Source organism: Janthinobacterium sp. 1L-D-8-B-C4 (genome assembly GCF_057291295.1).
This window is the reverse complement of record NZ_JBXAVX010000024.1, coordinates 1-57,671: the sequence shown is the minus strand read 5'-3', so window position 1 is coordinate 57,671 and position 57,671 is coordinate 1. Positions and strand designations below refer to the sequence as shown.

Sequence of the window (57,671 nt, the reverse complement as noted above, 5' to 3'; positions counted from 1 at the left end):
GGCGTTGTGGGACCTGGCCCACTCGGCCGGCGCCGTGCCGCTGGACCTGAACGGCGATGGCGCCGACCTGGCAGTTGGCTGCACCTACAAATACCTGAACGGCGGCCCCGGTGCGCCAGCTTTCATCTGGGTGCCGGCAAAACACCAGGCAGCCTTCCGCCAGCCATTGTCGGGCTGGTGGGGCCACGCCGCGCCATTCGCCATGGACGCATCGTTTGCGCCGGCCGACGGCATCGCCCGCGCCTTGTGCGGCACCCAGCCCATCGTCTCGCTGGCGCTGGTCGAATGCGGCCTCGACATCTTTGCGCAGACCACCATGCAGGCCATCCGCGCCAAGTCGCTGGCCTTGACCGACCTGTTCATCGCGCTGGTGGAACAGCGCTGCGCCAGCCACCCATTGGGACTGGTTACGCCGCGCGAACACGCGCGGCGCGGCAGCCAGGCCAGCTTCACGCACCCGCATGGCTATGCCGTGATGCAGGCGCTGATTGCGCGCGGCGTGATCGGCGACTACCGCGAGCCGGCCATCATGCGCTTCGGTTTCACGCCGCTGTACACCAGCTTTGCCGAGGTGTGGGATGCGGTCGAGATCCTGCGCGAAATCCTCGACACGCAAGCCTACGATGTCAAAGCCCGCCGCGACGCGGTGACCTGATTCCAACACCGAGACCAGCACATGAACGACACACCAACCAGCAGCGGCTGCCCGATGCATGCCGGCGCACAGGAAGCCAAAGACGCGCAATGGCATGGCGCGCAGATGGACTTCAGCGAGTCGATGAGCTATGGCGACTACCTGGCGCTGGACCGCATCCTGACGGCCCAGCATCCGCTGTCGCCGAACCACAACGAGATGCTGTTCATCGTGCAGCACCAGACCAGCGAACTGTGGATGAAGCTGATGCTGCATGAAATGCACGCCGTGCGCGCCAACCTGCAAAGCGGCGATTTGCCGCCCGCCTTCAAGATGCTGGCGCGGGTGGCGCGCATCATGGATCAACTGGTGCACGCCTGGGATGTGCTGGCGACCATGACGCCGCCCGAGTACACCGCCATCCGGCCCTACCTGGGCGCTTCGTCGGGCTTCCAGTCCTACCAGTACCGCGAGATCGAATTCATTTTGGGGAACAAGAACGCGGCGCTGCTGAACGTGCACACCACCGCGCCCGAACCGTTTGCCGTGCTCGATGCGGCGCTGCGCGCGCCGTCGGTCTACGACGAATCGGTCAAGCTGCTGGCGCGCCATGGCCTGCCGATTTCGCAGGCGCGCCTGAACGCCGACTGGACTTTGCCGACCGCCAGCGACGACTCCGTGAAAGCGGCCTGGCTGGAAGTCTACCGCGACCCGTCGAAATACTGGGCCCTGTACGAGCTGGCCGAAAAGCTGGTCGACCTGGAAACGGCGTTCCGCTTCTGGCGCTTCCGCCATGTCACCACGGTCGAGCGCATTATCGGCTTCAAGACCGGCACCGGCGGCACGGCCGGCGTCAGCTACCTGCGCAAGATGCTCGACGTGGTGCTGTTCCCGGAATTGTTCGCGCTGCGCACCGAGCTCTGATCGACACCAAGGCGCGCACGATAGGCGCGTATTTGCCCTATGGGAAGAAGTTAGGCAGTATCGATGCCTTTCCCTAGTGGGCAACGCGCCTGTCACCGATGAAACGCCTTTTTTTGCCACTGCTGTTCTGTGCCGCCCTCGCCCACGCCGCACCGTTTTATGAAGGCCGGCCGCTGGCCCATCCGGTGATTGCGGCCTCGCAGGACAGCGGCCTCGACATCGTCTTTCTCAAGGAGGCCGGCGGCGTCAACGGTTACTACTGCGAATGCGGCAAGGCCGGCAGCAAGCCACAGCGGCTGGACCAGTTCGGCAATGCCGTGATCCGTTCCGTGTTCTACGCGCCGCTCGACCGCAAGCCCGACACCTCCACCCTGCTGGTGCTGTTCCGGCTTGACGGAAAGCACGCCTTGCGCGCCTACCGGCATGACCACAGCTCGGGCAAATACGTGCGCCTCACAAGCTTGCAGCCGGCGCTGGATCGCATAGTGGCGCAAACTGCCACGCCGAGCGCGGGCCAGGTCAAAACGGCGCTGGCCAAGCTGTCGCCGCTGGATTACAGCGTCGCGCGCGGCAAGAGCGGCAATGCCGATTTTGACGCGATCGACCATACGCAAGGCACCGTGGTCGGCTTTTTTGACAACCAGGGCAACCCGGTGGACGCCGCCAGCAAGGACGCCATCAGCTACAAGAAAACCTTCCGGAAAAAGGACGCGCTTTTCCTGACCGCCAGCTACACCCTGTATGGCGACGGCGACGCGGGCGAACTGCCCAATTACCGCTTGTGGCAAGTGGGCTGGGAAACCGCGCCACAGCAGTTCACGGGCAGCATGCAGGGGCCGTCCGTCATCTACAGTCTGGCCTGGGATGATGGGTCAGTCGTGGAACGGGGCGACTACCTGAATGGCAAGCGCAGCGGCATGTGGACGCGCAGCGGCATGCACGAAGGCTCGGCCAAAGGCGCGTATGTCAACGGCCTGCCCGACGGCCCTTGGCATATCGAGGAGCCGAAGCAGACCGAGGACGGCATGTACCGCGCCGGCAAGCGCGACGGCCGCTGGACGGTCATCAACTATGCCGACGAAGACGAGGTGACGGGCTTCGACACCTATGCGGGCGGCCAGCTGAACGGGCCACATGAACGTGTCATGAAAGGCAAAGTGCAGGCGCGCGGCGCTTACGTCAACGGCACGCGCCAGGGCAAGTGGACGACCAGCGACGGCGACGGCAGCTATCTCGATGGCCTGCGCGACGGTCCATGGAGTTTGAAACTGAAAGAAGGTGCCAGCCTGCGCGTCAATTTCGTCAAGGGTAAAAAACAAGGCGAGGCAACCGAGACGGATGCCGGCGGCAAGCTGCGCCTGCGCGAACATTATGCGATGGACGTGCTCGATGGCGAGCGCACGCGCTACATGCCCGACGGGACGCTGGTGTACCAGGCGACGTTTCGCAATGGCCAGTTCAATGGCCGCGAGCGCGCCTGGGACGACAACAAGGTCCTGCGCATGGACATTGCCTGGGACAACGGCAAGAAACAGGGCATGGACGCGCGCTACTACGCCAGCGGCAAGCCGGAACGCCTGACGGTGGTCGAACGTGGCCGGCTGGCGGCGCACCTGCGCGAATATGCCGAAGACGGCACCCTGATCAACGATATCCACCGCTGCTATTTCAGCGAAGACGGCCGGGAACGCGATGACGTGTGCGACTACCACCGGATGTGGCATGCCAATGGCAAACCGGAGTCCGACTATGTGTTCCAGTTCGGCCAGCGCCAGGAAGGCCATTCCTGGTATGCCAGCGGCAAGGTGAAGGACGAGCTGCTGGTCGACCGCACTGCCGACACCTCGGTCTACAACACCTACTTTGAAAGCGGCCAGCTGAAATGCACCGAGCCGCGCCGTGGCCACGGCAAGCGCACCGTCAACGGCCAGACTGTTCTCACCTACGCCTCGGCCGAGCGCGACGGCGACGCCATCTGCTATCACCCGGACGGCAAGGTGGCCAGCATCCGCAGCTATCGCCAGCGCATCGCCGTCGATTGCGGCAAAGAGTTTGACGATACGGGCAAGCAGATTTCGCCGGGGCCGCAAGGCTGCCCGGCGCCGAAAAAAGTACCTTTCGTGTTTGGAGAATGAAGATGACGCAGACCACGCTGACGATCCAGAATCCGGTACGGCTCGACGCCGCCGCCATCGACGCGGCCATCGGCGCCGGGCGGCAGGTGCTGGTGCAGTTCGACACCCTGGGCGAACCGGCGCCACTGCTGCCCGAGCTCGACCTTCTCGCCGCCACCCATGGCGCGGCACTGACCATCCGCATCTATGGCTACGACCCCAGGGTCTTCGACACGCGCATCTTGCGCGCGCTGCCGCATGTCGCCAGCCTGTCGATCGACTGTCACCGCAATGCCCTGCATCTGGAAACGCTGGGCGAGCTGCGCCATCTCAGGCGCCTGAGCCTGGGCGTGTACGAGCTGGCGCAAACCGATATCCTGCAGCTGGAAAACCTGCACCGCCTGGAACACCTGTCCTTGGGCGAGTCGGCCAAAAACAATCTCGACCTGGCGCCGCTGCGGCACTACACGCAGCTGTCTTCGCTGGTGATCGAAGGCCATGCCACGCAGATAGCCACGCTGGCTGGCCTGCCAGCGCTGACACAATTGTCGCTGTACCGGATGAAAAACAAGGTGGCGCTGGATTTTATCTCCGGCATCGCGCAGCTCGATCGCCTGCTGCTGCAGCTGGGCGGCCGCGAGTCGATCCGGGAAATCGCAGCGCCGCAATTGACGCAGCTGGAAGTGATCCGCGTGCGCGGACTGGAAGACCTCGGTGACCTGGGCCGCTTCCCGCTGTTGCGCCAGCTGTGGCTGGAAGACCAGATCAAGCTCACGCAGCTGGACGTGGGTGGCAACCCGCTGCTGGAACGGCTGCATCTGCTGACGTGCAAGGGGCTGGAGCGATTGGACGGCCTGAGCGGCCTGGCGGCATTGCGCAAATTGTCGGTGTCGGAGACGAAGCTTGATTTCGATGCGTTGCTGGCGCAGGGGCTGCCGGCGGCGCTGAACGATGTGCGGTTCAGGACCGGCAAGGTGAAACGGGATGAGGAGATTGCCGCGTTGTTGGAAAAATCCGTAGGTCGGATTTGGCGCGCAGCGCCGTAATCCGACAACATTGTGAACGCGGCCAACGGTGGTGTCGGATTACGGCTGCGCCTAATCCGACCTACGGTCTTATTGCCCTGCTGCCAGCTTTTTATGCCACAGCGCGACGTCGATCATCACGCCGTCAGAACCGGTGTTGCGGATATAGACGCGGTAGCTGCCCTGGCCCAGGTCGCCGTGCAGGTAGGCGGTGCGCTCGTTGCGCTGTACCCTGGCGCCCTTGATCGTCTTGCGGTACTGCTCGACCACGCTGTCGAAGCTGGCGTAGCTGCGCAGCGCCACTTCCACATCGCGCGGCGGCCGCCCTTCCGCTTCGTCGAGTACATTGTTCTGTTTTTTCCCCTTGAGCGCCAGCGGAAACGCAAACACGCCGGCGCCGGCCGAAGTAAGCACCGTCGACTTGGCGAGCAGCAGCGGCAGCAGCGTGGACGGAAAACCGGACGGCAGCTGCGCGCGGTTCCAGCCCGGCAGTGCCGGCTGCGCCAGCACATATTCCACCGTGGCGATTCTTTGCCCGTCGCCGCCCGCTTCGTCGTCGGCGGCGATCAGCGCCAGCATCGGCGGCAATTGCCTGGCCCACGCCAGCAGTGGTGCGGCCTCGTCCACCAGCATGCCCTTGCGGTGAAACACCGTCAGCACGGCTTGCGGATCGGGCTTGCAGACCTTGGACAGCGGCTGGCCCTGCAGGCGGCAATGGCCGTTGACCAGGCCAAAGGCGACAATCGCGCCACGTTTGTCGAGCAGCATGGCGCCCCGCTCGCGGCCCTGCTTGCGGTCATTCATGGATGCCAGCAGCACGCGCCCGTCCGGCAGCACGGTGCGGGTGGCATCGCGCCGCTCGCTGATCGCTTCGAGCGCCTGCTCCAGCAGCAGCGCGTCGTCATCGGTATAGCTGCCGCGCGCATAGCCGAAAAAATCGAACAGCGCGGCGCGCACCTGCGGCTCGTCGCTCAGGCGCGGCAAGGGACCGGCCGGCAATACTATCAGCTGCGCCGCCGGCGCCCTGGCCGGTGGTATGGATTTGGCCGTCGCAATGGCCGGCATGGCCACGCAAGCGGTCAACAAGAGCAAGCCGCCAAGGCGGCGATAAGTCGATAAAGTATTCATGATTCCGTCTGCCCAGGGTCTACCCGTGAATGCGGCCACGCTTGGCACGTCGGCGATTCTAGCATGACGCCATGCGCCGCTCCAGCGCACGTCCGCCCGGCATGCCGATCCAGCCGGCGCCATCTCGGCGCCAGCACCTATAAAACAGCCGACTGCCTGGCAATGAACTGCCTGAACCAGACTTGCGCCGGATGCGTGTCGCTGCGCCGGTGCCATAGCAGGTGAAATTCGATCTGCGGCAGGGCCAGCGGTGGCGGGAACAGCATCAGCCGGTGGCTGGCCTGCGCATGCAGCGCGATGCGCGTGAGGATGGTGGCGGCCATGCCGGTGCGTGCCACCACCGCCGGCACGGCGAAGATGTGCGGTACCGTCAGCGCCAGCTTGCGCCGCATGCCCTGCTGCGCCAGCACCTGATCGACCAGGCCGTGCAACTGCCCTTCGGGTGACACCAGCACGTGCGGCAAATCCAGATAGGCCTGCAGGTCCATGCCGCGCGCCGCCGCCACGGAACTGCCAGAGACAACGGTGACAAACTCATCGCGCATCAGTGGCTGCGCCAGGATGCGCCCATCCATGCTGGTGGGCATGACGCCGATGGCGGCATCGACCAGGCCTGCATCGAGCAGGTCGACGCCCGCATCGCGGTCATTGTAGGCAAGCACATTCAGCGATACCCCCGGCATGGCTTTTTCCAGCGTTTCCAGCAGTGCCGGCAGGATGACCAGCGTCGGGTAATCCTGCAGCCCCAGCCTGAACGTCAGCGATGCGGTCTCGGGCGCGAAAACAGGCTGGCTGACCATCGCCGTCTCGATCTGCCCCAGCGCCTGCGCGATCGGCCCTGCCAGGTCGCGCGCGCGTGGCGTGGGCAGCAGGCCGCCGGCGCTGCGCTGGAACAAGGGGTCGGCCAGCAGGGTGCGCAAGCGCGACAATGCCGCACTCATTGCCGGCTGGCTGACGCCCACCTTGAGCGCGGCGCGCGTCACGTTGCGCTCGCTCATCAGCGCGTCAAAAGCGACCAGCAAGTTCAAATCGATACCATGAAAATCCATAAGACGAATAATGATATATACAGGTTATTTGTTGGACTGATTGTAGAGCAAAGCCCACACTGATGCTTCCTCAATCAGCCTGGCCAACAAACCCATGCCTACATCAAACGCAGACACCTCATTGCAACTGCGCACCGAGCGCCTTGCTATTGAAACACTGTATCGCGCATTCAGCGAACAGCATCCGGACCTGGTGGACACGGTTCTGGCACCCGACTGGGAAGACATTCCCCTGGCGCCCGGCCAGGGAGCCGGGCCGGGCGGCATCAAGACCATCATCCGCAGTCTTGCCAGCGCATTGCCCGACGTACACATCGCCATTCACGACATGGTGCAGGAGCCAGGCAAGGTCGCCGTGCGCGCCGAGATCAGCGGCACCCATCTGGGCGACCTGTTCGGCATCGCGCCCACCGGCAAACAGGTCAGCTTTCGCCTGCACGAGTTCCACACGCTGGCCCAAGGCATGATCACCACGACCTGGCACATGGAAGACTGGTTCGGCCTGTTCCTGCAGCTGGGCCAGTTTCCTCCGCAGTCTTGACCTGGCACGCCGCGCCGGGCCAATCACGGGGTCACTGCCCGATGTAAAAAAAGCCGGCCCTTTCATGACGAAAGGGCCGGCTTCTTGCCATCCACCGCAGTTGCGCGGCGGGTTCTTATTTTGCCGAATTGAGCAGCAATTCGTTCAGGCGTTTCACGAACGTGGCCGGGTCGGCCAGCGAACCGCCTTCGGCCAGCAAGGCCTGGTCGAACAGGATATTGGCCCAGTCGCCGAACTTGCCGCCTTCGGCATCTTCATACTTCAGGCGCGTCACCAGCGGATGGTTCGGGTTGATTTCCAGGATCGGCTTCGATTCCGGCGCGCTCTGGCCAGCCGCTTTGAGCATGCGCAGCAGGTTGCCCGACAGTTCGTTCTCGTCGGCCACCAGGCAGGCTGGCGAATCGGTCAGGCGGAACGTCACGCGCACGTCCTTGGCCTTGTCTTCGAGCGCGGTCTTCATCTTGCCGACCAGCTCGGCGTACGAGGTTTCGGTTTCCGCGTGCTCTTTCTTTTCCGCTTCGTCTTCCAGCGCGCCCAGGTCCAGGCCGCCCTTGGCCACCGACACCAGTTCCTTGCCTTCGAAGTCCTGGATAAACGACAGCATCCATTCATCGACGCGCTCGGTCAGCAGCAGCACTTCGACGCCTTTCTTGCGGAAGATTTCCAGGTGCGGGCTGTTTTTCGCGGCGGCGTAGTTGTCGGCCGTGACGTAGTAGATCTTGTCCTGGCCTTCCTTCATGCGCGCCACGTAGTCGGCGAACGACGTGATCTGCTCGTCGCTGTCGTTGGCGGTCGAGGCAAAGCGCAGCAGCTTGGCCAGGCGTTCCTTGTTGCCCGCGTCTTCGCCGATGCCCTCTTTCAGCACTTGGCCAAATTCCTTCCAGAACGTGGCGTACTTGTCTTTCTTTTCCTGCTCGTCGGCGTTTGCCAGTTCTTCCAGCATGCCCAGCACGCGCTTGGTCGAGCCTTCGCGGATCACCTTCACGTCGCGCGACTCCTGCAGGATTTCACGCGACACGTTCAGCGGCAGGTCGGACGAGTCGATCACGCCTTTCACGAAACGCAGGTAGGTCGGCATCAGTTGCTCGGCGTCGTCCATGATGAAGACGCGCTTGACGTACAGCTTGATGCCGCCGCGCTTGTTGCGGTCCCACATGTCGAACGGCGCCTTGGCCGGAATGTACAGCAGCTGCGTGTATTCGCTGCGCCCTTCCACGCGGTTGTGCGTGTGCGTCAGTGGCGCCTGGAAGTCGTGCGACACATGCTTGTAGAATTCTTCGTACTGCTCCGGCGTGATCTCGGACTTGCTGCGGGCCCACAGCGCGCTGGCCTGGTTGACGGTCTCGGTGTCGTCCCTGACCACGGTTTCCTTCTTCTCGTCGTCCCATTCTTCTTTCTGCATCACGATCGGCAGCGAGATATGGTCCGAGTATTTGCGGATGATGGACTTGATCTTCCAGCTCGACAGCAGTTCATCTTCGCCTTCGCGCAGGTGCAGGATGATGTCGGTGCCGCGACTGGTTTTTTCGATGGTCTCGATGCTGTAGTCGCCCTCACCGGCCGACTCCCAGCGCACGCCTTCGGCAGCGTCGGCGCCGGCGCGGCGCGTTTCGACGGTGATCTTGTCGGCCACGATGAAGCCCGAATAGAAGCCCACGCCGAACTGGCCGATCAGGGCCGCGTCCTGCTGCTGGTCGCCCGACAATTTGCCGAAGAATTCCTTGGTGCCCGACTTGGCGATGGTGCCCAGGTGCGAGATCGCCTCGTCGCGGGTCATGCCGATGCCGTTGTCGGAAATGGTGATGGTGCGCGCTTCCTTGTCGAAGCTGACCTTGATCTTCAGTTCATGGTCGTTGCCATACAGCGCGTCATTATCGATCGCTTCGAAGCGCAATTTGTCGGCCGCGTCGGAGGCGTTCGAGATCAGTTCGCGCAGGAAGATTTCCTTGTTCGAGTACAGCGAATGGATCATCAGATGCAGCATCTGCTTCACTTCGGTCTGAAAACCCAGTGTTTGCTTTTCGGAGACAGCCATGTTTACCTCATAGTCTTGTGAATGGGACGAGTGTCAGCTAATTGGAGATGATGGCAGCGATTTCAAGATGCCAACATGCAAATTTCTGGATGCTTATCCGCCCAGCGCCCGGCCGAAGAAATCCCATACCCGCTCGTCCTGCACCGTCGCCAGGTTCAGCCGCATATGGGTCGACGCCAGCTGGCGCGGCGAAAACAGGCTGCCGGGGCCCAGCACCAGCCCTTCGGCCAGCGCCTGTTCGGCCAGCACGTTGGTGTCGCAGCCGGCGTCGGCCCAGACGAACATGCCGGCCGCGGCCGGCTCGAAGCGCAGACCGGCGCGCTCCATGCGGCGATACGTGCCGTCGCGTACCTGGTCGAGCCGCGCGCGCAGGCGTTCGGCATGCTTGCGGTACCGGCCCTGCGACAAAATCTTGTAGACCACGCGCTCGCCGATATCGCTGGTGGTGAGCGTGGCCAGCATCTTGCGGTCGGCCAGGCGTTGTGCCCGCTCTTTTGATGTGGCGATAAAGCCCACGCGCAGGTTGGCCGCCAGGCTTTTTGAAAAACCGCCCAGGTAGATCACACGGCGCAGCTGGTCCAGCGCAGCCAGCCGCGTGGCCGGCTGAACGCTGCCGCCAGGGTGCATGTCGCAATAAATATCATCCTCGACCACCAGGAAATCGTGCCGCTCGGCCAGGCGCAGCACCTGGTACGCTTTGGCCGCCGACAGCGAGGTGGAGCTGGGGTTGTGCAGCACCGAATTGATCACATACAACTTGGGGCGGTGCACTGCCGCCAGGGTTTCGAGCACGGCGATATCGGGACCGTCGCCTAGGCGCGGAATGCCGATTACCTGCATGCCCATGGCGGCAAAGGCGCCAAACATCAGCCAGTAGGCAGGGTCGTCGACAAAGATGGTGTCGCCGGGACGGGCGAATTCGCGCGCCACCAGGTCCAGCGCCTGCATCACGCCCACCGTGGTGACGATCTGCTCCGGCGGGCAGGCGATTTCCAGGCCGGCCAGCTTGAGCTGCAACTGCTGACGCAGTGGCAAAAATCCTTGCGGCGTACCATAGCTGAGCATCAGCGCGCCGGGCTGGCGGCTGACGTCGCGCAGGGCGCGGCCCACCAGCTCGCCATCGAGCCAGTCGGGCGGCAGCATGCCCGAGCCTGGCGCCAGCATGGACCCGAGCGCTGGCGATTCACGGAACATATTGCGGATCAGCCAGATCACATCCATCGGCTGGCCCGCGCCCGGTGGTTGTGGCGCAACAGGCAGATGCAGCGGCGCGCGCTCGCGCACATAGAAGCCGGCGCCGCGGCGCGACTCCAGATAGTCGCGCGCCACCAGCTTGTCGTAGCTGGCCACCACCGTAGCACACGACACGTTCAGGCTGGCCGCGCACTGGCGGATCGACGGCATGCGCGCACCGCCGCGCAGCAGCCGGTCGTCGATGCGCGCCGCCAGGCTACGCACGATCTGGTCGATCAGGGTTTCGCCCGAGCCGCGCGTCAGCAGGCCGGGAATCGCATCGGGTGTATTGCTCATCAGACCATCACAGTATGAAAAATTATGCGCCAAAGTGTATTTGTACTGTACTGCCAGTGCGCCTAGCATAGCACCATCAGCCATCTTTTCAGGAAAACCATGCCACCGACTACCGTCACTACCTCCGCTCCCCTGCTGAACGACGACCGCAAGGGCCTGCTGCTGGGCTTGACCGCCGTTGCACTGTTCAGCCTGACCTTGCCGTTTACCCGGCTGTCAGTGGCGGAACTGCCCGCCATTTTCGTGGCGCTGGGCCGCGCGCTGGTGGCGGCCGGCCTGGCGGCTTTATGGCTGTGGCATCAGAAAGCGGCTCTGCCGCGCCGCCAGCAGTGGCTGCCCCTGGCGTTGGTGGCGGTCGGCTGCGTGGTGGGTTTCCCGCTGCTGACCTCGCTGGCCATGCGCAGCCTGCCCGCTTCGCATGGGGCGGTGCTGGTCGGCATTTTGCCGCTGGCCACGGCCGTGTTTGCCGTTGTGCGCGGCAAGGAGCGCCCCTCCATGGTTTTTTGGCTGATGGCCGTGGCCGGCACGGCGCTGGTGGTCTTGTTTGCCCTGCGCCAGGGTGGCGGCAGCTTTCACCTGGCTGACCTGTTGATGTTTGCGGCCGTGCTGCTGGGCGCACTGGGCTATGCGGAAGGCGGTCGCCTGGCGCAAAGCATGCCGGGTCAGCAGGTAATCTGCTGGGCGCTGGTACTGGCCGCGCCGTTCGTGCTGCCTGTGGTGCTGTGGAATGCCTGGCTTGCGCGCTCGCTGCTGGCGCAGGCCAGCGCGCAAGCCTGGCTGGGCTTTGCGTATATTTCCGTGTTTTCCATGTTTATCGGCTTCTTTTTCTGGTACCGCGGCATGGCCTTGGGCGGCGTGGCGCGCGTGGGCCAGATCCAGCTGCTGCAACCGTTCTTGACCTTGCTGGGCGCGGCCGTTCTGCTGGGCGAGCCGCTGACCGTGGACAGCCTGCTGTTTGCCGGCGCCGTGATTGCCGTGGTGGCGGCCGGGCGCAAGCTGAAACAGGAAAAGCCCGGTGTTTGAATCACCGGGCTTGTGATGCGGTTCAATCAGCGTGCTACGACGCCGTGACCTGCGTCATGCCATTGCCGTCACGCGCAGCCAGCACTTTTTCCGCCGCCTTCTTGCCTGCAAGGAAAGCATGATCCGAGTTGTAGTATTCCCACTCGCTGTAGCGGCCAGCGAGCACGATATCATGGCGCTCCATCCAGGCACGCACGGTGGCGACATTGTGCGCGCGCTCGTGGTCATACACGACATAGGCATAGGGCATGTCGACCTGGTTGGCAACGAGCACCTTGTCATCTGCCTTCATCATGCCGACCGCAATGCAGTCGTCGATGCAGCGCTGGATCAGCGCGTCACCGTCGAGCGGCAGCGGTTTCCATGGCGAGTAGGAAATCTCGCAGGTAAAGCCGAAGCCGCCCGGCGCATTGCATTCGGGGCTGGCGTTGCCCTGTACAAAGATGCGGTGGAAGATGCTGTCCTCGGGATAATAAATCCAGTGCTTGTCGGTCACGTCCGTGCGGGCGATGCCGATATTGACGCAGCGAATCGAGATATGGCGCAAGCCGCGCGCGGCCGCCCTTACCTCTTCGGGCGCTTCCGGCCCGATCAGCTTGACCAGCTCCGGCAGCGGCATGGTGCTGATCAACTGCTCGTATTTGAAGCGGCGGCCGTCGGCCAGCGCCACCGTGTGTTCGCCCGGCAGCACTTGCGTCACATCGGCGTTCAGTTCAACCTTGCCGCGGATATGTGGCAAAAAGCCCGACACCAGCGCCTGGAAGCCGCCCTTGAGCGGATAGCCGAAGCGCGAATTCGGTCCCTGCGGCTTGGCCACCGGCTGCAGCGCGCCGTCGATGATTTCGCCCAGGTCAGGCAGCGGCACCCTGCCGCCCAGCCACGACGTTTCCATCTCGGCCAGCGGCACGGTCCAGATCTTCTTGTTATACGGAATCGCAAAATGCTTGGCGATACCGGCGCCCCATACTTTATAGATGAAGTCCTCGAAGCTTTGCGTCTTCTGCGGGCGCGCGGTGGCGCCGGCGTTGGCCGCATCCATCGTGCCGTCGGCGCAGCAGTCTTCCACCGTATTGGCGGCGCAGGTCGCTGCCGCGTCGCTGACGGCCGTGACGGTATTGCCATAGCGCGCGTCGATGGCGCCGACGATGCACTCCTTGATCACCTCCGGCGGCAGGCCGTACAGCGCGCCCTGGAACGGGTAGCGGGTAAATACCTGCTTGCTGTAGACCCAGGCTTCGCGCATCTGCCAGTGCTGGTTATCGCCCAGCAAAATATCGTACAGCTTGAGCACGTACGGATCGTTCGAGAACATGATGTGGCCGGCGTAGTCAAACGTAAATCCCGCATCCTCGATCGAGCGGCACCAGCCACCGACGCTGGCATTGCGTTCCAGCAGCACCGTATTGGCGTCGCCATGGTAGGCGGCCGACAGCCCGGTCGGTCCGCCGCCGATGATCAGGCAGCCGATATCGGTCACCGGCGTTGGCGAGCGCAGCGGGTTGATCTTGCCAGCCACGCCATGGTTATCGGCAGGCGCGGGCGCAGCCACGGCAGCGTTGGCCGTCTTTGCACGCGCGTTGCTGTCGATCAGCGCACACATGGTGTCGGCCGTTGCATCCCACGAGGTCTTGCTGACGATCTCGCGCATGCGCCCCGCCATGATGAGGGTCTGCGCCGAGGACTGCGCCAGCGCCGCTTCGCAGTGGGCAATAAATTCGGCCTGGTCGTGGCCGACGGCGACGATATCGCCATACGGCTGCTCGACATCGGCAATCGCCGTGCTGACGATCGGCAGTTCGGCCGCCATATATTCGAGCACCTTGGTCGGGCTGATGAAGCGCGTCGATTCATTCAGCGCAAACGGCAGCAGGCAGACATCCCAGCCTGCCAGGAATTGTGGCAGCGCCTGGTAGGCCTGCTGGCCCAGATAATGGATATTGGCGCGCTGCGGCAGGCTGGCCGGGTCGATCTTGACCACCGGGCCGATCAGCACGACCTGCCATTCCGGATGGGCGTCGGCCAGCGCCGCGATCAGGCCGGCGTCGAAGCGCTCGTCGATCACGCCATAAAAGCCCAGGCGCGGACGGGCGATATGTTGCTGGAGTGGATGGGCATTGGTGCGGTCGAGCGCCTGCTCAAAGTGGATGACATCGACGCTGCTGGGGAAGCAATGCACATTCGCATGGCGCGTGCGCTTGGCTTCATACAGGCTGGGGCCGCCCGTGAAGACCAGGTCGGCGATGCCCAGCAAGGCGCTTTCGCGCTGCAGCAATTGCTTGGGCGGATTATTGAACGCCGACAGTTCATCCATGCAGTCGTACACCACCAGCGACGGGTGCAGCTGTGCCAGCAGCGGCAGGGCCATCGGCGTGTAGAACCACACCACCGGATGCACGCCATCGGGCACCATGCCGTCGAGCAGAGACTGCAGTACGGGAATCTGGTCGTCATGGAAGCCAGGCGCCTGGATCGGCGTGTGCGGCTGATACACGGTCAGGTTCGGTGCGGGAGTATAGCTGTGCATGCTGGCCAGGCCCGCATCATATACAGGCTCTTCCACGAAGACGACTTTGTAGTGGCGGGCCAGGCGCGTGAGCAGCTGTTGCGGCCGTTGAAAGACGAAATCCCAGCGCAGGTGACAAAAAACGACGACAGTTTCCACGATATTCTCCTTGGTTTGCCCTTGCGGGACGGTAGTGATGCTGCTGGTTGTGATATGAAGCTTGTCGGTCTGGTGCTGCGCCTGCCGCAGCGCGCCAGCGTACGGCGCCACCAGCACGCGCGCCAGCGGATCCGGGCCATCGCGGTCCAGGTCCCACAGGCCGCTGCGGTGCCAGTGATGTTCGTTGTCCCAGTCGGGACGGTCGACGATCGGGTACAGGCACACGCCCAGCACCGGCACGCCATGCTGGATCGCCAGCGCCGCCTCGGCAGCCATTTCGCGTATCCACACGCCGCGCCCGCTGCCCACATGGCTGGTTTCGGCCAGCAGCAGTGGCCGGCGATAGCGCTGGTGCAGCACCAGCAACAGCTTGTGCAGCGGCTGGCGGCGCGCATCGGCCAGGTGCCACCACAATCGGGCGTTGGTGCCGCCTTCCCACTGATTGGTGTCGTAGTAGTTGGCGCCGACCAGGTCCAGGTAGCGCGGCGCGCCCCCCAGTTCAGGTTCGCGCCGGCCGCACAGCATGTCCCACGCATCGAACTGGGCGTCGTGCCAGTTGGCCGCCTGTTGCGCCAGTTCGGGCTGGCCGGGTGGCGCGATCACATTGATCAAGGGATCGCAGTGCAGCATGCGCGCACCGGGGGTGACGGCCCAGATGGCGTCGCAGCCGGCCAGGGTGGCGCGCACCAGCTGGCGCTTGGCCTCGGTGGCGGCGCGCTCGTCGTAGCGGTTCAAGCAGCCGAACATGTGCACCGACAGGCCCCAGCTGGTAAACGAGAGTTCATTGATCGGAGAATAAATCGGTGCCGGCCCCGCAAACGGCGCCAGGTACAGCGCCGCGGCGCGGCAGAAGCGGGCAAAGCGCGGCACGAATTGGTCACCATAGACATCGATTTCGGGCGGCCAGCCGTAGTGGCAGAAAGTCCAGCAGATCTGCAAACCCTGTTCGCGCGCCGCATGCAGGCGGGCATCGAGGAAAGAGAAATCGAACACGCCGTCACGCTCGGCCAGGCGCCAGCCGATGGTCTCGCGCACGGTGCGCAGATTGAATTGCTTCAGCAGTGCATAGTCGGCACTGGCGCGCTCGTCATGGCCTGTCAGCCGATTCATGTCGAGCGCGCGGCCGCCATGATTGACGTGGTCGGCGCCCTCATAACCACCTTGCCAGAACGAAGCAAACGGAGAATCGAATTGAGCCATGCCCATTCCATTTATGTGATTTTTTTGATAATTTGAGTGTATTTAATTGTAACTCTTCCGGCTATCTTTTTGCTATCCGTTCCCGCTCTGTTTGCGTGGGATATTTCCTACTTCTGCCATCAGCAACGCTGCCAGCCGGCAACATCACCGGCCTTGCCAGCCTTGCCAGATGGCGATGGGCAGGAGGTCCACTACGTCGTACAATGCCTGCTGACCAGTTTCAGGGCGGTGCTTATCCGGCGCCGCTTTTTTCAAGCCGCCACAAGCGTCTTTATCCAGGCCGCGCCTGTTGCACGGCACTTTCTTTATGAGATCTCGAATGAAAATTGATAATCCGAATCCGATCCAGTGGCGCTTTGCCGAACGCGCGGAACAGCTGCAAAGCTCGTTCATCCGCGAGATCCTGAAAATCACGCAGCGTCCCGAAATCATTTCCTTCGCCGGCGGCCTGCCCTCGCCCGCCACCTTCCCGGTCGATGAAATGAAGACGGCTTTCGACCAGGTGCTGTCGAACAACGGCAAGGTGGCGCTGCAGTACGGCCCGACCGATGGCTACCTGCCGCTGCGCCAGTGGATCGCCGATTCGCTGTCCACTAGCGGCAGCAAAATTGTGCCGGAGCAAGTCTTGATGACGTCCGGCTCGCAGCAGGCGCTGGACTTGCTTGGCAAGGTGCTGATCGACGAAGGCAGCCGCGTGCTGGTGGAAACGCCCAGCTACCTGGGCGCGTTGCAGGCGTTTTCCGTGTACCGCCCGCAATTCATGTCGGTCGACACCGATGACGAAGGCCTGGTGCCTTCTTCGGTCGAGCCGGTGGCCGACGGCGCGCGCTTGCTGTATGCGTTGCCGAACTTCCAGAACCCGACCGGGCGCAGCCTGTCCGTGGCGCGCCGCCTGGAACTGGTGGAAACCTGCGCCCGCCACGGCCTGCCGCTGATCGAAGACGACCCGTACGGCGCCCTCAGCTACAGCGGCGAGCCGTATCCGAAAATGCTGAACATGAATCCGGATGGCGTAATCTACATGGGCTCGTTCTCCAAGGTGCTCACGCCGGGCATCCGCCTGGGCTATGTGGTGGCGCCGCTGCCATTGGTGCGGCGCCTGGAGCTGGCCAAGCAGGCGGCCGACCTGCACACCTCGCAGCTGACGCAGATGGTGGTGCATGAAGTGATCAAGGACGGCTTCCTGGAACGGCATATTCCGAAGATCCGCACACTGTACGGCGACCAGTGCCAGGCCATGCTGCAGGCGCTGCAAGCGCACTTCCCGGCCAGCGTGACGTGGACCCGGCCCGAAGGCGGCATGTTTATCTGGGTCACCTTGCCGAAACACATCAATGCGATGGCCCTGCTCGATGAAGCGATCGCCAACAAGGTCGCCTTCGTGCCCGGCGCGCCGTTCTACGCCAACGCACCCGAAACCAACACTCTGCGCCTGTCGTTCGTGACGGTGCCGCCGGAGCGCATCCGTGAAGGCATCGCCATCCTTGGCAAGCTGATTGCCGCCAAGCTGTAAACCACTGCAATATTTCCGCCGCGCTCGCAAGGTGGCGGGAATATTATTATTGCAATGCTTTCCACAACACAAAGATTAAATTTTTCACCAAACAAATTGCCGAAGCGGTATGATCTGTATCAAAGTGTAACTTCAAGATCAAGCCAGATTCCTGCGTTATTGCTGGCCTGTGCTACATATCAGATAGAGGCTGGCAGTAATGAGTCCAGGCAGCATGGGATGCTCCCAACGGCGCGTAGCCGCGATACTGATCGTCGATGATGCGCCGGCCAATCTGGAGCTGCTGCGCAAACTGATGAGCGAGCAAGGTTACCAGGTGTATGTCGCCCTATCTGGCGAGCGAGCGCTCGCCATTGCCCAGCGCGCCCAGCCAGACCTGATCCTGCTCGATGTAATGATGCCCGACATGGATGGCTTCGAAACCTGCCAGCAGCTCAAGCAACATCCGCTCACGCAACGCATCCCCGTCATTTTCATGAGCGCCAGGACCGATACCGACGACGTGGTGGCCGGTTTCGATATCGGCGCCGTCGACTATATCGGCAAGCCGCTGCGGATGGCCGAAGTGTGCGCCCGCGTGCGTGCCCAGCTGCAAATTCGCAGCAACAGCGAAACCCAGGAAGAACAGGCCGAACGCCTGCGCACCATCGTCAACCATATGGCCGAAGGCTTGCTGATCATCGAGGCCGATGGCCGCATCCAGTACACCAATCCGGCCTGCGACCAATACCTGGGTTACCGCGAGAACGAGCTGGCGGGCCACTCGATCGCAGAACTGCTCAGCCCCATGGTGACGCAGGAATACCTCGATTATTTCGCCATGCATGCGGCCAATCCGGACACCGCGCACAATCACGGCACGCGCGAAGTGGCGATCCGCCACCGCGCTGGCCACGCGCTGAGCATGGATCTGACCCTGACACCCATGTATTTGCGCCAGCCACTGTATATCGGCCTGCTGCACGATATCACCCATCACAAGCACTCCGAACACGCGCTGCAGCGCGCCGCCTACCTCGACCCGCTCACAAAAATAGCCAACCGCCGCCATTTCGACAGTTTCCTGGAAAAAGAATGGCAGCGCGCCGTGCGCAACGGCGGCGTACTGTCGCTGGTGGTGCTCGACGTCGACCATTTCAAGCTGTACAACGACAGCCTGGGCCACCCTGCCGGCGACACCTGTTTGCAGCAAGTGGCGCAAGCGATCAACTCCCACGCCTGCCGCGCCGGCGACTTGGCAGCGCGCTATGGCGGCGAAGAATTCGTGATGCTGTTTTCGGAAACCGAAGCGGAAAGCGCCATGCACCTGGCCGAAACCATCCGCGCCAACGTCGAAGCGCTGCAACTGCCGCACCCGCGATCATCCACTTCACACTGGATCACCGTCAGCATCGGCGTCGCCACCATCCGCCCCCACCAGCTGGACAACCGCGAAGCCCTGTTCGTCGCCGCCGACCGCGCTTTGTATGTAGCAAAAGAAGCCGGCCGCAACCAGGTGCGCGCGACAAGTTCGGGGAGTACGGCGTGGGAGACGGTGAAGGCAATCATTTTGCGCTAAAGTAACAGACCCCAGCTCACCACATACGGTTGAACCAGGCCCAAGTCTTCAGCAAAGGCTCCCGGGCCAAGCGGGCCTGAAAAATGCCGAGGGCAAGGCGCAGCGACGCAGACAGTACGAATGTACGGCAAGGAAGCTGCAACGCCGCCATCGGCATTTTCTCGGGCCCGCGTCTCCGGCCCGCTGTTTTCAAGCCTTTACATCAGAATTTCCGGGACACACTCAATTTCGCATTACGTCCAACGCCAGTAACCGCTTCACTCAGATACGGCATGTAATCACGGTTAAAGACATTATCGACCGTCAGCCGCACCTCCGTCCCCCTCCAAAGACCGCCAGTACCATTCCACGACGCAAACAAAGTATGCAGCGCATACCCCTTCGACGGCGGCAAGCGATAAACATTACCGACCGGCAACACCCTATCCTGCTTCGCCACAAATCTCCCCTGCCAGCCGACAGTGGCGCCTTGTGAAGGAAAACGCCAGCCCAACCCCGTCATCACCTTGTCCGGCGCCACCGTCGATACCGGTTCATTCCTGCCCCAGGGATCACGTTGCGATCCCCGGCGCGAGCCGAATTGCGACGACAGCGACGCGCTGGCAAACAGGCGCGGCGAGTTGTAATACGATTCGATCTCGACGCCCTCGGTACGGAAACCAGCCAGGTTGCGATAGGAAGACAGTCCCGGCGGCAAGCCCGCGCCGCTGCCTGAAACATAGCCTTCGACCAGCACGCCCAGGCGCGGGCCGATATTGTCTTCAACCCGGTTACGGTAAGCCGTCACGCGCAGCTGCGCATCGTCGCGCTGCTGGAACAGGTTCTGGCGATGCAGCATCACGCCGACGCGCGCGGCCGTCACGCGCTCGACCGCCAGCTCGCGGCTGGTGCCCGGCGTATTCGAGCCCAGGCGGGCCGACACATAATATTCATTCGAATACATCTCGTCGATGGTCGGTGCGCGCCAGGTGCGGCTCAAGTCGCCAAACAGCGCCAGCGCGCTGCTGGCCTTCCAGAACAGGCCCAGGCGCGGCGACCAGTCTTCATGGGTTTTTTCGCTGAAGTCGTGGCCGGCGGCCGGCAGCGGGCTGTTGTAGCGAGACGCCACGTTCGGCACGCCTTCCGACACCACGCGGTCGTGGCGCAGCGCCGCCGTCAGGGTCACGTCGCCATACGTCATCGCATCCTGCAGATACAGCCCGCGCGTTTCCTGGCGCCCGGACGGCATGTAATATGGCTGGAAGTAGCCATAGTTATAGCTCGGGTCTTTCAGCGCGGTCGACGACGGGTAATACATCAGCGTGTCGCGCACGTTCTTGTGCCATTGCAGGCCGGTCATCAGCACGTGCGATACCGCACCGGTATTAAACACGCTTTCATTGCGGATCTCGGCGATGCGGTCGACATACGAGGCCCAGCTTTCATTGCCCAAGGACCCCAGGTACGAGCCCAGCGAGGCCGATGGCAGGCGCTTGTCGTGCTGGTCGGTATGCGAATAGCCGGCGGTGGCCGTCAGCTTCACCCAGGGATTGTTGGCCGGTGCGTACTGCCATTTGACGGAATAGGTGTCGTCGTTCTGGTCGCGGTAGACAGCCTTGCGCTGCCACGCTTCTTCCAGGCCGTAGCGCTTGATTTCCGCTTCGGTCGGCGTCGGTACGTCCTCGCCCATGGCGGCGAACGGCCCCCACCCGGTGCTGCCGCTTTTCATGGCGGTCAGCGTCAGCAACTGCTCGGCTGTCAAACGCACATTGAGCTTGAGCAGGTGCGATGGCGCATCGATGGCGGAAAAGCGGAACGGCTTGCCGTCCGGTTTGCGCAGGTCGTCCGACTTGCGCCGGGTGGAAAACGCCATCACGTCGTAGCGACCGTCTTCCGTGCGGCCGTAGACGGCGATAGTGGCGTCGTCTTCCGCATTGTTGGTGTGGCGCGAGTACTTCACAAAAGCGCCCAGCTTCGCATCGCCGTCGAGCATGTCCTTCGCGTCCTTGGTCTCGACCGTGATCACGCCGCCAAAGCCGCCATTGCCGTACAAGCTGGTATGGGCACCCTTGTTTACTTCGATCTGCTTGATCAGTTCGGGCTCAATGAAGATCGAACCCTGGCGGTATTTTTCAAAGCCCTTCGGCACGCCGTCAAGGATGACTTTCACGTCCTGCACCTTGTTGAAGCCCCATATATTGAGGCTTTGCCCGCTCGGGCGCGCAGTGCCGGCCAGGTCGACGCCGGGCAAGGTGTCGAGCAATGAGGCCACGTTGTCGGCCTGCTGGCGTTCGATATCTTCGCTGTTGAGATAGGAGCGCCCGGCCGTGCCGGCGCTGATGGCGTCACCGAACACGCTGATGGCGGGCATTTGCGTATCGTTCGAGGTATCGGCCGCGTCCGCAGCCCAGGCATTGCCAAAGGCGCCCAAGGCCAGGGCTAGCGCCAGTGCTGCTGCCATCGGGGTCAGCGCGCCTGCGCGCACGGTGTACTTGGTGCTCAATATCATTGCCATCCTTGCCTGATGTTGCCTTGGTGAAATTCGAGGCACATCATACAATGAATGAGAATGATTCGCAATATCATTCAAGCATATTCAAGCAGGGTAACCGGTGATCTCCGCTATATCGCGATACAGGGGCCGCAGCCGCGCATACATCTTGCGATACACGCGCCGGTACAGCTGATCGTAGATACGCACATGCTCGGCGTTCGGCTGGAACACACGGCCCTGGCGCGTCATGGCGCGCACGGCAGCGGGAAAATCGGTGTGGTAGCCCAGGCCGACGGCGGCGGCAATCGCTGCGCCCAGGCCCGAGCTTTCATAGACATGGGCGCGCGCGGCCGGCATGCCGAAGATGTCGGCCGTCAGCTGCATCGCCGCATCGCTTTGCGAACCGCCGCCGGCGACGCGCAATTCGGTAATCGGCACGCCGCTTTTTTTCTCGATGCGCTCGCGCCCTTCGCGCAGCGCATAGGCCAGCCCTTCGAGGATGGCGCGGTACATATGGGCGCGCGTATGCACGTCGCCAAAGCCGATCATGGCGCCCTTCGCTTCCGGTCCCGGCACCTTGATACCGGGGCTCCAGTAGGGCTGCAGCATCAGGCCCATGGAACCGGGCGGCACGCTGTCGACCAGGCAGTCGAACAGCGCTTCGGCGCTCAATCCCGAGCCGTTTTCGGCGGCCGCCTGCCGTTCGCGGTCGCCGAACTGCTCCTTGAACCAGTTGACCATCCAGTAGCCGCGGAAGATCTGCACTTCGGTGCTGTAGGCGCCCGGCATGGCGGCCGGATACGGCGGAATGAAGTGCGTCACTTCCAGATACCGTTGATTGGTGGTGTTGATGGTGGCCGTGGTGCCGTAGCTGAGGCATGCCACGTGCGGCGCGGCGCAGCCGGCGCCCAATACCTCGCAGGCCTTGTCGGCGGCCGCCGCCAGCAGCGGCGTGCCCTCGGCAATACCGGTGGCCAGCGCGGCCGCCGCGGTAATCGCGCCCATGCGGCTGCCCGGCGCCACCAGTGCGGGCAGCATGGCTGGCTTGATGGCCAGCGCCTGCCACTTCCAGTCATGGCGCCCGGCCCAGGCATGGCGCTTGTAGTCGAACGGAATATACGCCACCTGCGAACCGGTCGAATCGATGAATCGGCCGCACAGGCGATAATTCAAGAACCCCGACAGCAGCAGGAATTGATGCGTGCGCCGCCACACATCGGGCTGATGCTCGGCGATCCAGTTGATCTCCGCCTCGCGCTGGAAGTACCTGATGGTGCCGTCCAGGCGCGCAAGGCGAAACGCCGCCCGCCACCACGGCGCCAGTGGCGGCAGTTGCCGCGCCTGGCGCTGGTCCAGCCAGGTAATCGCCGGGCGCAGCGGCCTGCCGTCCTGGTCGAGATTGACCACCGTGCCGCGCTGCGTGGTCACGGCCACGCCTTTTACCTGCGATTTGTCGATGGAGGTGGTGCGCCACAGCTGCTGGCACGCCTCGCACACGGCCTGCCAGTAGCCGTCGGCGTCGTGCTCGGCCCAGCCGGGATGGTCGGAAAAATACGGCTGCAAAAACACCTGCGCCTTGGCCGCCAGGTTGCCCTGCAAGTCGAACAGCAGCGCGCGCACGCTTTGGGTGCCGTTGTCGATGGCCAGCAGATAGGGGCCTGCGCTCACCGGCCGCCCGACCGTGCCAGGGCCGCACGCAAGGCGGCCAGCAGTGCTTGCGGGTCCTGCGCTGGCTGCGCGCTGAATATCGGCGCTTCCCAGTCCTGCCCGCGCACCGTCACCACGCGCAGGCGGCCATCTTCGCTCCAGGCCGGATACCAGCCGACGTCGACGATATCGCCATTGGCGCAGGCGATCTGCAGCAAGTCCTCGCCCAGGTCGTCGACGATGGCCGCCACCGGCTGCGCCAGGTCCAGCGTCGACAAGGTATCGTAGGTGATGCGGGCCTCGTCCAGTTCCAGTACTTCGCCAAACAGCATGGTATTGATAATAATCTCCTTTTTTATGGTGCGGGCAGGCTGTAATGGCCATGCCACAACGCCAGGTAGCGCGCCTGTTCATCGTCCCAGCGTAGGTCGCTCCAGCCCAATTCATCCTGGCAGATGGCGCGCACGCGCGGCAACATCGCCTGCGCGCCGCCGGCCACCAACAGGCCCAGGCGGGTGCGGCGCAGCAGCAAGTCGTCCAGGTGCTGCACGTTTTCCATGCGCGCGCCCCAGCGCAGCTGCGCCCACAGGGTCTGCGTGCCGGCGATGATCTCAAGTTCGCCGTCCTGCGCCGCATCGCACAGCGCCTGTGCCTGCGCACCGTGGCGGCCCAGCAGGCGCAAACGCTGGTCAAAGTCCAGGCGCATGGCCTCTCCCGTCAATGGCGCCACGGCGTCAAACACCGGCAGCTTGCGCAGGTCGGCGCGCCAGTGCGCCAACAGCGGCGCGGCCATGCGCAGCGCGCCCAGCGCGATGGCGCGAAAAGTGGTCAGCTTGCCGCCGGCCACCGTCAGCAAGCCCTGCTCCACCCATAGCGCATGTTCGCGCGCTTCCTGCGAAGGGTCAAGCGCACCGCTGGCCACCACCGGCCGCACGCCGGAAAAGGTGGCGATCACGTCGCTTTCGACCAGCGCGAGCGCCGGGAACTGCCAGCGCAACGCGGCCAGCAGATACTCGAATTCGCCGCGCGTGATGGCCGCCTCGGCGTCCAGGCCATCGCCGTGGTCAACATCAGTGGTGCCCACCAGGGTCACGCCCTCCCACGGATAGGCAAACACAGGCCGGCCGTCTTGCGGATGCATCAGGCTGATCGCCTGCGCCAGCGGCAGGCGCCAGGCCGGCAGCAGCAGATGGCTGCCGCGCAAGGGCCGCAGCCTGGGTGCGCCGCCAAGCTGACCGCGCAAGCGGTCACCCCAGGCGCCGGTGGCGCTGACCACCAGGCGCGCCCGTACGCGGTGCTCGGCCTTGCCGATGGCGTCATGCAGCAGCGCGCCGTCGACCTTGTCCTGCGTACGCAGCAAGGAGGTCACGCCCAGGTAATTGACGGCCACGCCGCCATGCCGGCGCGCTTCCTGCAGCACGCGCAGCACCAGGCGCGCATCGTCAGTCTTGGCGTCCTGGTACAGCATGCCGCCCTGCAGGCCGGCGCGCTCCACATGCGGCGCCAGCATGGCAAAATCGTCGGCAGAAAGATGGCACCGCGTGCGCCGGCCGGCCATCGCATCATAGATGGCCAGGCCCAGCATGAACTGGCGCCGGCCCGGCTTGCGGCCCGCATAATCGCCAAAGGCAAACCCCTGCGGCTCGACCAGGCCTGCCGCATCACGCAGCAAGGCCTGGCGCTCATGCACCGATTCGAACGTCATGCCCAGGCGGCCCTGCTTCAGGTAGCGCAAGCCGCCATGCACCAGTTTCGACGAGCGGCTCGACGTGCCCCAGGCAAAATCCTTCTGTTCGACCAGCAGTGCGGTCAATCCGCGCCGCGCCGCTTCCAATAATATCCCCGCGCCGGTAATCCCGCCGCCGATAATCAAGAGGTCCCACTCGCGCGCCAGCAGCGCGGATAGCGGCTCGCGGTTCATGATCCCACCCTGGCGTCCGGCAGCAGTTTGCCGGGATTCATCAGGCCCTGCGGGTCGAACTGGCGCAGCAGCGCAGCCATCGCCGCCAGACCCAGCTCGCCCTTTTCGGCTACCAGGTACGGCGCGTGGTCGGTGCCCACGCCGTGCTGGTGGCTGATGGTGCCGCCATGCGCCACGATGGCGGCGCAGGCGGCGTCTTTCAAGGCGCGCCAGCGGGCCATATTGTCTTCATAGGTAGCCGCCAGCCGGTACACATAGGTGGTGTACACGCTGGCGCCCTGCGGGTACAGGTGCGACAGATGCGTGTAGGCGTGCACGCGCTCGCCAAAATGCGCCAGCGCCATGGCGGCCGACGCTTCCAGCGCCGCCATCATGGCCGGCACGCGCGGCCAGTCAACCGCCGTTTCCACCGTGTCGATCACATAGCCTTGTTCCCACGCCGCATTGCGCAGGTAAACATTGCGAAAGCGGCCCTGCTTCCATTTGTCGCCCATGCGCCGGCCCACGTGCACGCCCCGGTGCCCGCGCACCAGCGCCAGAGCGGCGCGGATCGCCGCGCGCACGGCCGCCGCCTCGCCGCTGGCGCCGACCATCAGCATGCAGGGTGCTTCGCCGCAGCCGCGCAGCAGCAGGTAGCGCTTGAGCCACCCGATCTGGCGCGCATGGCCGGCCAGCGCCAGCATGGTCTGCGTTTCCAGTGTGTTCGACAGGCGCAGCAAACTCAAAGGCAGGCGCGCTTGCGCCAGTGCGCGCACGGCCGCCAGCGCTGGCGCCAGGCCGGGGAAAAACACGGCGTGGAAGGCTTCACGGGCCGGCAGCGGACTGACGCGCACCGTCGCCTCGGTGATGATGCCGATGCGCCCTTCCGAGCCCAGCACCATTTCGCGCAGGTCGATGCCGGCCGCCGAAGCGGGAAAGGTCGGCAAGGCCAGGGTGCCGCCCGGTGTTTCCACCACGCCGCCGGCAAATAGCTGCTCGATGCGGCCGTAGCGCAGCGACTGCTGGCCCGACGAGCGCGTGGCGATCCAGCCGCCCAGGGTGGAATACTCGAACGATTGCGGAAAGTGGCCCAGGGTATAGCCGAGCGCGCGCAGCTGGGCTTCCAGGTCGGGGCCAAACACGCCGGCGCCAAAGGTGGCCAGCTGCGCCTCGCGGTCCAGGTTTTGCAAAACGCACAGGCGCTGCAAACTGAGCGACAGCACGGGACGGCCATCGTCAGGCACCGTCAAATGGCCGGCCACGCTGGTGCCGCCGCCATGGGCGATGATGACGATGCCATGTTCGCGTGCATGCGCCAGCAATGCGCGCACCTGCTCGCCGCTGTCGGGAAACGCCACGCCATCGGGCACCGCGCCGATGCGGCCATGGCGCAGTTTGAACCAGTCGGGCAGGCTTTGCCCCAGCGCGTGGCGCACGCGCAAGGCCGGTGCGGTATCGATCAGCGGATGCGGCGCCAGGCGCGAGACCGGCACGGCCGCGCAAACGGCGTCGAAGCTGGCGTCCGTGATCGCCTGGCCCGGTCCCAGGCGTTGCTGCAAGAAGCCCAGCGCTTCGGCACCCAGGGCATGGACGACGCTGTCGTCGCCCCATCCATTCCAGCGTCGCATCGTTTGCCTCCCAAGATATACTGTCTGGCAGCCAGCATAGGCCGCCACCATCACGAGGTATTGGTTTTTCATGACAATCGCATTGTTCCATCATGCCAGACACTGACACCGTCGCCGCAGCCTATGTACAGCCGCTGCTGGAAGCGGCCGGCGCGCACGGCATCGACAGCGTCACGCTGGCCAGCGCCGCAGGCCTGCCCGCGCACGGCCTGTCGCCGCTGCCGGCCACCTTGAGCGCCCCCGCCTATGTGCGCCTGCTCGACGCGGGCGCCATGCTGGCGGGCGACGCGCACTTCGGCCTGCACGTGGGCGAGCGCGTGCGCATGGGTACCTACAGCGCCTACGGCCTGGTGCTGCTCAGTTGCGCCAGCGTCGGCCAGGCGCTGGAACAAACGGCCCGCTATGAAGTGCTGGCGCACGACCTGGGCCGCTCGTCGCTGCGGCGCGACGGCGAGTGCTTTCAATACCGCTGGACCAGCCACTATCCGCACGCCAGCCGGCACCTGGTCGACAGCGTGTTTGCCGGCATTCGTGTATGCGGCGACTGGCTGGCCGGCATGCCGCTGCCGGTCGGCGAACTGGCGTTTGCCCACGACGGCGGCGGCGAGGCGTTGCTGCGCCATGCCAGCCATCTTGACGAGTATGTACGCGTGCTGGGCAGCCTGCCGCGCTTCCGGGCCGACGCCAATACGGCCACCATGGACGCGCAGGTGCTGGACTGGCCCGTGCCGAATGCCGACACCAGCCTGTATCCGCTGCTGCGCCAGCATGCAGAACAGCTATTGGCGCAACGCTGCGCGGTAACGGGCAGCATTGCCACCGTCGAAGCGCAGGTGCAACAAGCGATTGCGGCCGGCCTGCGCCACGGCGCGGTGCGCCTGGCCAGCGTGGCAGGCGAACTGGCGATGACGCCGCGCACCCTGCAGCGCAAGCTCGGCGACGCGGGCACCAGCTTCCAGGCCCAGCTCGACCAGGTGCGCTACCGCCAGGCCTGCAATTACCTGCGCCAGCCCGACCTGTCGCTGGTCGATATAGCCTTTTTGCTCGGCTACCAGGAGCAAAGCGCCTTCAACCACGCCTTTCGCGCCTGGGCCGGCACCAACCCGGGCGCCTGGCGCTTGCAGGCCCGGCTTGATGCGCGTGAATGATCTGCGTCGCGGTTTCTGGCTATACTGGCAGCGGCAAGTTAATTTGACTCCTCCAACCTGCACCGCAAAGGATGAATAATGCAACTCAAGGACAAAGTCGCACTGATTACTGGCGCCGCCAGCGGCATCGGCAAGGAAATGGCGATTGAATACGCGAAGCAAGGCGCAAAGGTCGTGATCGCCGACCTGGCGCTCGACGCCGCCAGCAAGACTGCCGATGAAATCACCCAGGCCGGCGGTGTAGCATTCGCCGTCGCCATGGATGTATCGAGCGAAGAACAGGTGGACAAAGGCGTGGCCGACGCCGTGGCGCATTTCGGCGGCATCGATATCCTGATCAGCAATGCCGGCATCCAGATCATCAGCCCGGTGGTCGACTACCCGTTCGATCAGTGGAAGAAAATGCTGGCGATTCACATGGACGGCGCCTTTCTCACCACGCGCGCGTGCATGCGCGCCATGATTCAAGGTGGCCGCGGCGGCGCCATCATCTATATGGGTTCGGTGCACTCGCACGAAGGCTCGCCCTTCAAGAGCGCCTACGTGGCGGCCAAGCACGGCCTGGTGGGCCTGGCCAAGGTGGTGGCCAAGGAAGGCGCAAAAGACGGCATCCGCGCCAACGTGATTTGCCCCGGTTTCGTGCGCACCCCGCTGGTTGACAAGCAGATCCCGGAACAGGCGGCGCAGCTGAACATCAGCGAAGAAGACGTGATCAAGAAAGTCATGCTGAAAGACACCATCGACGGCGAATTCACCACCACCCAGGACGTGGCGCAAACCGCCGTGTTCCTGGCGGCGTTTCCGTCGAATGCGCTGAGCGGGCAGTCGATTGTAGTCAGCCATGGCTGGCATATGCAATAAGCTGCAAGCAGGACCAGGCAGGCGGCGCTGTCCGCCTGCGTTCCGACATCCTCCGAAAGCCATTCATTTGCACCCCAATACCTATCTGCATCCGCATCCGGGCCGCACTGGCCGCCTGCTCGCCCGGCTGGCCAACAGCACGCGCTGGGCCAACTGGCGCCATGCCGTCATGTCGCGCCTGCCGTTTGTCACGCTGGCCAGCGATGTGGTCGATGTGATCTATGTCAGCTGGCTGGTCGATGCGCAGGCGGCGCGGGCGCTGCTGCCAGCCGGTCTATCGCTGTTCGAGCGCGACGGCAAGACGCCGTTCACGGTGCTGACTTACCGCCATGGTCATTTCGGCCCACGGCTGGCTGGCCCCTTGCGCCGCCTGATGCCGTCTCCGCTGCAAAGCAATTGGCGCCTGTATCTGGAGCATGCGCCGGCCGGCGCGCCGCAAGTACCGACCGTATTTTTCCTGAAAAACGTCATGGACAGCCTGCCGCATGCGCTGGGCACGCGGCTGTTCAGCGATATCCTGCCGACCCACCTGGCGGCCCGCATGACGCATGGTGTCGATGAAAAAACCGCCCATTGCGGCATCGTGGCGGGTGCCGGCAGCGCGCCCGCGCTCGACGTGCAGGCGCAGGTGGCTGGCGCCAAGGCGCTGGACGAGGAATGGCGCGCCATGTTCGGCAGCTGGGATGAGGCCGTGGCCCATCTGGCCTGCCAGGATGCGGCCATCGCCCACGTATCGCGCAATGGCAAGTTGGCGCTCGGTGAAATCAGCCTGCCGGTCGAGCTGGCCAACGTGCTGCCGCTTGCTCCGCTGCGCGCTGACTGCGCGCTGCTGGCGCAATTGCCGGCCTTGTCGCCGCCGTTGGCTTTCCTGGTGCCCGCCGTGCCTTTCCAGGCGCTGTCCGAGCGGCTGTTGTAGCGTCTGGTCCGGCAGCGAGCTTGACATGGACACCGAGCAATTACCTTGCCGTCCAGACGATCCCGGGACAACATCATTATCCCGGTAGCTCTTGTCAAAGCACCAGTCAACGCGGCACATAGCGCCAGGCGCCGTTCTCCAGCATATAGCTGAGTTCAGTCTTGATATCGCTGGCCTGGCCCGGCGTGCTCAAGACTGTATCGCACACCAGATAGCCCGTCTTGCGCTTGACGTCGCAATTGGCCAGCGACTTGATCTGCATGGTGGTGGCCGCTTCCTGCAGCTGCTTGTCCTTTGCCGCTTCCGGATTTTTGGCTATTTCATCCTTGGCCCAGGCGCGCACCAGCGCCATCGCTTCGTCCAGCGCCGGGCCGGGGAATTGCGCATTCTTGCGCTCGACGCCGACCCAGCTGCCGCCTTCCTGGCGCAGCGGCAGCACCGTGTAGCCGTCGCGCATGCCGGCGCTCATGCCGACCAGGCAGACGGTTTCATCTTTCACTTCCGGCGACGGCAGGCAGCCCGACACGCTGGTGACCTTGACGGCAATCGGCATGCTCGACTTGGTTTTCGCCACGCCGGCGTCGACGGCGGCCTGGATCTGTTCCTGGGTGGGACTGGTGGCGCCATGGACAACGCCGGCGGAAAACAAGGTGGCAAGGGTGAAGGCAAAAGTGGTCAAGCGCATGGCGGCATACCCATATGAAAAAAGAAACATAGTCTAACAGCTACCTCGCGCACCCCCGTTCCGATTGGCAACAGTTTCCGACAACCAAGAGGCAGGCAGCTCTTGGCCACCGGCAGTCAACTCCGGCGGCAAGCTGCGCTTTGTTGCTATCATGTCGGGCTGTCGGCGGGACTGCCGGCCAGATCGATCTAGAACATAACGGGAGTTTGAATGAGTTTACGTCTGCTGCTCTTGGGAGCATTCAGTGCCGCCATGGCCACCACCGCCGCTGTTCCGGCGCTGGCCGCGCCGCGCGGTTTTACCGTCGAAGACATGGTTGCGATGGAACGTGTCGGCAGCCCGGTGCTGTCGCCCGACGCCACGCGCGTGGTGTACACCGTGCGCAGCACCAACCTCGATAAAAACCGCGGCAACACGCAGCTGTGGATGATCGACCTGCGCGCACCGAACGCCGCACCGCGCCAGCTCACGCGTGGCGAGGCCAGCGCCAGCGCTCCGCAATGGTCGCCGAAGGGTGACGCCATCTACTTCCTGTCTGGCCGTTCGGGTTCGTCGCAAGTGTGGCAGCTGCCGATGAACGGCGGCGAAGCGAGCAAGGTCACCGACCTGGCGCTGGACATCGATACCTACCGTTTGTCGCCGCAGGGTGACCGCCTGGCCTTCAGCATGGGCGTGTACCTCGATTGCGCCGACATCGCCTGCAGCAAGAAGCGCCTCGATGACAAGGCAAAGAACAAGGCCTCCGGCATGGTTTACGACCAGCTGTTCGTGCGCCACTGGGATAGCTGGGCCGATGGCCGCCGCAACGTGCTGTACTCGGCGCCGATCGATGCCAGCGGCAAGGTCAGCGCCATGCCGGTCAGCCTCTCCGGCACGCTCGATGGCGACGCGCCATCGAAACCGTTCGGCGACAACGGCGAATATCACTTCAGCCCGGACGGCAAGACGGTGGCGTTTTCGGTGCGCGTGGCCGGCCGCACGGAATCGTGGTCGACCAATTTCGACGTCTACACCATCCCCGCCATCGGCGGCGAAGCGCCGCGCAACCTGACCGCCGACAACCCGGCCTGGGATGCGAAAGCGACTTATTCGCCGGACGGGCGCACGCTGGCCTATGTGGCCATGACCAAGCCTGGCTTTGAAGCGGACCGCTTTCACCTTGTGCTGATGGATGTCGCCACCGGCAAGAAGCGCACCGTGGCCGACGACTGGGACCGTTCGATCGCCGACTTCCGCTGGACCCCGGATGGCAAGGCCCTGCTGGCCACCGCCGATGACGTCGGCCAGCACCGTTTGTTCCATATCGACGCCGCCAATGGCAAGGTCTCGGCGCTGACCGGCAAGGGCGCGGTCGGCGACTTCGACGTGCGTGGCAACACCATCGTGCTGACCCAGGCCAACCTGGCCTCCGGCGCGCAGCTGTACCAGCGCAAACTCGACGCAAAGTCCGAATCGGCGCCGATGGTGCAGTTGACGAAGCAGAATGCGCAAGCGCTGGCCGATGTGCGTTTCGGCGAATACGAGCAGTTTTCGTTTGCCGGCGCGAATGGCGAGACCGTCTACGGCCACGTGATGAAGCCATGGAACGCCAAGGCTGGCGAAAAGTATCCGATCGCATTCCTGGTGCACGGCGGCCCGCAAGGCAGCTTCGGCAACAGCTGGAGCTACCGCTGGAATCCGCAAGTATATGCGGGCGCCGGCTACGCCACCGTCTTTATCGACTTCCACGGTTCGACCGGCTACGGCCAACAGTTCACCGATTCGATCAGCGGCGACTGGGGCGGAAAACCCTTGGTCGACCTGCAAAAAGGCCTGGAAGCGGCCACGCAGAAATTCGCCTGGCTGGACCGCGAGCGCAGCTGCGCACTCGGTGCTTCCTACGGTGGCTACATGATGAACTGGATCGCCGGTAACTGGCCGGACGGCTTCAAGTGCCTGGTCAACCACGATGGCGTGTTCGACAACCGCGCCATGTACTACGCGACCGAAGAGCTGTGGTTCAACGAGTGGGAAAACGGCGGCACCTACTACGACGCGGCGGCGAAACACGAGCAGTTCAATCCCGTCAACTACGTGAAGAACTGGAAAACGCCGATGCTGGTGGTCCAGGGCGACCTGGACTTCCGCATCCCGACCACCCAGGGCCTGGGCACCTTCACCGCGCTGCAGCGCCAGAACGTGCCGAGCAAGCTGCTGGTATTCCCGGACGAGAATCACTGGGTCTTGAAACCGGCGAACTCGCTGCTGTGGCATCACACTGTTTTGGATTGGTTGAATACTTATACCAAGAAGTAAGGTGGCGATTGTCGGATTACGCTACGCTAATCCGACCTACCATCGATCGTAGGTCGGATTAGGCCCCAGGCCGTAATCCGACACCACCACCGCCAACGCTCAATACGTATTGAGCGCCTTGGCAAACTTCACGATCCACAGCCGTGCCGGCCGCTCGCGGTCTTCGCCGCGCGCCACGCGGATGGTGTTGGCGGCGCTGCAGCCCGTTGCGGTGCTGGTGACGATCACGCCATTGGCGTCCACCACGCACTTGGTGACATCGGCGCCCGCCACTTCCACCCCGTTCGCATCAAACACCTTGGTTTTCATGCCGAAGTCGTTGTCGTTGGCCAGCGCGATGGTCGAACCGTCGACCAGGGTCAGGCCTTCGGCTTTTTCCGCCGCCCAGCCAATCGCGTTCAGGTCCAGCAGCAGGGTTTTCTTCATCGCTTTCACCTGCGCCCAGTCGGCGCCATTGACCACCGCGGCGGCCATGCTGCTTTTTTCCAGGTCCGAGGTCGCCGCGTTATAGCTGGCCGCCGAAATATCGGTGGCCGCGTTCAGGTCGACCAGCATCAGTTTATTGAATACCTTGCCCGACGGCGCCGCGCCCTGCTCGATAACGAGGAACTTGCCACCACCGAGCGCCACCATGTCGCCCAGCTTGGCGTTGCCGGTGCGGCCGTCCTGGTAGTCTGCCGCATCGAGCGGATAGGCAAACATCCTGCCGCTGGTCCCAAGCGCCGGGTCGAATTCGATCCAGCGCGTAAAGCGCGCATAGCGCTCGATCAGCTCGGCTTTTTTGGTGACGGCATAGGTGGCACTGCCGTCGGTCAGCGGGCTTTGCAAGAAGGCGTACAGCTTGTCGTTGGACGTGTCGAGGGTCATGCCTTCCATGCCGCGGTTGGCGCGGCGCTTGGCGAACAATGCCGGCAAGCCCTTGCCCGGTTCATACTTGGCCTGGATCACGCCGGTGGCTGCGTCGAGCTTGATGATGAAGGGGCCGTATTCGTCCGATACCCACAGCGCATTGCGCTTCTTGTCGACCACGATCGCTTCCGAATCGAGGCCGCCCGCGTTGAACACTGCCTTGCTGGCGGCATCGTATTTCATGACGTCCATTACGGGAATCTCGGCCGAATTGCCGACCGCACCGACCGGCACAGGCAGGCCCGAGGTGTTGACCGTGGCGCTGACCTTGATCGGCGTGGAAGACGCCAGCACGGCGCCGTTCTTGCCCACCGTGATCACGCCAAACGCCGGCGTGAAGCTCGGTGAAGGGAATATCTTGCTGCCGATGGTTGCGCCCTTGAGGTTCGGATCCGGCACCAAAGGACCGTCGCCGTTCGGACCGCGGTCGGTCAGGCCATAGAATTCCAGGTCGCCATTGGCGGCGGTGCCCTTGAAGGCAAGGCCGGAGCCGTAGGACGGCAAAAAGCCGTTCGGGAACTCCTCCTTGATCTTCGCGTTGGCGCCTTCGTACGGCACGTAGAAACTGTTGGCCGCCTGGATCTGATAGCGCGTGACCGTCACTTTCACTTCGCCAAGTGGCGTGGTTTGCGTCAGGGCTTCGTTGAGAGGCGTACCGATTTTTGAGGCCAGCGTGTCTTCGAAATGCTCGCGCACCAGGGCGCGGCGCTCGGTGTCGACCGTACGCGCCGCAAATTTGGCGCCCAGGGTGGCCAGTTGCGCGGCCAGCGCGGTGTTGAAGGCGGCAGGGGCGGCGCCAAAGTCCAGCGTCTTGCCAGCCAGCGCCGTCTTGACTTCAGTGCTGATCTTGATGCCGTTCGACGGATCGCTGTCGTCGTCCAGCAGTTGCAGCGCCAGCAGGCGGTTGACCACCTTGTCGTCGGCCACGCTGGTGCTGGCAGCAAGCGTCAGCGGCGTAATGACGGGATTGCAAAGCGTACTGCCCAGCGCCAGGCCGCCCATGCTGAAGGTCACGCTGTCGCCAGCGTTGCAGGTGAATTCGCCCTTGGCATTGGTGCTGGCCTTGGCCGCGCTGCCGGCCACGTAGTCGAGGCCTTCGACGGCGCCGTCGAGAAAGACGCCCGTCATGGCCACCGGTTTGGCTGGCTCAACATGATTGGAATCACTGCCGCCGCAAGCGGCCAGGCACAGGCCGGCGGCAATCGCCAGCAGGGTCAGTTTTGGTATCGTTACGGCAGTGTTCATGCATTCCCCGGTTGTTGTGAGCATCAAAACCGGAAAGCCTACAGTGTCGAAATGACAAGCGTATGACAGGGTTGTCAAGATGGATGCGCCAATGCGACAGATTCATCGGGAGGGCCGCCGATGCCGCCAAAACGGCCGTCGGCCTGGCGCCGGAATTCTTTTGGCGTGACGCCCTTCACTTGCAGGAAGCGGCGGTTGAAATTGGCCACGTTCTGGAAGCCGACGTCATAGCAGACGTTCGATACATACTGGTCGGTGTCCATCAGCAGCTGGCAGGCCTTGTTGATGCGCAGGCGGCTGATAAAGTCGGTAAAACTGTTGCCGGTCGCCTTGCGGAAAAACCGCGAGAATTTACTGAGTGACATGCCCACCTGTTCGGCCAGCATTTCGGCCGAAATCGGCTCGCGGTAGTTTTCCGTGATGTAGTTGAGCACCGCATTGACCTTGGCCAGGGTGGCGTCGTCGTCGTACGAGCGCAATGAGGCGGTCGACAGCAGCCGGTAATTGGCGGTGCGCGCCAGCGCCACCATCAGCTGCAAGAAGTGGCCGAAGCGTTCGGCGCCGTGGGTGGCGCGGATGCAGGCCAGGTGCCGCTCGGCTTCCACGCCCATGTCGAAGAACTCCACGCCATAGCTGGAGCGCTCGAGCAGCGGCAGCAGCTCGCGCAACTCCGGAATCACGCGCGCCGCGCCGGCCAGTGGCGCATGCGAAAACTGCACGATCATGTCGCGCAATGGCACGCCGCCTTCGGGCACCACGGTGGAAATCCAGTTGTGCGGCAGGCGCGGGCCGGTCAGCACCAGGTGGCCGGGCGAAAATTCGCCGATATAGTCGCCGACGAACAAGCGCCCGCTGGTGGCGACGATCAGGTGCAGCTCGTATTCTTCATGGCAGTGCCAGCGCACGCGCGAGCTGGGATAGCCGTGTTCCAGGTAGTTGATGATGCCGTCGTAGCTTTCGCGCTCCAGTTCGGGCGGCTTGCGCTCGATCTCGCGCTGCGCATCCTTGAGCCATGTCTGTTCCATGCTTGTCTCGTTTGTTTTGAAGCGGTCTGCCGCCGCTGCCGCTCAATGTACCGCAAAACGCGGCCAAAGTCGCTAACTCTGCTCACCGAAACGGCCCAGCGCCTGCTGGCGAAACTCCTTTGGCGTCATGCCTTTCAGTTCCAGGAAGCGGCGGTTGAAATTGGCGACGTTGTTGAAACCGGCCTCGTAGCAGATATTGCTGACGTAATGCTCGGTCTCCATCAGCAGCTGGCAGGCCCTGTTGATGCGCAGGCGGTTGACGAAATCGGTAAAACTGTTGCCGGTGGCGCTGCGAAAAAAGCGCGAGAAGGTGCGCTCCGGCATGTCCACCTGCTCGGCCAGTTCCTTCAGCGAGAACTGGCTGCTGTAGTTGTGGACGATGAAATTGATGGCCGAACTGATACGCGCCAGTGCCGCATCGTCGTCGCTCGACTGCATCGGAATGGTCGACAGCAGCTGGTAGTCGCTGGTCTGCGCCAGTTCGCCCAGCAGGGTCAAAAACTCGATCAGGCGCGGCAGGCCGCTGCTGTCGCGGATGCGCTGGAAGCGCCGCAGCGACTGCTCGCTGACGTTGAAAAACTCCACGCCGTGCAGGGCCCGCTGCAGCAGCGGAAAAAGGTCCTTCAGCTCGGGCATCGCGGCCGCCATGGCGGCCAGCGGCGGATGGGCGAACTGGATCACCATGTCGCGCAGCAGCACCCCTTCGGCCGGCGTGCCCAGCGAAACCCAGTTGTGCGGCACGCGTGGCCCCGTCAGCACCAGATGGCCAGGCGCAAACTGGCCGATATAGTCGCCGACAAAGACCTTGCCCGAGCTTTCCACGATCAGGTGCAGCTCGTACTCGTCGTGGTAATGCCAGCGCACCAGCGAGTTCGGAAAGCCGTGCTCCAGGTAGCGGATAAAGCCATAGCTGCCCTTGGGCTCGAAACCGGGCGTGGCGTCGCGCTGCTGCTCGTGCTCCATCTGCGGCAGCGGATACTCGGCCTTCCTGGGCGTGGCGCGCATGGCTGCTGCGTCAGGTGACGATCTGGTCGAGCGCGCGGCGTGCGCCCAGGTTGTACAGTCCCTCCAGCGACAGGCTGACCGCCTCGGCAAACGCCGGTGTGTCGGACAGCTCGCCGAACAGCTCGCGCAGCGACAGCAGCGCCGTGGCGTTCGCGCCGCCATGCAGGGCCAGTTCGCGCAGGCGCACGCCGTGCGGATCGTTGAGTGGCATATCAAGACCATTGTCGTCATGGCCTTCCAGGTAGCGGAACCAGCAGGCGACCGTGAACGCCAGCAGCTTGATCTCGCCGCCCTGCTCCAGTGCTTCGCGCACCGAGGGCAGCACGAATTTCGGGATGCGCGCCGAGCCTTCGGTGCCGATGCGCGCCAGCTGGTCGCGCACGGCCGGATTCGAAAAGCGCTCGATCAGGGTGTCCTTGTAGCTGGCCAGGTCGATCCCTTCGACTTCTTCGAGCAGCGGCGTGACCTCAATATCCATCATGCGCCGCACCAGCGCCCGGATACCGGCGTCCGCCATCGCTTCATGCGCATAGGTGTAGCCAAGCAGCATGCCGATATAGCACAGCGCCTGGTGGCTGGCGTTGAGCAGGCGCAGTTTCATTTTTTCATACGGCAGCACGTTGTGCGTCATCTGCGCGCCGACCAGTTCCCAGGCCGGGCGGCCATGCGGGAATGTGTCTTCGATGACCCACTGGCGGAACGGTTCGCACACCACCGGCCAGGCGTCGACGATGCCGAATTTGTCTCGCACCAGCGCCCGGTGTTCGTCGGTGGTGGCCGGCGTGATGCGGTCGACCATGCTGTTCGGGAAAGCGCAGCCAGCCTCGATCCAGCTGGCCAGTTCGCCATCGACCAGGCGCGCAAACGCCAGCAGCATATGGCGCGTGACGTCGCCGTTGTTTTGCAGGTTATCGCAGGACATGATGGTAAATGGCGCCAGCCCCCGTTCCCGGCGCAGCGAGAGTGCGGCCAGCAAGTAGCCGAACGAGCAGCGCGGCGCGCCGGGGTGCGCCAGTTCATACGCGATATCGGGGTGGCCGGCGTCGAACTCGCCCGTGCCCTGGTTGACGTAGTAGCCGCCTTCGGTGATCGTCAGCGAGACGATGCGGGTGCTTGGCGCGGCCAGCTTTTCCAGCACTGCCTGCGGGTTGTCGGGCGCATACAGGTACTCGGCCACGCAGCCGATCACGCGCGCCGTGTCGCCCTGCGCGCTGCGCTCGATGACCGTGTACAGGCCGTCCTGCGACTGCATGGCGTCGCGCATGGCGGCGTCGTGCGGCAGCAGGCCCACGCCGCAATAACCCCACTGTTCATGGCCCGGCAGGGCCAGCAGGTCATCCAGATACACGGCCTGGTGGGCGCGGTAAAATCCGCCCACGCCGATATGCACGATGCTGGGGGTGAGCGTGCCGCGCGCATAGGCCGGCACTTCGATGGCTGCCGGCAGCTGGGCCAGCGTAGCTTGTTTCAAGGCGATGGCATTCATGATCAAATTCCCTTCGCGCCGGCATAGGTCTTGCCGTCGCGGTCAAAATAATGGACAAATCCCGGTTCGAACGTCAGTTGCGTCTGCTGTCCCGGATGCAGGCTGCTGCGCTCGGCGCCGCGCGAGACCACCTGCACGTCGTTGGCCAGGCGCACATAGGTCAGGGTTTCCACGCCCAGCGACTCGACCAGTTCGACGGTGACTGGCACACTGCCCGGCTGCGCGGCGCCCAGGTGCACGTGCTCGGGGCGGATGCCGACAAAGCCGTCGGCCTGCGCCGCGCTGCCCGCCTGCGCCAGCAGTTGCGGCGCAGCGCCGGCCGGCACCACGTTCATGCTGGGCGTGCCGATGAACTGCGCCACAAAGCGGTTGGCCGGGCGGTCATACAGCTCCAGGGGCGAGCCGTGCTGCTCGATCTGGCCATCGCGCAGCACCACCACGCGGTCGGCCAGGGTCATCGCCTCGACCTGGTCGTGCGTGACATAGATGGTGGTGGCGCCCAGTTCGCGGTGCAGCTTGGCGATCTCGATGCGGGTCTGCACGCGAAGCGCCGCATCCAGGTTCGACAGCGGTTCGTCGAACAAAAACACCTTCGGGTCGCGCACGATGGCGCGGCCGATCGCCACGCGCTGGCGCTGGCCGCCCGACAGCTCTTTCGGCGTGCGTTCCAGGTAGCGGCCCAGATCGAGGATGGCAGCCGCCTTGTCGACTTTTTCGCGGATGATCTTCGGGTCGACGCCGGCCAGTTTCAGCGCGAACGACATGTTCTGGAACACCGTCATGTGCGGGTACAGCGCATACGACTGGAACACCATCGCCAGGTCGCGTTTCGATGATGGCAGGCCGGTGATGTCGCGCCCGTCGAGCGCCAGCTTGCCGCCGTCGATCGGTTCCAGGCCGGCGATCAGGCGCAGCAGGGTCGACTTGCCGCAACCGGAAGGCCCGACGAAGACGACGAACTCGCCCTGCTTGATTTCCAGGTCGATGCCCTTGATGGCGCGGTGCTCGCCGAAGAATTTTTCGATATTGCTCAGTTGAAGATAAGCCATGATGTCATCCTAATTTTTACTTTACGGCGCCGAAGGTCATGCCCTGGACCAGTTGTTTTTGACAGAACCAGCCCAACGCCATGATGGGTGCAATCGCCATCAGTGAAGCGGCCGACAATTTGGCCCAGAACAGGCCTTCGGGACTCGAGTACGAGGCGATCAGCCAGGCCAGCGTGCCGGCGTTCGAGGCACCCAGGTTCAGCGACCAGAACGATTCGTTCCAGGCCCACACCATGCACACCAGCGCGGTCGACGAAATGCCGCCCACCGACAGCGGCAGCACCACGTGGCGGAACTCGTCCCAGACGGTGGCGCCGTCCATGCGCGACGCTTCCAGGATTTCGCGCGGCAGCTCCTTCATGCTGGTGTACAGCAGCCAGATCATGATGGGCAAATTCATCAGCATGAACATGATGGTCAGGCCGATGCGGGTATCGAGCAGGCCGAAATACTGGTAGCAGATATAGATCGGCATCAGCGCGCCCACGCCTGGCATGTAGCGCGAGCTGAGCATGAATTTCAGCAGGCCGATGGTGCCGCCAGTCGGGAAGAACGCCATCGAGTAGGCGGCCGGAATCGCGATCAAGAGGCCGATGGCGGTCGAGACGACGCTGGTAAACAGCGAGTTCCAGGCGTAGCCGAAGTAGTTATCGCGCGCCAGCACTTCGCGGAAACTGTCCAGGGTGGGCGTGAAGAACAGCAGCGGCGGCGTGGAAATGGCCTGCCCTTCCGTCTTGAAGGCCATCAATCCCAGCCAGAAGATGGGAAAGAACAGCAGCAGCGCGAACAGCCAGGCGGCCACCGTGCGGCCATACAGAGCAACTTTATTGTGCATGGTGGTCTCCTTATTTCGACAGGTTCTTGCCGATGACGCGCATCAGGAAGAAGGCGGCAATGTTAGCGATCAGCACGGCGAACAGCGCACCGGCGGAAGCGGCGCCGATGTCGTACGACAGGAGTGCCTGCTGGTAGATCATGAAGGTGATGGTGGTGGTGTCGAAGCCCGGCCCGCCGCCCGTGGTGGTAAAGATTTCGGCAAATACCGACAGCAAGAAGATCATCTCGATCATCAGCACCACCGACACCGCCCGCCCCAGGTGGGGGATGTAGAGGTAGCGCAGCTGCTGCACATAGTTGGCGCCATCCATGCGCGCCGCTTCCAGTTGTTCGCGGTCCATCGATTGCAGCGCCGTCATGAAGATCAGGCAGGCAAACGGCAGCCATTGCCACGACACCATCATGATGATGGACACCAAAGGATGGGCCGACAGCCAGTCGACTGGCGTGGCGCCAAAGAAGATGCTGATCTGCGCGAACAGGCCGTAAATCGGGTTAAGCAGCATGTTCTTCCACATCAGGGCGTTTACTGCCGGCATCACCAGGAATGGCGAAATCAAGAGCACGCGCACGATGGCGCGCCCCGGAAACGCTTCGTTGATCAAGAGGCCCAGCGCGGCGCCGAGCAGCACCGTGATCAGCATCACGGAAAACAGCAGGGTGAAAGTATTTTGCAATGCCGGCAAGAAGGCGGCATCGGTAAAGAAAAAGTGGAAATTGTCCAGGCCATGAAAGGGATGGCCGCTCGGATCGAGCATGGAATAACGCACGAAGGCGTAATACAGCGTGATCAGCAGGGGAATGACGGAAATGACGGAGACGGCCACAACCGCCGGTGTCAGCAAGGTCCGGGGGATAATGCGTTTCATAGGGGTTCTCTTGAGGCAAGGGACAACGATCGCCAGCAGAAATCCGGGGTCAGACCCGTCGGGTCTGACCCCAGCTTTACGCTATTGGGGTCAGCGAACTATGCAGCAGGCTTACTTGTAATACCCGCCCTTGCGCATCTCACGCTCGGCTGTCTGCTGCGACAGCTCCAGCGCCTGGTCCACCGTGACCTTGCCCAGCAAGGCGGCAGCCATCTGCTGGCCGGCCGCCACGCCGATCACCTGGAATTCGGGAATCGAGGCGAATTGCACGCCCACGTACGGCGACGGCAGCAAGGTGCTTTGCACGTTGCGGGTGGTGGTCAAGGCCTTGCCTTCGGCGGCGGCAAACTTCGCCACTTTCTGGAATTCCGGGTTGGCGTAAGTGGACTTGCGGGTGCCGGTCGGCACGTTGGCCCAGCTGGTTTCCTTGGCGACCAGTTTCACGTAGTCGGGCGAGGTGGCCCAGTTGATGAAGCGTTGCGCTTCGTTCACATGCTTGGTGCTTGCCGGAATCGCCAGCGACCAGATCCACAACCAGTTGGCGCCGCGCTCGGTGGTGCCGACCGGCGACTGGGCAAACGCCACCTTGTCGGCGACCTTGCTCTGTTTAGGGTCAGTAATGAAGGAAGCGGCGATGGTGGCGTCGATCCAGATGCCGCACTTGCCCTGGTTGAACAGCGCCAGGTTTTCATTGAAGCTGTTGGCGGCCGCGCCCGGCGGGCCGTATTTTTTCATCAGGTCGACATACATGTTGACCGCGTCTTTCCATGGTTTGCTGGTAAATTGCGGTTTCCATTTCATGTCGAACAGCTGGCCACCGAACGAGTTGGCCATGGTGGTGATCAGGGCCATGTTGTCGCCCCAGCCCGGTTTGCCGCGCAGGCAGATGCCGTATACGCCATTGGCCGGATCGTGGATCTTGGCGGCCACGTCGCGCAACTGGTTCCAGCTCGGGCGGTCTTCGATCGTCATGCCGGCTTTTTTCACCAGGTCGCTGCGGTACATGATCATCGAGCTTTCGCCATAGAACGGCGATGCGTACAGCTTGCCGTCGCCGGACAGGCCTTCGCGGATCGACGGCAGCAGGTCGTCGATGTCATATTTGGCGTCCGGCTTGATCGGGATCAGCCAGTTTTTCTTGCCCCAGATCGGTGTTTCATACAGGCCGATGGTCATCACGTCGAACTGGCCGCCCTTGGTGGCGATATCGGTCGTCATGCGCTGGCGCAAGATGCCCTCTTCCAGTGTCACCCACTTCAGTTTGATATCGGGATTGGCCTGCTCGAAGAACTTGCTGAGCTTTTGCATTTCGATCATGTGGCCGTTGTTGACGGTGGCAATCACGAGGTCGGTGGCGGCAGCGGCGGACGTGCTGATGGCGAAGGCGCCGGCGCACAGCGCGGCAATGGCGATACGTTTCATTGAATGTCTCCAGTGTTTTTTGTCGTTGGTGATGCCAGAAACAAGTGTTCTTTGGCACCACGACCACAATGTATCACCAGACTTTGATACTTTCTGATACTCCGAAACCGCAATTCAATACTCTTTTGCAGCTTGTCAATGCACGAGAGTATCGACATTCCCGAAAAACAACACTCTGAAAGAAAGTATCAACACTTGTAGCTTTTGTATCAGGGTAGTAAAAAAAGCGCTGATAGACTTTGCTCTGCGGCATGAGACCGCGCAACGCACCAGGGCTTTCCCTGTGTCGTTCAACATAGTGACCTTGGAGACAGCATGAATCGTACTGCACTGAAATCCCTGCCGGCCGCCCTTACCCTCGCCCTGCTGGCCATTGCCAGCGGCTCGGCCATGGCAGACCCGATGTACCCATCCGATTCCGAAGGCTTCCACGGCTACCTGCGCGCTGGCGCCGGCAGCAACACCTCCAGCGACGGCGGCTCACAAGGCTGCTTCGGCCTGGGTGGCAATACCATGAAATATCGTCTGGGCAATGAGTGCGACGCCTACACCGAATTCGGCTACACCAAAGCCATCGCCAAGTCCGGCGACGTGACCTACATGGCCACTGTCTGGGTCAACGCCTACGCACCAAACTCCGATTTCGGCGACAACAAGGTCGGCATCGTCAAAGCCTACGTCGAAGCCCAGGGACTCGATTTCCTGAACGGCGGCACGGCCTGGGTCGGTAAACGTTTCTACTACCGTCCTGACATCCACATGCTGGATCTGCAGTACATCAACATGAACGGTACCGGCGCCGGCCTGGACCGCATTCAAGCCGGTCCTGGTAAATTCTCGTATGCCTTCTTCAAGGACAACGATATCAATTCCGTGTCGCCAACGGGCATCGTCAGCACCAAGTCGGCCGTACGCCAGAACTTCATCTACGGTGAAATCCCGGTCAACACCAACGGCACGCTGGACCTGGCCGCGACCTACATCATCGGCGAAGGCAAGGACAACGACGCTTTCGGCGAAAAGCATAACGGCTGGCAGCTGTCGGCATTCCACCGTCAAGGCAAGATCTACGGCGGCGGCAACACCTTCGGCGTGCAATACGGCGTTGGCCCTGGCGTCGGCAAGGGTGCCCAGTTCGGCGCCGCAGGCGACACCTCGTTCGGTTCGGACGTCAAACGCACCCGCGTGTTCAATGACCTGGCGATCCAGCCGATGGAAAACTTCGGCATGGAACTGGTCGCCCTGTGGCAAAAAGACGAGTCGAACGCTACCGGCTCGTCGACCTGGACTTCGGTCGGCGTGCGTCCTGTGTACGCTTTCACCAACAACTTCAAGCTGATTGGCGAACTGGGCACGGACCGCGTGACGCAAGCAAGCGGCCCGACCAAGCGCCTGACCAAGCTGACCATCGCCCCGGCGATTTCGGCAGGTCCTGGCCTGTGGTCGCGTCCTGAACTGCGCGCTTTTGTCAGCTACGGCAAATGGAACGATGCGGCCACCGCGTCGGTCAACGCAGCCAACAACGGCGGCCCGATCTACAACAACAATACCAGCGGCACATCGTACGGTTTCCAGGTTGAAGCGTGGTTCTAAGCTTTAGCTAATGGAAAAAGGCGGAACTTCGGTTCCGCTTTTTTTTTGCTTGTTCACTTCCCGTCATCGCTGATCGCGCGCCGCATGCCCAAGAGAGCATTGCACAGGGAGAACTGTTGCCTTCACTGTGCAAGTCCGGATGCTGCGCCAGCAGCTGGCACCGCAGGGTGGAGCCGGCGCGCGGCAAGCCGGTCACGCCGATAAAATTGGGGGCATTGCAGTCCTGTCCAAGGGTAGATGGCTGTCAATTACAGGGAGCGCAGGAGCGGAAGGCAGCAAAAAAAATGCCGCTTCGTATGATCACGAAGCGGCACTTTTACCGGCCGGCATTATTTACATGCTTACTGGTTTTCCACGCTGGTAGTGCCCGCTTCCATCGGCAGTCGCAGTCCGGTGTCAATCACGCGCAGGCGCAGGCCTGGCAAGGCATTGGTGTTGACGGCACCTGTCACCTGCACGACTGGCGTGGCTTCACCGCTGGCCTTTTCCTTCTCGGCCACCAGCTCGACGGCATCTGCCTTGCTGGTAACCGGCTCGCCGGTCGCCACGATATCGGACTGCACCATATTGCCTTGTGACGGCGCCACATTGATCGTTCCGATCACGCTGGCCACCGCGCTTTGCAGTGCTTCAGTCGGCTTGACCGTCAACACGCCCGGCGTGTACGTCAAGGCGTAGTTGGTCGACGACTGTCCTGCCGCCGACACCAGATAGCTGCCCGATGGCGAGCCGGTGGTGGCTGGCGTGCTGAACGCCAGGTTGCCACTCACCTCGTTCGTCAGCGTATCGCCACCCAGCAAGCCCGTGTAGCTGGCCGTGAAGGCAGGGTTGATATTGCCCTGGTCTTTCTCGGCGTTATCCACCTTCACGCCCAGCGCCGCCTGCGTGATGCTGGCAGTGGTGGTCGCCGTCGTATTGACGGTGTAGTTGCCGGCGTCGCTGCCGCCGAGCGCAATGCCGCTGACCGTCACCGTCTTGTTCGCGCCGGCGTTCTTGTCGGCAAAGCGGGCACCGCTATTGCTGATGGTCAGCACGTCGCCGGCGATACGGTTGTCCGCCAAGGTCACGCTGGCGTTGGTCGTCGTGTCGTACACGCGCGACGCGGCACCGGTGGCGCGCACCAGCAAGCTGGCTGGCGTGATGCTGGCCGTCAAGCCAGTTGGGTTGCTGACCGTATAGTTGCGGGCCAGGCCGCTGTTTGTATCGACCAGGGTGGTGCCGGTGACCGTCACCGCCTTGGCGCTGGCCGCGTTCTTGTCGGCAAACGTCGCCACCTGGCCAGCCAGGCCCAGGCTTTCGCCCGCCACCAGGCCCGCCAGCACGCCGCCGGACAATTGCGCCGCCGTATTGCCGTCGTAGACTTTATTGCCGGCCAGCTGGCCGGCCACCGTCAGGGCTTTCGGCGTGATGCTGGCCGTCAAGCCAGTCGGGTTGCTGACGGTGTAGTTGCGGGCCAGGCCGCTGGCGGTATCGACCAGGGTGGTGCCCGTTACGGTAACCGTCTTGGCGATGCCGGCGTTCTTGTCGGCAAACGCCGCACTCTGTCCGCCGATCACCAGGGTTTCACCAGCGACCAGGCCGCTCAAGCTGCCACCGGACAACTGCGCCGCGGTATTGCCGTCATAGACTTTATTACCCGCCAGCTGACCGGTCACCGTCAGGGCCTTGGCCGTAATGCTGGCCGTCAGGCCGGTCGGGTTGCTGACCGTATAGTTGCGGGCCAGGCCGGTGCTGGTGTCGACCAGGGTCGTGCCGCTGACTGTCACGGTTTTGCCATTGGCCGCGTTCTTGTCGCTGAATACTGCCGTCTGGCCGCCAAAGCCCAGGGTTTCACCGGCCACCAGGCCGCTCAGGGCGCCACCGGACAGGCTCGCTTGCGTATTGCCGTCATAGACTTTATTGCCGGCCAGCTGGCCGGTCACCGCCAAGGCCTTGGCCGTAATGCTGGCCGTCAAGCCGGTCGGATTACTGACCGTATAGTTGCTGGCCAGGCCGGTAGCGGTATCGAGCAAGGTTGTGCCGCTGACCGTCACGGTTTTGCCATTGGCCGCGTTCTTGTCGCTGAACACGGCGCTCTGGCCACCAAAGCCCAGGGTTTCACCGGCCACCAGGCCGCTCAAGGCGCCGCCGGACAGGCTGGCTTGCGTATTGCCGTCATAGACCTTGTTGCCGGCCAGCTGGCCGGTCACCGTCAAGGCCTTGGCCGTGATGCTGGCCGTCAAGCCGGTCGGATTGCTGACCGTATAGTTGCTGGCCAGGCCGGTGCTGGTGTCGACCAGGGTCGTGCCGCTGACTGTCACAGTCTTGCCATTGGCCGCGTTCTTGTCGCTGAACACGGCGCTCTGGCCGACTAAGCCCAGGGTTTCGCCAACCACCAGGCCGCTCAGGGCGCCACCGGACAGGCTCGCTTGCGTATTGCCGTCATAGACTTTATTGCCTGCCAGCTGGCCGGTCACCGTCAGGGCCTTGGCCGTGATGCTGGCGCTCAAGCCGGTCGGGTTGCTGACCGTATAGTTGCTGGCCAGGCCGCTGGACGTGTCGACCAGGGTTGTGCCGCTGACTGTCACGGTTTTGCCGTTGGCCGCGTTCTTGTCGCTGAACACTGCCGTCTGGCCGCCAAAGCCCAGGGTTTCGCCGGCTACCAGGCCGCTCAGGGCGCCGCCGGACAGGCTGGCGACGGTATTGCCGTCATAGACTTTATTGCCTGCCAGCTGGCCGGTCACCGTCAGGGCCTTGGCCGTGATGCTGGCCGTCAAGCCGGTCGGATTGCTGACCGTATAGTTGCTGGCCAGGCCGGTGGATGTGTCGACCAGGGTCGTGCCGCTGACCGTCACGGTTTTGCCATTGGCCGCGTTCTTGTCGCTGAACACGGCGCTCTGGCCACCAAAACCCAGGGTTTCGCCACCCACCAGGCCACTCAGGGCGCCGCCGGACAGGCTGGCTTGTGCATTGCCGTCATACACCTTGTTGCCGGCCAATTGACCGGTCACCGTCAGGGCTTTGGCCGTAATGCTGGCCGTCAAGCCGGTCGGATTGCTGACCGTATAGTTGCTGGCCAGGCCGGTGGACGTGTCGATCAGGGTGGTGCCGGTTACCGTCACCGTCTTGCCATTGGCCGCGTTCTTGTCGCTGAACACGGCGCTCTGGCCGCCAAAGCCCAGGGTTTCGCCCGCCACCAGGCCGCTCAAGGCGCCACCGGACAGGCTGGCTTGCGTATTGCCGTCGTAGACCTTGTTGCCGGCCAACTGGCCGGTCACCGTCAGGGCCTTGGCCGTGATGCTGGCCGTCACATCGGTCGCACTGGCCACCGTGTAGTTGCTGGCCAGGCCAGTGCCGTCAGCCAGGCTGGCGCCACTGACGGTCACGGCCTTGCCGTTGCCCACGTTCTTGTCGGCGAACTTGCCGGTGGTACCGGACAGCACCAGGGTTTCACCTTCGACCAGGCCCTGCAAGGCGCCGCCCGACAGGCTGGCATCGAACGTGCCGTCGTAGACCTTGTTGCCAGCCGTAATGCCACCGATGCTCAGTTCCTTCGGCGTGATATTGGCCTGCAAACCGGTCGGGTTGCTGACCGTGTAGTTGCTGGCCAGGCCGGTGCCATTGGCCAGCGTCGCGCCGCTGGCCGTCACGGCAATATTGCTGGCCGCATTTTGTGACGCAAACGTGCCCGTCAAACCGGACAGCGACAAGGTTTCGCCGCCGACCAGGCCACTCAAGGCACCGCCCGTCACGCTTGCCGCCAGGGTGCCGTCATACACCTTGTTGCCCGCCGTCGCGCCCGTCACCGTCAACGCTTTCGGCGTAATGGCGCCCGTGCCGCTGGCAATGTTGCTGGCCAGGCTGTAGTTGCCCGCGTCCGTGCCGCCCAGGAGGATGCCTTCTACCTTCACCGTTTTAGTACCGGCGTTCTGGTCGTTGAACGTGGCCTTGGTGGCGGTAAATGACAGGCTGTCGCTGCCCAGCACGCCATTGTAGGTGGCGCCAGCGTTCAAGCTGGCGGCGTCGCTACCGTCATAGGTTTTGGTCACGGCCGTGATGCCGCTCACGCTGGCAATTTGCGCCTGGGTAATGGTGCCCGTGCCGCTGCCGGTGAGCGCCGTCAAGTTGTAGTTACCGGCGTCGGTACCGCCCAGGGTCAAGCCGCTGACATTGACGGCCTTGCCGCTGCCAGCGTTCTTGTCATTGAAGTTGGCCGAGGCCGCGCTGACATTGAGGGCATCGCCATCGACCATGCCGGCAAAGGCGGCGCCCGCATTGCTGACGGTGGCCTTGGTGCTGGTGTCATAGACTTTGCTGCCGGCCACAATGCCGGTCACGCCGGTGATGGTCGCCTGGCTGATACTGGCCTTGGTGCTGGCCGTATCGGCGCTCAGACTGTAGTTGCCCGCGTCCGCGCCGCCGAGCGCGATGCCACTGATGGTCACCGTCTTGCCGGTGGCCGCATTCTTGTCAGTAAACAGCCCAGCCCCGCTGGCGCTCAACTGGTCGCCAGCGACCATGCCCGCAAACGTCGCGCCGCTGGCATCGAGGGTGGCGCCACGGGTGCCGTCATACACCTTGTCGCTGGCGGTAATGCCAGCCACGCCCGTGATGGTCGCCTGGCTGATACTGGCCTTGGTGCTGGCCGTATTGGCGCTCAAGGTGTAGTTGCCGGCATCCGCGCCAGCGAGCGCGATACCTTCGACGTTCACCGTCTTGCCGGTGGCCGCATTCTTGTCAGCAAACAGCCCTGCCCCGCTCGCGCTCAACCGGTCGCCAGCGACCATGCCCGCAAACGTCGCGCCGCTGGTATCGAGGGTGGCGCCACGGGTGCCGTCATACACCTTGTCGCCAGCGGTAATGCCGCTCACGCCGGTGATGACGGCCTTGCCGATATCGCCGGTGCCGGTGGCCGTGTTGCTGGCCAGGGTGTAATTGCCCGCGTCCGTGCCGCCCAGAACGATGCCTTCGACATTGACGGTCTTGCCGCTGGCGGCATACTTGTCGCTGAAGGCCGCCTTGGTGGCACTGAACGACAGGCTGTCGCTGCCCAGCAAGCCGTTGTAGGTGGCGCCGGCGTTCAGGGTGGCCGCGTCGGTGCCGTCATACGTCTTGCCGGCGGCCGTGATGCCGCTGACGCTGGCAATTTGCGCCTGGGTGATGGTACCCGTGCCGGTGCCGGTGACTGCCGTCAGGTTGTAGTTGCCGGCGTCCGTACCGCCCAGGGTCAGGCCGCTGGCATTGACGGCCTTGCCGCTGCCGGCATTCTTGTCATTGAAAGCCGCCGAAGTGGCGCTGACCGTCAGGGCGTCGCCACCGAACATGCCGGCAAACGTCGCGCTGGCATTGTTGACGGTGGCTGCGGTGGTGGCGTCATACGTCTTGCCGGCGGCCGCAATACCGGTCACGCCGGTGATCGACGCCTGGGTGATGGTACCCGTGCCGCTGCCCGTGGTGGCCGTCAGGTTGTAGTTGCCTGCATCCGTGCCGCCCAGGGTCAGGCCGCTGGCGTTGACAGCCTTGCCGCTGCCGGCGTTCTTGTCGGCGAAGTTGGCCGAGGTGGCGCTGACGTTCAAGGCGTCGCCATTGAACATGCCGGCAAATGTGGCGCCGGCGTTGCTGACGGTGGCCGTGGTGGTCGCGTCGTATACTTTGGTGCCAGCCGCAAAACCGGTCACGCCCGTGATGTTCGCCTTGGCGATATCGGCTTTGACACCGATCGGGTTGCTGACCTTGTAGTTGCTGGCCAGGCCACCGTTGCTGCCGTCGGCCAGCGTGGCGCCACTGACGATGACGGCTTTGTCGGTGCCGGCGTTCTTGTCGCCAAAAGCACCCGACAGGCCGGACAGGCCCAGGGTTTCCGAACCGACCAGGCCGTCCAGGGCGCCGCCGCTGATGCTGGCCTTGGTGGTGGCGTCATAGCCCTTGTTGCCGGCCGTCACGCCCGTCACCGTCAGCGTTTTTTGCGCGATGCTGGCCGTCGTGCTGCCAGCGACCGTGTAATTGCTGCCCAGGCCACCGTTGCTGCCATTGGCCAGCGTGCCGCCGGTAATATTGACAGCCTTGTTGTCGCCGGCATTCTTGTCGCCGAACGCGCCGCTCAAGCCTGTCAGGCTGACGGTTTCCAAACCGACAAAACCGTCCAGCGTACCGCCCGTGATGGTGGCATCGCGTGCGCCGTCATAGGTTTTGTCGGCCGCCACCGCACCGGTCACCGCCAATACTTTTTGCGTGATGTTGGCTGTCACATTGGTCGGGTTGGTCACGCTGTAATTGCTGGCCAAGCCAGTGCCATCAAGCAGGCCGACGCCGGACACCGCCACCACCTTGCCATTGCCGGCGTTCTTGTCGGCGAACACACCCGTGCCGCCCGAGACCACCAGCGTTTCGCCCGTTACCAGGCCGCTCAGGATGCCGCCGGACAGGGCCGCGCTCGTGTTGCCGTCATACACCTTGTTGCCAGCCGTCATGCCCGTCACTGTCAACGCTTTCTGCGTAATATTGGCGACCAGGCCGGTCGGATTGCTGATCGTGTAGTTGGCCGCCAGGCCGCCGTTGCCGCCGTTGACCAGAGTCGAGCCGGTCGCCGTCACTGTCTTGCCGATACCGGCGTTCTTGTCGTCAAAAGAGGCGCTCAAGCCCGTCACGCCCAAGGTTTCCGAGCCGACCAGGCCGCTGATCGAGCCGCCCGACAAGGTCGCCTTGGTGCTGCCGTCGTAGACCTTGTTGACCGCCGTCATGCCGGTAATCGTCAGCGCCTTTTGCGCGATGGTGGCGGCAAGGCCGGTCGGGTTGGTGATGGAATAATTGCTGGCCAATCCGCCGTTGCCGCCGTTGACCAGGGTCGAACCGGTCGCCGTCACTGTCTTTGCAGTACCGGCATTCTTGTCATCAAAGGTGGCGCTCAAGCCCGTCACGCCCAGCGTTTCAGCGCCCACCAGGCCGCTCAACGCACCGCCCGTCAATGTTGCCTTGGTCGTGCCGTCATAGGTCTTGTCGGCGGCCGTCATGCCGGTGATCGTCAAGGCTTTTTGGGTGATGCTGCCGGTGACCGTGGTCGGATTGGTGACCGTATAGTTGCTGGCCAGGCCAGTGCCGTCAAGCAGGCCCACGCCCGATACCGTCACCGCCTTGGCCGTGCCGACATTCTTGTCGCCAAACACGCCGCTGCCGCCCGAGACCACCAGCGTCTCGCCACTGACCAGGCCGCTCAAGGCGCCGCCACTCAAGGTGGCCGTGGTGCTGCCGTCATAGGCGCGCGTACCGGCCGTCATGCCCGATACCGTCAACGCTTTCGGCGTGATATTGGCCGTGAAACCGGTCGGGTTGGCCATCGAGTAATTGCTGGCCAGGCCGCCATTGCCGCCGTTGACCAGGGTGGTGCCGGTTGCCGTCACTGCCTTGCCGGTACCGGCGTTCTTGTCATCGAAGGTGACCGTCAGGCCCGTCACGCCCAGCGTTTCCGAGCCGACCAGGCCGCTGATCGAACCACCCGTGACGCTGGCCTTGGTGTTACCGTCATACACCTTGTTGACGGCAGACATGCCGACGATCGTCAGCGCCTTCGGCGTGATGGCGCCGCTGCCGGTGCCGCTCACCGCCGTCAGGTTGTAGTTGCCGGCGTCCGTGCCGCCCAGGGTCAGGCCGCTGGCAGTGACGGTCTTGCCGCTGCCGGCGTTCTTGTCGGCAAACGTTGCCGAGGTGGCGCTGACGCTCAAGGCGTCGCCATTGAACAGGCCGCCAAAGGTGGCGCCGGCGTTGGTGACGGTCGCCTTGGTGTTGGCGTCGTACACTTTGCTGTCGGCCACGATATTGCTGACCGTATTGATGGTGGCCTGGTTGATATTGGCCGTCACGGTGGTCGGATTGCTGACCGTATAGTTGCTGGCCAGGCCAGTGCCGTCGGCCAGCGTCGCGCCGCTGACCGTCACGGTCTTGCCGGTGCCGGCGTTCTTGTCGGCGAACACGCCCGACAGGCCGGACAGGCCCAGGGTTTCGCCACCGACCAGGCCGCTCAAGCTGCCACCGGTGACGGTCGCCTTGGTGGTGCTGTCATAGACCTTGTTGGCGGCCGCCACGCCCGTCACGCTCAAAGCTTTTTGGGTGATGCTGGCCGTCGTGCTACCGCCGACGCTGACCGAATAATTGCTGGCCAGGCCGCCATTGGTGCCGTTGGCCAGGGTGCCGCCGCTGACCGTGACGGTCTTGCCGCTAGCGGCGTTCTTGTCCGAGAACGTGCCGGACAGGCCGGACAGGTCGACCGTTTCCGTGCCGACAAAGCCACTCAGTGTTCCGCCCGAGATGCTGGCGGTGGTATTGCCGTCATAGGTTTTGTCCGACGCCAGCAGCGTGCCCGATACCGTCAGCGCTTTTTGCGTGATGGAACCGGTCACATTGGCCGGATTGGTCACGCTGTAATTGCTGGCCAGGCCAGTACCGTCGGCAATGCTGACGCCACTGACCGTCACGGCCTTGCCGTTGCCGGCGTTCTTGTCGGCGAACACGCCGCTGCCGCCCGACAAGACCAGCGTTTCGCCGCTGACTACGCCGCTCAGGCTGCCCCCAAGCAGGGTCGCGGCCGTGGTGCCGTCATAGACTTTGGTGCCGGCCGTCATGCCCGACACCGTCAACGCTTTCGGCGTGATATTGGCCGTGAAACCGGTCGGGTTGGCCATCGTATAGTTGGCCGCCAGGCCGCCATTGCCACCGTTGACCAGGGTGGTGCCGGTTGCCGTCACGGCCTTGCCGGTGCCGGCGTTCTTGTCGTTGAAGGTGACCGTCAGGCCCGTCACGCCCAGCGTTTCCGAGCCGACCAGGCCATCGATCGAGCCGCCCGTGACGCTGGCCTTGGTATTGCCGTCGTAGACCTTGCTGACGGCAGACATGCCAACGATCGTCAACGCTTTCGGCGTGATGGCGCCGGTGCCGCTGCCGGTGGTGCTGGTCAGGTTGTAGTTGGCCGCGTCAAGGCCGCCGAGCGCAATGCCGCTGACGGCCACCGTCTTGCCGTTGCCGGCATTCTTGTCGGCAAACGTGGCGCTGGTGGCGCTGATCGACAGGCTGTCGCCGCCCACCATACCGTTGAAGGTCGCGCCGGTGGCGCTGACGGTGGCCTTGGTGTTGCCATCATAGACCTTGCTGTCGGCCACGATATTGGACACGCTGCTGATCGCCGCCTGGGTGATATTGGCGGTCACGCCAGTCGGATTGCTGACCGTATAGTTGCCGACCACGCCGCCATTGGTGCCGTTGCCGAGGGTCGCGCCGCTGATGGTGACGGCCTTGCCGGTGCCGGCATTCTTGTCCGCAAAGACGCCGCTCATGCCCGTCACGTCAAAGGTTTCCGAACCGACCAGGCCGCCCAGCACGACCGAACCACCGAGGGTCGCATTGACGCCGCCGTTATAGACCCGGTTATTGGCGGACACGCCGCTGATCGTCAGCGCCTTGGGCGTGATGTCTGCCGTGATGCCGGTCGGATTGCTGACCGAGTAATTGCTGGCCAGGTTGGCGCCATTGACCAGCGTGACACCGCTGACGGTCACGTTCTTGCCGGTACCGGCATTCTTGTCGGCAAACGCGCCGGCCTGGCCCAGGAAGCCCACGGTTTCGCCGACCACCAGCCCGCTCAGGGTGCCGCCCGTCAGGTTGACCATGGTATTGCCGTCATAGACCTTGTTGCCGGCCGTCATGCCGGTCACTGTCAGCGCTTTGGGCGTAATGCTGGCCGTGCTCGCCAACGACACGCCAACCGTGTAATTGCTGGCCAGGCCGCCGCCAGTGCCATCGCTGAGGGGGGCAGCCACGACCGTCACGGTCTTGCCGCTGGCCACGTTCTTGTCGCCGAAGAGGCCGGTCAGGCTGCCCAAACCCAGCGTTTCCCCGCTGACCAGGCCGGACAAGGCGCCGCCGCTGACGATGGCCGCCGTGCTGCCATCGTAGACCTTGTCGGCCGCCGTCGCGCCGGTCACCGTCACTGTCTTGCGCGTGATATTGCCGGTCGCGCCGGTGACGTTGCTGACCGTGTAATTGCTGGCCAGGCCAGAGGCATCGCCCAGCGTAGCGCCGGTCACCGTCACGGCTTTGCCATTGCCCGCGTTCTGGTCGCTGAAGGTACCGCTCTGACCGGACAGGTTCAGTGTTTCGCCGGTCACCAGGCCATTCAGGGTACCGCCCGAAATGGTGGCCTTGGTGTTGCCGTCATAGCTCTTGCTGGCGACGCTCACGCCGCTGACGGTCAGCGCTTTCGGTGTGATGGTGCCTGTCAGCCCGGTGGCTGTGACGATATAGTTACCGCCGGCGCTGCCGGTGGTGATCGCCGTGACGGCCTTGCCAGTGCCGGCATTCTTGGTGTCGAAGGTGCCCGTGTTGACCACGACATTGCCGTTGTCCTGCGACAGCAGACCGCTCAGGGTGGCGCCGCTGATCGTGGCGGCGGTGGTGCCGTCATAATCGCGGCTGGTTACCACCCCGCCGGTGACGGTGGCGGCCTTCCTGTCAATGGTCAGGGTGGCCGCGTTGGAGCTGATGGCGTAACCGCGCTGGCCGGAATACAGGCCGCCGGCCGTGATGGCGTAGGTGCCCGCATTGACCGCGCTGCCCGCCGCGCCATAGTTCAGCGAACCGGACAGCGTGACGTTCGGGTTCGAATACGTGAAGCTTGGCGCCGTCCAGTTGCTGGTGCCGTCATAGGTCTTGCTGGCGTTCGAGGCAAACGTCACCTGCAGCGGCGTCATGAAGGCGCGCAGCAAGGGATAGGTATTGGTGTCGTAGACGATCCACGCGCCGGCCAGGTCCCACGCTGCGCCGCTGTAGTTGGACAGCAATTTCATTTGCGCGGTGGTCAAGCCGGTGCCGGTCCCGCTGGTCGCCATGCCGCTGGTGGTGGTATCCCAGAAATTGCCGCTGGCGGTGCCATTACTGGAGCCAGTCAGGCCGCCATGGGTATTGCCGCCGATGACGGCGCCGCTGGCATAGTTATTGGTCAGCGTGCCGCTGTTCGAGCCGACCAGGCCGCCGATAATGCCGGTGCCGGTAACGGCGCCGCTGGCGTAGCTGTTGCTGATGACGCCAGGCACGCCGCCCGAGGTGCCGTTCAAACCGACCAGGCCGCCGATCTGGCTCCCGCCGGTCACGCTGACGGTGCTGTAACTGCCGTCGACCAGGCCCAGGTTGAGGCCGACCAAGGCGCCCGAGCTATTCGCGCCGGTGACGCTGCCGCCTTCGAGGCCGACATTGCGCACGATCGCGGAGCCCGACGTCACGCCGAACAGGCCGGCGTTATTCGCGCCGGGACGGTTGACGACCAGGCCGGAAATGACATGGCCGGCGCCGTCGAAGCTACCGGTGAACCTGGCGGTGGTGCTGGCGCCAACCGGCACGAAGGTGCCGCCGTTCCAGACATCGTTGCCGGTGCCGGTGCTGGCGGCGTTGATATCCTGCTTCAGCGTGTAGTTGCCGGCCAGGTTCATCGCCATCAATTGCAACTGGTGCGACGAGTAGATATTGCTACTGTACTCGGCCGCCAGCATCGGCCCGGTGGCGCCTGTCGCGTTACCGGCGCCGTTGAGCGTACCGTCGGTATTGACCATCACCCAGTTGTTGCCGGTCACGCCGGTCGTGTCGGTCGTGAAACCAAAGGCACCGAAATTTGCGGCGACGCGCATTTGCGTCGATGTCAGGCCAGTGATCGAAGGGGTGGTGTTGCCGTCATTCGTACCGACACCTGGCATAACAGGGTTCACGGTCGTGTTGTAATACCCGCCGGTGATCGAGGGACTCGTGCCGGCACCGATGCTGCCGATCAGGCCCCCAAAGGTTCCGGAGCCGCCGGAAATCAGGCTCACCGAGCCAGACGAATAGGCATTCTCGGTCAAGCCAGCGCTGGTATTGGCGCCAATCAGGCCGCCCACCGCCGTGACGCCCGTCACCGAACCGGTCGCGTAACTGTTTCTGATAATGCCTGAGTTTCCTCCAGCCAAGCCACCAAATCCACTGCCGGTGGTGCCACGACTGCTCACCGCGCCGGTCGAGTAGCTATTGACGATCTGGCCGGATGTCTTATTGGCGCCAACCAGGCCGCCGGTCAGGCTATTGCCCGTCACGGTGCCGGTATTGAAGCTGTTGGTGATGACTCCGGTATCGCGATTATAGGATGTTATTCCCCCTGTATTGAGGGTTCCTGACACATTACCGCTATTGAAACTATTGGTGATATTGCCCAGATTGTTGCCAACCAGGCCGCCCGCGTTATACGCACCGACCACTTCACCCGCGTTATAGCTGTTGATGACGGTGCTGGTTTTGGTGGTATTGCCCACCAGCCCCCCCATCCAGAAGTCATAGTTCCCCACGACGCTGACCTTGCTGCTGTTGTAGCTGTCACTGATCGTGCCACTGTTGAGGCCGACCAGGCCGGCGCCGATGGCACCGATCGTGACTGTCACCGAACCACCGCTGACATACGCATTGCTGATGGTGCCACTGTTGAGGGCTGCCAGTGCGGCGGCATTGCCTTGTGTCCCGCTGATATTGGCGGCGATGACCGGCGCGACCAGACCGATATTGCGTATGCTGCCGGTATTGGAGCCGAACAGGCCTGCGGCGCCGGCCACGGAGGTGGTCGAACTGTTCAAACCGGTAATGATGTGGCCCAGGCCATCGAACTGGCCGGTAAATGGCACGGTGCTGGTGCCGATCGGCGTGAAACCGTTGGCGCCCCACACCGCCGTGTTCGCCGTGCCGCTGGCATCGATATTGGCGCCCAGCACGAAGTTTCCGGTCAGCGAATTTTTCAAGCCTTGCAAATCGGTGCCGCTGACGCTGGTGGCCGCGCCCAGGCTGTTGATGACCGTGTAGGCCGTCGCCGTGCCGTCGCTGCCCAGCTTGGTGCTGAAGTTCAGCCCCGATGGCAGGTCGATCTCGGCCTTGACATTGTAAGTGGCATTGTTGCCCGACGCGACCGCCTGCTGGCCGTATTCCAGCGCCAGGCTGGCCGTGCCGGAACCGCGCAGCGGCTTGTTGACGTTGATATTGTTTTGCGCCGTCATCTTCAGCTGGTTGGCCGACCATGAAATCGTGTCGTTGACGTTGATGTCGCCCAGCGTGCCGATACCGCCCGAGACGCTCTGAATCTGGACATTGTTGCTCTTGAGCGCATCGGTAAAATACGCGCCGGTCTGGTCGCCGCCGGTCGCCGCGATAGTGTAGTCGGTCGGGTCGATAAGCCAGGTGCCGGTCACGCCTTTGTAGGCCGCCGTCGTGACGCGCAAGGCGTCATCAAGCTTGACGTGCGCGGCCGAGGTGTCGATAAAGCCGCCGTTGCCACCATCGGGCGCGCTGGCGTCCAGCGTGCCGGCGGCGTTCACCGTGCCGCTTTGCATGTCGCCCAGCAACTTGATCGTGCCGCCGCGCGTGTCGATGGTGTGCGCCTCGATCACGCCGGTATTGTTGACCACGGTTCTCAAAAGGTTACCGGCGGCCTGCGCCGTCAACACCACATGGCCGCCATCGGCCTGGATCAGGCCGCCATTTTGCACCAGCGCGCCGACCGCGCCGCGGTCCACAGCCACATTCAGCAAGCCGTCGCCGGCCACGTCCAGCGTAATCGCGTTACCGGCCGCCAGGGCCACCGTACCGAGGCGCGCATTGATCGTGCCTTCGTTCGACACATTGGCGCCCAGCAAGGCCACATAGCCGCCCGGCGCGCTGAGCGCACCCTGGTTCAGCACCCTGCCCGTGCCGTTGCCGGCAAATTTATAGTT

Annotated in this window: 33 protein-coding genes (1 of these 33 running past the window's edge); 13 read left to right on the top strand and 20 right to left on the bottom strand. The window is 63.5% G+C overall.

Annotated features, from left to right (window positions below; genetic code table 11):
* The 4 genes from kynU to AC0Z42_RS28480 all read left to right on the top strand — a co-directional run.
* On the top strand, positions 1-655 hold the 3' portion of the coding sequence (gene kynU / locus AC0Z42_RS28495) for a kynureninase (RefSeq protein WP_485471438.1). The gene continues 602 nt to the left of window position 1, outside the view; 655 of the gene's 1,257 nt are visible here — the last part of the coding sequence; the start codon falls outside the window, past its left edge; the stop codon is at positions 653-655.
* A gap of 21 nt (positions 656-676) precedes the next feature.
* Positions 677-1,558: a tryptophan 2,3-dioxygenase gene (gene kynA / locus AC0Z42_RS28490; protein ID WP_485471437.1), complete on the top strand. Its 882-nt coding sequence runs from the start codon at positions 677-679 to the stop codon at positions 1,556-1,558.
* A 98-nt stretch (positions 1,559-1,656) separates the two neighbouring features.
* A complete protein-coding gene (locus AC0Z42_RS28485; RefSeq protein WP_485471436.1) occupies positions 1,657-3,693 on the top strand; it encodes a hypothetical protein in 2,037 nt (678 codons plus the stop codon).
* 2 nt (positions 3,694-3,695) lie between these two features.
* Complete coding sequence (locus AC0Z42_RS28480) at positions 3,696-4,718, top strand: leucine-rich repeat domain-containing protein (protein WP_485471435.1); 1,023 nt, start codon at positions 3,696-3,698, stop codon at positions 4,716-4,718.
* Between the two features lie 69 nt (positions 4,719-4,787).
* Here the strand turns inward: AC0Z42_RS28480 and AC0Z42_RS28475 are convergent, their stop codons facing one another.
* Entirely contained in the window at positions 4,788-5,825 is a 1,038-nt protein-coding gene (locus AC0Z42_RS28475; RefSeq protein ID WP_485471434.1) for a hypothetical protein, read from the bottom strand.
* A gap of 137 nt (positions 5,826-5,962) precedes the next feature.
* Positions 5,963-6,853, bottom strand: a complete 891-nt coding sequence (locus AC0Z42_RS28470; RefSeq protein ID WP_485471433.1) for a LysR family transcriptional regulator — start codon at positions 6,851-6,853, stop codon at positions 5,963-5,965.
* Between the two features lie 115 nt (positions 6,854-6,968).
* On the opposite strand from AC0Z42_RS28470, the gene AC0Z42_RS28465 reads away from it, so the two are divergent.
* Entirely contained in the window at positions 6,969-7,415 is a 447-nt protein-coding gene (locus tag AC0Z42_RS28465) for an ester cyclase (protein ID WP_485471432.1), read from the top strand.
* Between the two features lie 115 nt (positions 7,416-7,530).
* On the opposite strand, the gene htpG is transcribed toward AC0Z42_RS28465, so the two are convergent.
* Both htpG and AC0Z42_RS28455 read right to left on the bottom strand, forming a co-directional pair.
* Entirely contained in the window at positions 7,531-9,450 is a 1,920-nt protein-coding gene (gene htpG / locus AC0Z42_RS28460; RefSeq protein ID WP_485471431.1) for a molecular chaperone HtpG, read from the bottom strand.
* Between the two features lie 93 nt (positions 9,451-9,543).
* Positions 9,544-10,980, bottom strand: coding sequence for an aminotransferase-like domain-containing protein (locus AC0Z42_RS28455; protein WP_485471430.1), 1,437 nt, complete (start codon positions 10,978-10,980; stop codon positions 9,544-9,546).
* Positions 10,981-11,079: 99 nt separating this feature from the next.
* On the opposite strand from AC0Z42_RS28455, the gene AC0Z42_RS28450 reads away from it, so the two are divergent.
* Entirely contained in the window at positions 11,080-12,003 is a 924-nt protein-coding gene (locus AC0Z42_RS28450) for a DMT family transporter (RefSeq protein WP_485471429.1), read from the top strand.
* 34 nt (positions 12,004-12,037) lie between these two features.
* Here the strand turns inward: AC0Z42_RS28450 and AC0Z42_RS28445 are convergent, their stop codons facing one another.
* Positions 12,038-15,865, bottom strand: a complete 3,828-nt coding sequence (locus tag AC0Z42_RS28445) for an FAD-dependent oxidoreductase (protein ID WP_485471428.1) — start codon at positions 15,863-15,865, stop codon at positions 12,038-12,040.
* A 319-nt stretch (positions 15,866-16,184) separates the two neighbouring features.
* Between AC0Z42_RS28445 and AC0Z42_RS28440 the strand changes: the two genes are divergently transcribed.
* Together AC0Z42_RS28440 and AC0Z42_RS28435 are read left to right on the top strand one after the other, a co-directional pair.
* Entirely contained in the window at positions 16,185-17,378 is a 1,194-nt protein-coding gene (locus tag AC0Z42_RS28440; protein ID WP_485471427.1) for an aminotransferase-like domain-containing protein, read from the top strand.
* Between the two features lie 214 nt (positions 17,379-17,592).
* Positions 17,593-18,936, top strand: coding sequence for a diguanylate cyclase (locus AC0Z42_RS28435; RefSeq protein ID WP_485471426.1), 1,344 nt, complete (start codon positions 17,593-17,595; stop codon positions 18,934-18,936).
* A 202-nt stretch (positions 18,937-19,138) separates the two neighbouring features.
* On the opposite strand, the gene AC0Z42_RS28430 is transcribed toward AC0Z42_RS28435, so the two are convergent.
* The 5 genes from AC0Z42_RS28430 to AC0Z42_RS28410 all read right to left on the bottom strand — a co-directional run bounded on the left by AC0Z42_RS28430 (position 19,139) and on the right by AC0Z42_RS28410 (position 26,584).
* The gene (locus AC0Z42_RS28430; RefSeq protein WP_485471425.1) at positions 19,139-21,424 is read right to left on the bottom strand and encodes a TonB-dependent hemoglobin/transferrin/lactoferrin family receptor; all 2,286 of its coding nucleotides are present in this window, start codon (positions 21,422-21,424) and stop codon (positions 19,139-19,141) included.
* Between the two features lie 87 nt (positions 21,425-21,511).
* Entirely contained in the window at positions 21,512-23,077 is a 1,566-nt protein-coding gene (locus AC0Z42_RS28425) for an FGGY-family carbohydrate kinase (RefSeq protein WP_485471424.1), read from the bottom strand.
* A complete protein-coding gene (locus tag AC0Z42_RS28420) occupies positions 23,074-23,388 on the bottom strand; it encodes a hypothetical protein (protein WP_485471423.1) in 315 nt (104 codons plus the stop codon). Before AC0Z42_RS28420 ends, AC0Z42_RS28425 begins: the two co-directional genes overlap by 4 nt.
* Before the next feature lie 23 nt (positions 23,389-23,411).
* Positions 23,412-24,977, bottom strand: a complete 1,566-nt coding sequence (locus AC0Z42_RS28415) for a glycerol-3-phosphate dehydrogenase/oxidase (protein ID WP_485471422.1) — start codon at positions 24,975-24,977, stop codon at positions 23,412-23,414.
* Positions 24,974-26,584, bottom strand: coding sequence for an FAD-binding oxidoreductase (locus AC0Z42_RS28410; RefSeq protein ID WP_485471421.1), 1,611 nt, complete (start codon positions 26,582-26,584; stop codon positions 24,974-24,976). Before AC0Z42_RS28410 ends, AC0Z42_RS28415 begins: the two co-directional genes overlap by 4 nt.
* Positions 26,585-26,676: 92 nt before the next feature.
* Between AC0Z42_RS28410 and AC0Z42_RS28405 the strand changes: the two genes are divergently transcribed.
* From AC0Z42_RS28405 to AC0Z42_RS28395, 3 genes are all read left to right on the top strand, one after another.
* Positions 26,677-27,732 (top strand): AraC family transcriptional regulator, encoded by a 1,056-nt coding sequence (locus tag AC0Z42_RS28405; RefSeq protein WP_485471420.1) that lies wholly within the window; start codon positions 26,677-26,679, stop codon positions 27,730-27,732.
* A gap of 78 nt (positions 27,733-27,810) precedes the next feature.
* On the top strand, positions 27,811-28,593 hold the full coding sequence (locus tag AC0Z42_RS28400; RefSeq protein ID WP_485471419.1) for a 3-hydroxybutyrate dehydrogenase: 783 nt from the start codon (positions 27,811-27,813) through the stop codon (positions 28,591-28,593).
* Positions 28,594-28,660: 67 nt separating this feature from the next.
* Positions 28,661-29,509 carry a DUF2071 domain-containing protein gene (locus tag AC0Z42_RS28395; protein WP_485471418.1) on the top strand — a complete coding sequence of 283 codons (849 nt, stop codon included), beginning with the start codon at positions 28,661-28,663 and terminating at the stop codon, positions 29,507-29,509.
* Between the two features lie 106 nt (positions 29,510-29,615).
* Here the strand turns inward: AC0Z42_RS28395 and AC0Z42_RS28390 are convergent, their stop codons facing one another.
* Entirely contained in the window at positions 29,616-30,194 is a 579-nt protein-coding gene (locus AC0Z42_RS28390) for a hypothetical protein (RefSeq protein ID WP_485471417.1), read from the bottom strand.
* A gap of 210 nt (positions 30,195-30,404) precedes the next feature.
* Here AC0Z42_RS28390 and AC0Z42_RS28385 point away from each other — a divergent pair, with 210 nt between their 5' ends.
* Positions 30,405-32,489: a S9 family peptidase gene (locus AC0Z42_RS28385; RefSeq protein WP_485471416.1), complete on the top strand. Its 2,085-nt coding sequence runs from the start codon at positions 30,405-30,407 to the stop codon at positions 32,487-32,489.
* Positions 32,490-32,588: 99 nt separating this feature from the next.
* Here the strand turns inward: AC0Z42_RS28385 and AC0Z42_RS28380 are convergent, their stop codons facing one another.
* The 8 genes from AC0Z42_RS28380 to AC0Z42_RS28345 all read right to left on the bottom strand — a co-directional run bounded on the left by AC0Z42_RS28380 (position 32,589) and on the right by AC0Z42_RS28345 (position 42,336).
* Entirely contained in the window at positions 32,589-34,643 is a 2,055-nt protein-coding gene (locus tag AC0Z42_RS28380) for an esterase-like activity of phytase family protein (protein ID WP_485471415.1), read from the bottom strand.
* 74 nt (positions 34,644-34,717) lie between these two features.
* Positions 34,718-35,668, bottom strand: coding sequence for a helix-turn-helix domain-containing protein (locus AC0Z42_RS28375; protein WP_485471414.1), 951 nt, complete (start codon positions 35,666-35,668; stop codon positions 34,718-34,720).
* Between the two features lie 72 nt (positions 35,669-35,740).
* Positions 35,741-36,673: a helix-turn-helix domain-containing protein gene (locus AC0Z42_RS28370; protein ID WP_485471413.1), complete on the bottom strand. Its 933-nt coding sequence runs from the start codon at positions 36,671-36,673 to the stop codon at positions 35,741-35,743.
* Between the two features lie 10 nt (positions 36,674-36,683).
* Complete coding sequence (locus AC0Z42_RS28365; RefSeq protein WP_485471412.1) at positions 36,684-38,159, bottom strand: mannitol dehydrogenase family protein; 1,476 nt, start codon at positions 38,157-38,159, stop codon at positions 36,684-36,686.
* A gap of 2 nt (positions 38,160-38,161) precedes the next feature.
* Positions 38,162-39,208, bottom strand: coding sequence for an ABC transporter ATP-binding protein (locus tag AC0Z42_RS28360; protein ID WP_485471411.1), 1,047 nt, complete (start codon positions 39,206-39,208; stop codon positions 38,162-38,164).
* A gap of 16 nt (positions 39,209-39,224) precedes the next feature.
* Entirely contained in the window at positions 39,225-40,043 is an 819-nt protein-coding gene (locus AC0Z42_RS28355; RefSeq protein ID WP_485471410.1) for a carbohydrate ABC transporter permease, read from the bottom strand.
* Between the two features lie 10 nt (positions 40,044-40,053).
* Positions 40,054-40,914, bottom strand: coding sequence for a carbohydrate ABC transporter permease (locus AC0Z42_RS28350; RefSeq protein ID WP_485471409.1), 861 nt, complete (start codon positions 40,912-40,914; stop codon positions 40,054-40,056).
* Between the two features lie 111 nt (positions 40,915-41,025).
* Positions 41,026-42,336 (bottom strand): ABC transporter substrate-binding protein, encoded by a 1,311-nt coding sequence (locus AC0Z42_RS28345; protein ID WP_485471408.1) that lies wholly within the window; start codon positions 42,334-42,336, stop codon positions 41,026-41,028.
* Between the two features lie 315 nt (positions 42,337-42,651).
* On the opposite strand from AC0Z42_RS28345, the gene AC0Z42_RS28340 reads away from it, so the two are divergent.
* Positions 42,652-43,929, top strand: a complete 1,278-nt coding sequence (locus AC0Z42_RS28340) for a carbohydrate porin (RefSeq protein WP_485471407.1) — start codon at positions 42,652-42,654, stop codon at positions 43,927-43,929.
* 341 nt (positions 43,930-44,270) lie between these two features.
* Here AC0Z42_RS28340 and AC0Z42_RS28335 read toward each other — a convergent pair whose 3' ends face one another.
* Entirely contained in the window at positions 44,271-57,638 is a 13,368-nt protein-coding gene (locus tag AC0Z42_RS28335) for a YDG domain-containing protein (protein ID WP_485471406.1), read from the bottom strand.
* Between the last annotated feature and the right edge of the window lie 33 nt (positions 57,639-57,671).

Coding starts and splice junctions, on each gene's coding strand:
- AC0Z42_RS28380 (WP_485471415.1), bottom strand. CDS start 34,643: ATGAACACTGCCGTAACGATACCAAAACTGACCCTGCTGGCGATTGCC.
- AC0Z42_RS28400 (WP_485471419.1), top strand. CDS start 27,811: ATGCAACTCAAGGACAAAGTCGCACTGATTACTGGCGCCGCCAGCGGC.
- AC0Z42_RS28360 (WP_485471411.1), bottom strand. CDS start 39,208: ATGGCTTATCTTCAACTGAGCAATATCGAAAAATTCTTCGGCGAGCAC.
- AC0Z42_RS28435 (WP_485471426.1), top strand. CDS start 17,593: ATGGGATGCTCCCAACGGCGCGTAGCCGCGATACTGATCGTCGATGAT.
- AC0Z42_RS28465 (WP_485471432.1), top strand. CDS start 6,969: ATGCCTACATCAAACGCAGACACCTCATTGCAACTGCGCACCGAGCGC.
- AC0Z42_RS28340 (WP_485471407.1), top strand. CDS start 42,652: ATGAATCGTACTGCACTGAAATCCCTGCCGGCCGCCCTTACCCTCGCC.
- AC0Z42_RS28390 (WP_485471417.1), bottom strand. CDS start 30,194: ATGCGCTTGACCACTTTTGCCTTCACCCTTGCCACCTTGTTTTCCGCC.
- htpG (WP_485471431.1), bottom strand. CDS start 9,450: ATGGCTGTCTCCGAAAAGCAAACACTGGGTTTTCAGACCGAAGTGAAG.
- AC0Z42_RS28450 (WP_485471429.1), top strand. CDS start 11,080: ATGCCACCGACTACCGTCACTACCTCCGCTCCCCTGCTGAACGACGAC.
- AC0Z42_RS28475 (WP_485471434.1), bottom strand. CDS start 5,825: ATGAATACTTTATCGACTTATCGCCGCCTTGGCGGCTTGCTCTTGTTG.
- kynA (WP_485471437.1), top strand. CDS start 677: ATGAACGACACACCAACCAGCAGCGGCTGCCCGATGCATGCCGGCGCA.
- AC0Z42_RS28430 (WP_485471425.1), bottom strand. CDS start 21,424: ATGATATTGAGCACCAAGTACACCGTGCGCGCAGGCGCGCTGACCCCG.
- AC0Z42_RS28365 (WP_485471412.1), bottom strand. CDS start 38,159: ATGAATGCCATCGCCTTGAAACAAGCTACGCTGGCCCAGCTGCCGGCA.
- AC0Z42_RS28370 (WP_485471413.1), bottom strand. CDS start 36,673: ATGCGCGCCACGCCCAGGAAGGCCGAGTATCCGCTGCCGCAGATGGAG.
- AC0Z42_RS28350 (WP_485471409.1), bottom strand. CDS start 40,914: ATGAAACGCATTATCCCCCGGACCTTGCTGACACCGGCGGTTGTGGCC.
- AC0Z42_RS28455 (WP_485471430.1), bottom strand. CDS start 10,980: ATGAGCAATACACCCGATGCGATTCCCGGCCTGCTGACGCGCGGCTCG.
- AC0Z42_RS28415 (WP_485471422.1), bottom strand. CDS start 24,977: ATGAACCGCGAGCCGCTATCCGCGCTGCTGGCGCGCGAGTGGGACCTC.
- AC0Z42_RS28485 (WP_485471436.1), top strand. CDS start 1,657: ATGAAACGCCTTTTTTTGCCACTGCTGTTCTGTGCCGCCCTCGCCCAC.
- AC0Z42_RS28405 (WP_485471420.1), top strand. CDS start 26,677: ATGCCAGACACTGACACCGTCGCCGCAGCCTATGTACAGCCGCTGCTG.
- AC0Z42_RS28440 (WP_485471427.1), top strand. CDS start 16,185: ATGAAAATTGATAATCCGAATCCGATCCAGTGGCGCTTTGCCGAACGC.
- AC0Z42_RS28345 (WP_485471408.1), bottom strand. CDS start 42,336: ATGAAACGTATCGCCATTGCCGCGCTGTGCGCCGGCGCCTTCGCCATC.
- AC0Z42_RS28480 (WP_485471435.1), top strand. CDS start 3,696: ATGACGCAGACCACGCTGACGATCCAGAATCCGGTACGGCTCGACGCC.
- AC0Z42_RS28420 (WP_485471423.1), bottom strand. CDS start 23,388: ATGCTGTTTGGCGAAGTACTGGAACTGGACGAGGCCCGCATCACCTAC.
- AC0Z42_RS28445 (WP_485471428.1), bottom strand. CDS start 15,865: ATGGCTCAATTCGATTCTCCGTTTGCTTCGTTCTGGCAAGGTGGTTAT.
- AC0Z42_RS28375 (WP_485471414.1), bottom strand. CDS start 35,668: ATGGAACAGACATGGCTCAAGGATGCGCAGCGCGAGATCGAGCGCAAG.
- AC0Z42_RS28355 (WP_485471410.1), bottom strand. CDS start 40,043: ATGCACAATAAAGTTGCTCTGTATGGCCGCACGGTGGCCGCCTGGCTG.
- AC0Z42_RS28385 (WP_485471416.1), top strand. CDS start 30,405: ATGAGTTTACGTCTGCTGCTCTTGGGAGCATTCAGTGCCGCCATGGCC.
- AC0Z42_RS28410 (WP_485471421.1), bottom strand. CDS start 26,584: ATGCGACGCTGGAATGGATGGGGCGACGACAGCGTCGTCCATGCCCTG.